This is a genomic window from Nocardia sp. NPDC057663, assembly GCF_042799895.1.
In the GTDB taxonomy this organism is placed as follows: Bacteria; Actinomycetota; Actinomycetes; order Mycobacteriales; family Mycobacteriaceae; genus Nocardia.
The window spans coordinates 170,492-224,574 of the sequence record NZ_JBHVHX010000001.1 but is presented as its reverse complement, the minus strand read 5'-3'; the positions used below and the strand labels follow the sequence as shown (position 1 = coordinate 224,574).

General features: G+C 68.8%; 57 protein-coding genes and 1 pseudogene (1 of these 58 cut by a window edge). 25 read left to right on the top strand and 33 right to left on the bottom strand.

Features of this window, described 5'->3' with window-relative positions; translation table 11 throughout:
• From ACFVAV_RS01100 to ACFVAV_RS01090, 3 genes are all read left to right on the top strand, one after another.
• Window positions 1-1,247 carry the 3' portion of a PhoH family protein gene (locus ACFVAV_RS01100; RefSeq protein ID WP_189026206.1) on the top strand. It extends 127 nt beyond the left edge of the window, so 1,247 of the gene's 1,374 nt are visible here — the last part of the coding sequence; the start codon falls outside the window, past its left edge; its stop codon occupies window positions 1,245-1,247.
• A 184-nt stretch (window positions 1,248-1,431) separates the two neighbouring features.
• Window positions 1,432-2,046 (top strand): LGFP repeat-containing protein, encoded by a 615-nt coding sequence (locus ACFVAV_RS01095; protein WP_379028249.1) that lies wholly within the window; start codon window positions 1,432-1,434, stop codon window positions 2,044-2,046.
• Window positions 2,047-2,128: 82 nt separating this feature from the next.
• Entirely contained in the window at window positions 2,129-2,971 is an 843-nt protein-coding gene (locus ACFVAV_RS01090; RefSeq protein WP_379028247.1) for an acyl-ACP desaturase, read from the top strand.
• 50 nt (window positions 2,972-3,021) lie between these two features.
• Here the strand turns inward: ACFVAV_RS01090 and ACFVAV_RS01085 are convergent, their stop codons facing one another.
• From ACFVAV_RS01085 to glpX, 5 genes are all read right to left on the bottom strand, one after another.
• Window positions 3,022-4,428, bottom strand: a complete 1,407-nt coding sequence (locus ACFVAV_RS01085) for a class II fumarate hydratase (RefSeq protein WP_379028245.1) — start codon at window positions 4,426-4,428, stop codon at window positions 3,022-3,024.
• 265 nt (window positions 4,429-4,693) lie between these two features.
• Window positions 4,694-5,041, bottom strand: coding sequence for a hypothetical protein (locus ACFVAV_RS01080; protein WP_379028243.1), 348 nt, complete (start codon window positions 5,039-5,041; stop codon window positions 4,694-4,696).
• 31 nt (window positions 5,042-5,072) lie between these two features.
• On the bottom strand, window positions 5,073-5,435 hold the full coding sequence (locus ACFVAV_RS01075) for a hypothetical protein (RefSeq protein WP_379028241.1): 363 nt from the start codon (window positions 5,433-5,435) through the stop codon (window positions 5,073-5,075).
• 89 nt (window positions 5,436-5,524) lie between these two features.
• Window positions 5,525-5,905, bottom strand: coding sequence for a hypothetical protein (locus tag ACFVAV_RS01070; protein WP_379028239.1), 381 nt, complete (start codon window positions 5,903-5,905; stop codon window positions 5,525-5,527).
• Between the two features lie 510 nt (window positions 5,906-6,415).
• Entirely contained in the window at window positions 6,416-7,459 is a 1,044-nt protein-coding gene (glpX, locus tag ACFVAV_RS01065) for a class II fructose-bisphosphatase (RefSeq protein ID WP_378855347.1), read from the bottom strand.
• 126 nt (window positions 7,460-7,585) lie between these two features.
• On the opposite strand from glpX, the gene ACFVAV_RS01060 reads away from it, so the two are divergent.
• Both ACFVAV_RS01060 and ACFVAV_RS01055 read left to right on the top strand, forming a co-directional pair.
• Window positions 7,586-8,152 carry a DUF4245 domain-containing protein gene (locus ACFVAV_RS01060; RefSeq protein ID WP_379028237.1) on the top strand — a complete coding sequence of 189 codons (567 nt, stop codon included), beginning with the start codon at window positions 7,586-7,588 and terminating at the stop codon, window positions 8,150-8,152.
• 111 nt (window positions 8,153-8,263) lie between these two features.
• Window positions 8,264-8,488 carry a hypothetical protein gene (locus ACFVAV_RS01055; protein ID WP_379028235.1) on the top strand — a complete coding sequence of 75 codons (225 nt, stop codon included), beginning with the start codon at window positions 8,264-8,266 and terminating at the stop codon, window positions 8,486-8,488.
• 24 nt (window positions 8,489-8,512) lie between these two features.
• Here the strand turns inward: ACFVAV_RS01055 and ACFVAV_RS01050 are convergent, their stop codons facing one another.
• The 3 genes from ACFVAV_RS01050 to ACFVAV_RS01040 all read right to left on the bottom strand — a co-directional run bounded on the left by ACFVAV_RS01050 (window position 8,513) and on the right by ACFVAV_RS01040 (window position 10,780).
• Window positions 8,513-8,767, bottom strand: coding sequence for an exodeoxyribonuclease VII small subunit (locus tag ACFVAV_RS01050; protein WP_379028233.1), 255 nt, complete (start codon window positions 8,765-8,767; stop codon window positions 8,513-8,515).
• Window positions 8,764-10,080: an exodeoxyribonuclease VII large subunit gene (gene xseA / locus ACFVAV_RS01045; RefSeq protein WP_379028231.1), complete on the bottom strand. Its 1,317-nt coding sequence runs from the start codon at window positions 10,078-10,080 to the stop codon at window positions 8,764-8,766. Before xseA ends, ACFVAV_RS01050 begins: the two co-directional genes overlap by 4 nt.
• Window positions 10,081-10,177: 97 nt before the next feature.
• The gene (locus ACFVAV_RS01040; RefSeq protein WP_379028229.1) at window positions 10,178-10,780 is read right to left on the bottom strand and encodes a lipid droplet-associated protein; all 603 of its coding nucleotides are present in this window, start codon (window positions 10,778-10,780) and stop codon (window positions 10,178-10,180) included.
• A 114-nt stretch (window positions 10,781-10,894) separates the two neighbouring features.
• Here ACFVAV_RS01040 and ACFVAV_RS01035 point away from each other — a divergent pair, with 114 nt between their 5' ends.
• Complete coding sequence (locus ACFVAV_RS01035) at window positions 10,895-11,914, top strand: 4-hydroxy-3-methylbut-2-enyl diphosphate reductase (protein WP_379028227.1); 1,020 nt, start codon at window positions 10,895-10,897, stop codon at window positions 11,912-11,914.
• A gap of 58 nt (window positions 11,915-11,972) precedes the next feature.
• On the opposite strand, the gene ACFVAV_RS01030 is transcribed toward ACFVAV_RS01035, so the two are convergent.
• A complete protein-coding gene (locus ACFVAV_RS01030) occupies window positions 11,973-12,794 on the bottom strand; it encodes a DUF6542 domain-containing protein (protein ID WP_379028225.1) in 822 nt (273 codons plus the stop codon).
• 52 nt (window positions 12,795-12,846) lie between these two features.
• On the bottom strand, window positions 12,847-13,995 hold the full coding sequence (locus ACFVAV_RS01025) for a DNA recombination protein RmuC (RefSeq protein ID WP_379028223.1): 1,149 nt from the start codon (window positions 13,993-13,995) through the stop codon (window positions 12,847-12,849).
• 145 nt (window positions 13,996-14,140) lie between these two features.
• Here ACFVAV_RS01025 and ACFVAV_RS01020 point away from each other — a divergent pair, with 145 nt between their 5' ends.
• Together ACFVAV_RS01020 and ACFVAV_RS01015 are read left to right on the top strand one after the other, a co-directional pair.
• Window positions 14,141-15,337 carry an exonuclease SbcCD subunit D gene (locus ACFVAV_RS01020; RefSeq protein WP_379028221.1) on the top strand — a complete coding sequence of 399 codons (1,197 nt, stop codon included), beginning with the start codon at window positions 14,141-14,143 and terminating at the stop codon, window positions 15,335-15,337.
• 70 nt (window positions 15,338-15,407) lie between these two features.
• Window positions 15,408-18,827 carry an AAA family ATPase gene (locus tag ACFVAV_RS01015; RefSeq protein WP_379028219.1) on the top strand — a complete coding sequence of 1,140 codons (3,420 nt, stop codon included), beginning with the start codon at window positions 15,408-15,410 and terminating at the stop codon, window positions 18,825-18,827.
• Window positions 18,828-18,998: 171 nt separating this feature from the next.
• Here ACFVAV_RS01015 and ACFVAV_RS01010 read toward each other — a convergent pair.
• A pseudogene (locus tag ACFVAV_RS01010) lies at window positions 18,999-20,222 on the bottom strand (MFS transporter); the annotation flags it as partial.
• A 76-nt stretch (window positions 20,223-20,298) separates the two neighbouring features.
• Between ACFVAV_RS01010 and ACFVAV_RS01005 the strand changes: the two are divergent.
• Window positions 20,299-20,925, top strand: a complete 627-nt coding sequence (locus ACFVAV_RS01005; protein ID WP_379028217.1) for a helix-turn-helix domain-containing protein — start codon at window positions 20,299-20,301, stop codon at window positions 20,923-20,925.
• 9 nt (window positions 20,926-20,934) lie between these two features.
• Here the strand turns inward: ACFVAV_RS01005 and ACFVAV_RS01000 are convergent, their stop codons facing one another.
• From ACFVAV_RS01000 to ACFVAV_RS00970, 7 genes are all read right to left on the bottom strand, one after another.
• Entirely contained in the window at window positions 20,935-21,555 is a 621-nt protein-coding gene (locus tag ACFVAV_RS01000) for a YitT family protein (protein ID WP_379028215.1), read from the bottom strand.
• A gap of 125 nt (window positions 21,556-21,680) precedes the next feature.
• Window positions 21,681-22,226, bottom strand: a complete 546-nt coding sequence (locus tag ACFVAV_RS00995; protein WP_379028214.1) for a methylated-DNA--[protein]-cysteine S-methyltransferase — start codon at window positions 22,224-22,226, stop codon at window positions 21,681-21,683.
• 24 nt (window positions 22,227-22,250) lie between these two features.
• A complete protein-coding gene (locus ACFVAV_RS00990; RefSeq protein ID WP_379029877.1) occupies window positions 22,251-23,702 on the bottom strand; it encodes a DNA-3-methyladenine glycosylase 2 family protein in 1,452 nt (483 codons plus the stop codon).
• Between the two features lie 124 nt (window positions 23,703-23,826).
• Window positions 23,827-23,997 carry a YbdD/YjiX family protein gene (locus tag ACFVAV_RS00985; RefSeq protein WP_189027450.1) on the bottom strand — a complete coding sequence of 57 codons (171 nt, stop codon included), beginning with the start codon at window positions 23,995-23,997 and terminating at the stop codon, window positions 23,827-23,829.
• Between the two features lie 101 nt (window positions 23,998-24,098).
• On the bottom strand, window positions 24,099-26,351 hold the full coding sequence (locus ACFVAV_RS00980) for a carbon starvation CstA family protein (protein ID WP_379028212.1): 2,253 nt from the start codon (window positions 26,349-26,351) through the stop codon (window positions 24,099-24,101).
• A 124-nt stretch (window positions 26,352-26,475) separates the two neighbouring features.
• Entirely contained in the window at window positions 26,476-26,886 is a 411-nt protein-coding gene (locus ACFVAV_RS00975; RefSeq protein ID WP_379028210.1) for a VOC family protein, read from the bottom strand.
• A 4-nt stretch (window positions 26,887-26,890) separates the two neighbouring features.
• On the bottom strand, window positions 26,891-27,733 hold the full coding sequence (locus ACFVAV_RS00970) for a helix-turn-helix domain-containing protein (RefSeq protein WP_379028208.1): 843 nt from the start codon (window positions 27,731-27,733) through the stop codon (window positions 26,891-26,893).
• Between the two features lie 363 nt (window positions 27,734-28,096).
• Here ACFVAV_RS00970 and ACFVAV_RS00965 point away from each other — a divergent pair, with 363 nt between their 5' ends.
• Window positions 28,097-29,008: a zinc-binding alcohol dehydrogenase family protein gene (locus ACFVAV_RS00965; RefSeq protein ID WP_379028206.1), complete on the top strand. Its 912-nt coding sequence runs from the start codon at window positions 28,097-28,099 to the stop codon at window positions 29,006-29,008.
• A 43-nt stretch (window positions 29,009-29,051) separates the two neighbouring features.
• On the opposite strand, the gene ACFVAV_RS00960 is transcribed toward ACFVAV_RS00965, so the two are convergent.
• Complete coding sequence (locus tag ACFVAV_RS00960; RefSeq protein WP_379028204.1) at window positions 29,052-29,666, bottom strand: YbhB/YbcL family Raf kinase inhibitor-like protein; 615 nt, start codon at window positions 29,664-29,666, stop codon at window positions 29,052-29,054.
• Window positions 29,667-29,805: 139 nt separating this feature from the next.
• On the opposite strand from ACFVAV_RS00960, the gene ACFVAV_RS00955 reads away from it, so the two are divergent.
• From ACFVAV_RS00955 to ACFVAV_RS00940, 4 genes are all read left to right on the top strand, one after another.
• Window positions 29,806-30,669 (top strand): helix-turn-helix transcriptional regulator, encoded by an 864-nt coding sequence (locus ACFVAV_RS00955; protein ID WP_379028202.1) that lies wholly within the window; start codon window positions 29,806-29,808, stop codon window positions 30,667-30,669.
• Between the two features lie 130 nt (window positions 30,670-30,799).
• Entirely contained in the window at window positions 30,800-31,879 is a 1,080-nt protein-coding gene (gene ychF / locus ACFVAV_RS00950; protein ID WP_379028200.1) for a redox-regulated ATPase YchF, read from the top strand.
• Between the two features lie 94 nt (window positions 31,880-31,973).
• A complete protein-coding gene (locus tag ACFVAV_RS00945; protein ID WP_379028198.1) occupies window positions 31,974-33,062 on the top strand; it encodes a hypothetical protein in 1,089 nt (362 codons plus the stop codon).
• 57 nt (window positions 33,063-33,119) lie between these two features.
• Window positions 33,120-33,542: a hypothetical protein gene (locus ACFVAV_RS00940; protein WP_379028196.1), complete on the top strand. Its 423-nt coding sequence runs from the start codon at window positions 33,120-33,122 to the stop codon at window positions 33,540-33,542.
• Here the strand turns inward: ACFVAV_RS00940 and ACFVAV_RS00935 are convergent.
• Window positions 33,522-34,100 (bottom strand): TetR/AcrR family transcriptional regulator, encoded by a 579-nt coding sequence (locus tag ACFVAV_RS00935; RefSeq protein ID WP_379028194.1) that lies wholly within the window; start codon window positions 34,098-34,100, stop codon window positions 33,522-33,524. The two genes, ACFVAV_RS00940 and ACFVAV_RS00935, sit on opposite strands and share 21 nt — an antisense overlap.
• Before the next feature lie 42 nt (window positions 34,101-34,142).
• On the opposite strand from ACFVAV_RS00935, the gene ACFVAV_RS00930 reads away from it, so the two are divergent.
• Window positions 34,143-34,997 (top strand): phytanoyl-CoA dioxygenase family protein, encoded by an 855-nt coding sequence (locus ACFVAV_RS00930; RefSeq protein ID WP_379028192.1) that lies wholly within the window; start codon window positions 34,143-34,145, stop codon window positions 34,995-34,997.
• A gap of 25 nt (window positions 34,998-35,022) precedes the next feature.
• Here ACFVAV_RS00930 and ACFVAV_RS00925 read toward each other — a convergent pair whose 3' ends face one another.
• On the bottom strand, window positions 35,023-35,583 hold the full coding sequence (locus ACFVAV_RS00925; RefSeq protein WP_379028190.1) for a TetR/AcrR family transcriptional regulator: 561 nt from the start codon (window positions 35,581-35,583) through the stop codon (window positions 35,023-35,025).
• Between the two features lie 51 nt (window positions 35,584-35,634).
• Window positions 35,635-36,738, bottom strand: a complete 1,104-nt coding sequence (locus tag ACFVAV_RS00920; protein ID WP_379028188.1) for an agmatine/peptidylarginine deiminase — start codon at window positions 36,736-36,738, stop codon at window positions 35,635-35,637.
• Between the two features lie 181 nt (window positions 36,739-36,919).
• On the opposite strand from ACFVAV_RS00920, the gene ACFVAV_RS00915 reads away from it, so the two are divergent.
• Window positions 36,920-37,873: an alpha/beta fold hydrolase gene (locus ACFVAV_RS00915; protein WP_379028186.1), complete on the top strand. Its 954-nt coding sequence runs from the start codon at window positions 36,920-36,922 to the stop codon at window positions 37,871-37,873.
• On the opposite strand, the gene ACFVAV_RS00910 is transcribed toward ACFVAV_RS00915, so the two are convergent.
• Both ACFVAV_RS00910 and ACFVAV_RS00905 read right to left on the bottom strand, forming a co-directional pair.
• Window positions 37,874-39,007 carry a zinc-binding dehydrogenase gene (locus tag ACFVAV_RS00910; RefSeq protein ID WP_379028184.1) on the bottom strand — a complete coding sequence of 378 codons (1,134 nt, stop codon included), beginning with the start codon at window positions 39,005-39,007 and terminating at the stop codon, window positions 37,874-37,876. It lies immediately after the preceding gene.
• Window positions 39,007-39,432, bottom strand: a complete 426-nt coding sequence (locus ACFVAV_RS00905; protein ID WP_379028182.1) for a 4-oxalocrotonate tautomerase family protein — start codon at window positions 39,430-39,432, stop codon at window positions 39,007-39,009. The genes ACFVAV_RS00910 and ACFVAV_RS00905 overlap by 1 nt, the downstream gene beginning before the upstream one ends.
• Before the next feature lie 81 nt (window positions 39,433-39,513).
• Between ACFVAV_RS00905 and ACFVAV_RS00900 the strand changes: the two genes are divergently transcribed.
• Window positions 39,514-40,101 carry a TetR/AcrR family transcriptional regulator gene (locus ACFVAV_RS00900; RefSeq protein WP_379028180.1) on the top strand — a complete coding sequence of 196 codons (588 nt, stop codon included), beginning with the start codon at window positions 39,514-39,516 and terminating at the stop codon, window positions 40,099-40,101.
• A gap of 97 nt (window positions 40,102-40,198) precedes the next feature.
• Here the strand turns inward: ACFVAV_RS00900 and ACFVAV_RS00895 are convergent, their stop codons facing one another.
• Complete coding sequence (locus ACFVAV_RS00895) at window positions 40,199-40,693, bottom strand: MarR family winged helix-turn-helix transcriptional regulator (protein ID WP_379028178.1); 495 nt, start codon at window positions 40,691-40,693, stop codon at window positions 40,199-40,201.
• Window positions 40,694-40,941: 248 nt separating this feature from the next.
• On the opposite strand from ACFVAV_RS00895, the gene ACFVAV_RS00890 reads away from it, so the two are divergent.
• On the top strand, window positions 40,942-41,868 hold the full coding sequence (locus tag ACFVAV_RS00890; RefSeq protein WP_379028176.1) for an AraC family transcriptional regulator: 927 nt from the start codon (window positions 40,942-40,944) through the stop codon (window positions 41,866-41,868).
• Here the strand turns inward: ACFVAV_RS00890 and ACFVAV_RS00885 are convergent.
• On the bottom strand, window positions 41,851-42,462 hold the full coding sequence (locus tag ACFVAV_RS00885; protein WP_379028174.1) for a class I SAM-dependent DNA methyltransferase: 612 nt from the start codon (window positions 42,460-42,462) through the stop codon (window positions 41,851-41,853). The genes ACFVAV_RS00890 and ACFVAV_RS00885 overlap by 18 nt on opposite strands.
• Before the next feature lie 145 nt (window positions 42,463-42,607).
• Between ACFVAV_RS00885 and ACFVAV_RS00880 the strand changes: the two genes are divergently transcribed.
• Together ACFVAV_RS00880 and ACFVAV_RS00875 are read left to right on the top strand one after the other, a co-directional pair.
• Entirely contained in the window at window positions 42,608-43,603 is a 996-nt protein-coding gene (locus tag ACFVAV_RS00880) for a DoxX family protein (RefSeq protein ID WP_379028171.1), read from the top strand.
• A 257-nt stretch (window positions 43,604-43,860) separates the two neighbouring features.
• Window positions 43,861-44,151, top strand: a complete 291-nt coding sequence (locus ACFVAV_RS00875) for a hypothetical protein (protein ID WP_379028169.1) — start codon at window positions 43,861-43,863, stop codon at window positions 44,149-44,151.
• Between the two features lie 5 nt (window positions 44,152-44,156).
• On the opposite strand, the gene ACFVAV_RS00870 is transcribed toward ACFVAV_RS00875, so the two are convergent.
• Both ACFVAV_RS00870 and ACFVAV_RS00865 read right to left on the bottom strand, forming a co-directional pair.
• On the bottom strand, window positions 44,157-44,480 hold the full coding sequence (locus ACFVAV_RS00870) for a hypothetical protein (RefSeq protein ID WP_379028167.1): 324 nt from the start codon (window positions 44,478-44,480) through the stop codon (window positions 44,157-44,159).
• A gap of 19 nt (window positions 44,481-44,499) precedes the next feature.
• Window positions 44,500-44,985 (bottom strand): MarR family winged helix-turn-helix transcriptional regulator, encoded by a 486-nt coding sequence (locus ACFVAV_RS00865; RefSeq protein WP_379028165.1) that lies wholly within the window; start codon window positions 44,983-44,985, stop codon window positions 44,500-44,502.
• Between the two features lie 68 nt (window positions 44,986-45,053).
• Between ACFVAV_RS00865 and ACFVAV_RS00860 the strand changes: the two genes are divergently transcribed.
• Entirely contained in the window at window positions 45,054-46,484 is a 1,431-nt protein-coding gene (locus tag ACFVAV_RS00860; protein ID WP_379029874.1) for an MFS transporter, read from the top strand.
• Window positions 46,485-46,487: 3 nt separating this feature from the next.
• Here ACFVAV_RS00860 and ACFVAV_RS00855 read toward each other — a convergent pair whose 3' ends face one another.
• Entirely contained in the window at window positions 46,488-47,222 is a 735-nt protein-coding gene (locus ACFVAV_RS00855; RefSeq protein WP_379028163.1) for a helix-turn-helix domain-containing protein, read from the bottom strand.
• 64 nt (window positions 47,223-47,286) lie between these two features.
• Entirely contained in the window at window positions 47,287-48,021 is a 735-nt protein-coding gene (locus tag ACFVAV_RS00850; RefSeq protein WP_379028162.1) for a helix-turn-helix domain-containing protein, read from the bottom strand.
• Window positions 48,022-48,439: 418 nt separating this feature from the next.
• Here ACFVAV_RS00850 and ACFVAV_RS00845 point away from each other — a divergent pair, with 418 nt between their 5' ends.
• The 3 genes from ACFVAV_RS00845 to ACFVAV_RS00835 all read left to right on the top strand — a co-directional run bounded on the left by ACFVAV_RS00845 (window position 48,440) and on the right by ACFVAV_RS00835 (window position 51,234).
• Window positions 48,440-49,024, top strand: coding sequence for a CHAP domain-containing protein (locus tag ACFVAV_RS00845; RefSeq protein WP_379028160.1), 585 nt, complete (start codon window positions 48,440-48,442; stop codon window positions 49,022-49,024).
• A gap of 189 nt (window positions 49,025-49,213) precedes the next feature.
• Window positions 49,214-50,362, top strand: a complete 1,149-nt coding sequence (locus ACFVAV_RS00840; protein ID WP_379028158.1) for a hypothetical protein — start codon at window positions 49,214-49,216, stop codon at window positions 50,360-50,362.
• Between the two features lie 161 nt (window positions 50,363-50,523).
• Complete coding sequence (locus tag ACFVAV_RS00835) at window positions 50,524-51,234, top strand: DUF1906 domain-containing protein (protein ID WP_379028156.1); 711 nt, start codon at window positions 50,524-50,526, stop codon at window positions 51,232-51,234.
• Between the two features lie 43 nt (window positions 51,235-51,277).
• Here the strand turns inward: ACFVAV_RS00835 and ACFVAV_RS00830 are convergent, their stop codons facing one another.
• A complete protein-coding gene (locus ACFVAV_RS00830; RefSeq protein ID WP_379029871.1) occupies window positions 51,278-51,673 on the bottom strand; it encodes a RidA family protein in 396 nt (131 codons plus the stop codon).
• Window positions 51,674-51,771: 98 nt separating this feature from the next.
• Here ACFVAV_RS00830 and ACFVAV_RS00825 point away from each other — a divergent pair, with 98 nt between their 5' ends.
• Window positions 51,772-52,755, top strand: a complete 984-nt coding sequence (locus ACFVAV_RS00825; RefSeq protein ID WP_379028154.1) for a helix-turn-helix transcriptional regulator — start codon at window positions 51,772-51,774, stop codon at window positions 52,753-52,755.
• On the opposite strand, the gene ACFVAV_RS00820 is transcribed toward ACFVAV_RS00825, so the two are convergent.
• Window positions 52,752-53,099 carry a hypothetical protein gene (locus ACFVAV_RS00820; protein ID WP_379028153.1) on the bottom strand — a complete coding sequence of 116 codons (348 nt, stop codon included), beginning with the start codon at window positions 53,097-53,099 and terminating at the stop codon, window positions 52,752-52,754. The genes ACFVAV_RS00825 and ACFVAV_RS00820 overlap by 4 nt on opposite strands.
• A 168-nt stretch (window positions 53,100-53,267) precedes the next feature.
• Complete coding sequence (locus tag ACFVAV_RS00815; protein WP_379028151.1) at window positions 53,268-54,047, bottom strand: hypothetical protein; 780 nt, start codon at window positions 54,045-54,047, stop codon at window positions 53,268-53,270.
• Window positions 54,048-54,083: the final 36 nt, after the last annotated feature.

The window sequence follows — 54,083 nt, the reverse complement described above, 5'->3', positions numbered from 1 at the left end:
CCTGGGCCGTCACCAGGTTCGGCGAACACAAGGTGGTTCTACCGCTGGTCGTGATCAGTGAATTGGAGGCCAAGCGACACCACCACGAACTCGGCTGGTTCGCCAGGGAAGCCCTGCGCATGCTCGATGACCTGCGGGTCAACCACGGCAGGCTCGATCAGGCTTTGCCGATCGGCACCGACGGCGGCACGCTGCAGGTGGAGCTCAACCACACCGACCCCTCGGTGTTGCCCGCCGGATTCCGTTCGGAGACCAACGATTCCCGCATCCTGGCCTGCGCGCTGAACTTCTCGGCCGAGGGCGAGGAGGTGGTGCTGGTGTCCAAGGACATCCCGCTGCGGGTCAAGGCGAGCGCGGTCGGCCTGTCCGCCGACGAGTACCACGCCCAGGACGTGGTGACCTCCGGCTGGAGCGGGATGGTCGAACTCGACGTCGCGGGCTCCCAGATCGACCAGCTCTACACCGATTCGGTGATCGACCTGGACGAGGCGCGGGAACTGCCCTGCCACACCGGGATCCGCCTGCTGGGCAGCAGCTCCAGCGCACTGGGCCGGGTCACCGCCGACAAGCGGGTCCAGCTGGTCAGGGAGCGGGAGGCCTTCGGCCTGCACGGCCGCTCGGCCGAACAGCGGATAGCGCTCGATCTGCTGCTCGACGAGAGCATCGGCATCGTGTCGATGGGTGGCCGCGCGGGCACCGGTAAGTCGGCGCTCGCGCTGACCGCCGGGCTCGAGGCCGTGCTGGAACGGCGGACCCAGCGCAAGGTGGTCGTGTTCCGGCCGTTGTACGCGGTGGGCGGCCAGGAACTGGGCTACCTGCCCGGTTCGGAGAGCGAGAAGATGGGCCCGTGGGCTCAGGCCGTCTTCGACACGCTCGACGGGCTGGCCAGCCGCGAGGTGATGGAGGAGGTACTCAGCCGCGACATGCTCGAGGTGCTGCCGCTGACTCACATTCGCGGGCGCTCGCTGCACGATTCGTTCGTGATCGTCGACGAGGCGCAGTCGCTCGAACGCAATGTGCTGCTGACGGTGCTGAGCCGCCTCGGCACCGGCTCGCGCGTGGTGCTCACCCATGATGTCGCCCAGCGCGACAATCTGCGGGTCGGCAGGCACGACGGGGTGGCCGCGGTGATCGAAAAGCTCAAGGGCCACCCGCTCTTCGCGCACATCACGCTCACCCGCAGCGAGCGGTCCCCGATCGCGGCACTGGTGACCGAGATGCTGGAGGAGTACGGACCGAACGCCTGATCTCCGGCAATCGGGCCGCGTTACCGCCTGAATCCGGTTGATTACGGCGAACTGTGGGTATTATCCGCGGCGACACCAATCCAGCAACGGCTCGGCGAACAATGTTCCGCCGGGCCGTTGCGGATGTCGGCCAGGCTCCATTCCGGTGGCGTGCCCCCGGGGGGCCACTCGCGAGAGGATGGATATGAACCACTTCGCTCGACGTACTGCCGCTGGAGGCGCCGCGGTCATCGCGGCCGCCGGACTGTTGCTCGCCGCGGGCTGTGGCGACGACGACAAGGACACGGCCAAGGACACCGTCGGCACCGTCACCTCGGTCATCGGCGGCCCGGGCGCGACCACCACCGCCGAAGGCGGCTACGGCGGGATGACCACGACGCCCGATGCCACCGAGACCGGCACCGGTGCGCCCACCACCACCGCGGCGGCGGCCGGCGAGTCGACCACCATCTCCACTCCGAACGGCGACATCACGGTCTCCGGTGAGGTGTACAAGAAGTACGTCGCCGTCGGCGGGGCGAGCAGCCCGCTCGGCGCGCCGGAGGAAGCCCAGGAGGCAGGCCCGGACGGCGGCGAGTACCAGGACTTCGTCGGCGGCACCATCTACTGGAGCAAGGACGCCGGCGCGCACATCGTCTGGGGCGACATCCGTGAGGCCTGGGAGGACGAGGGTGGCGCCAACGGTCCGCTCGGCTACCCGACCAGCGACGAGAAGGACATCACCGGTGGCAAGCAGAGCGACTTCACCGGTGGCACCATCATCTGGGTCAACGGCGAGACCACGGTGACCAAGAATTAGCTCGTGCGCGTGGGGACCTGAACACCGGCTCAGGTCCCCGCGCCAACGGCCGAACCGCTAGGTTGTCGGGGTGCAGAAAACTATGACCGACCGTGAGCTGCTGGATTCGCTCGCTGACGTGGTGGAAACCAACCTGGCTCGGCACCTCGAGGTGGCCGAGGGCTGGCAGCCGCACGAGTTGGTGCCGTGGGCGGACGGCCGCAACTTCGCCTTCCTCGGCGGCACCGACTGGACCCCGGAACAGTCCGAGCTGAGCGAGACCGCCAAGCTCGCGCTGACGGTGAGCGTCCTGGTCGCCGACAATCTGCCGTCCTACCACCGTGAGCTCGGCAAGCATCTGCGCACCGGCCCGTGGTGGCGCTGGGTCGGCCGGTGGACGGCCGAGGAGAACCGCCACGAGATCATGATCCGCAACTACCTGATGGTGACGCGCGCGGTCGATCCGGTCGCGCTCGAGCGGGCCCGCATGGCGCACATGACCGACGGCTTCAACCGTCCGCCGCTGCACCTCATCGACGTGCTGGCCACCTGCGCCTTCGAAGAGCTCGCCGCCGCGATCCGGCACCGCAACACCGCCGCCCTCGGTGAGAACCTGGTCGTCACCGCGATGGCCGAGAAGCTGGCCACCGACGACGAACTGCAGGCCGAGTTCTTCGCCGCCCTCGTCGCCGCCGCCCTCGACCTGGTCCCCGACCAGGCCGTGCGCGCCATCGCCGACCAGGTCGCCGCCTTCCGTGTCCCGCACGTGGACCTGCCCGGCGGCGGTTCCAGCGACGAAGCACTGGCCGAGGCGGGCATCTACGACCGCGCGAACGAAGCCGAGCTGGTCTTCAAGCCGCTGCTGGAGCGCTGGAACATCTTCACCCGCACCGACTTCACCGAAGCGGGCGAGAAGGCTCGCGCCGAACTGGCCCACCTGGCCTGATCTTTCGTGCGAACGGCCGTCACCGCACGAGGTGACGGCCGTTCGTCGTGTCAGGAGTCGCGGTCCACGTTGGCCATCGCCAGCACGTCGAGCTTGCTGTCGAGCTCCTCGACGGAGAGCTTGTCCGGCGTGAGGCCGCGGTCGATCACCGTCTGGCGGATCGTCTTCTTCTCGCGCAGAGCTTGTTTCGCGACAGCGGCGGCTTCTTCGTAGCCGATGGCCGAGTTCAGCGGGGTGACGATCGACGGGGAGGACTCGGCGAGGGTACGCAGGTGTTCCTCGTTGGCCACCAGGCCGACGACGCACTTGTCGGCGAAGAGCCGGGAGACGTTGGCCAGCAGGCGGATCGACTCGAGCAGGTTGCGGGCCATGACGGGGATGTAGACGTTGAGCTCGAAGGCCCCGCTCGCCCCGCCGAAGGCGATCGCCGCGTCGTTGCCGACCACCTGCACCGCCACCTGCGTAACTGCTTCGGGCAGTACGGGATTCACCTTGCCCGGCATGATCGAGCTACCCGGCTGCAAGTCCGGCAGCTGCAACTCGCCGAGCCCGGTCAGCGGGCCCGAACCCATCCAGCGGATGTCGTTGGCGATCTTGGTCAGGCTGACCGCGATGGTGCGCAGCGCACCGGAGGCCTCGACCAGCCCGTCGCGCGCGGCCTGGGCTTCGAAGTGGTCGTGTGCCTCGCGCAGCGCGTCGATTCCGGTGGTGCGCACCAGCTCCGCGACGACCTTGGTGCCGAACCCGGCGGGCGCGTTGAGTCCGGTGCCGACCGCGGTGCCACCGATCGGCAGCTCACCCAGGCGCGGCAGGGTGGCCAGTGCGCGCTCGATGCCCGCCGCGATCTGGCGCGTGTAGCCGCCGAACTCCTGGCCCAGCGTCACCGGCACCGCATCCATCAGATGCGTACGGCCCGACTTCACCACGGTGCGCCACTGCTCGGACTTGTCCAGCAGCGCGATCCGCAGATGTTCCAGCGCGGGAACGAGATCGGTGATGAAAGCCTCGGTGGCGGCCAGATGCGTCGCGGTGGGGAAGGTGTCGTTGGACGACTGCGACATGTTCACGTCGTCGTTGGGGTGCACGCTCACGCCGTTACGTGCCGCGATCGAGGCGATCACCTCGTTGGCGTTCATATTGGAACTGGTGCCCGAGCCGGTCTGGAACACATCGATCGGGAACTGATCGTCGTGCCGCCCCTCGGCGATCTCGTTGGCAGCGGCGACAATCGCGTCGGCCTTCCCCGGATCCAGCAGCCCCAGATCCTTGTTGACCTGCGCACAAGCAGCTTTCAGCAGCCCCAGCGCCCGAATCTGCGCCCGCTCCAGGCCGCGCCCACTGATCGGAAAGTTCTCCACAGCCCGCTGCGTCTGCGCCCGCCACAGGGCGTCCACCGGGACCCGAACCTCACCCATCGTGTCGTGCTCGATGCGGTACTGCACGTCGTCATCAGCCATACGTCGACCCTAGGACGAGATCGATGCGAATGGTGCTCCCACACCAGCGCAAAATCCCACAGCGAGGTGAGGAATAGATCGGATTGTGAGGCGGGTCCGACTATCCATCCGCTGCGCGTCACTGCAAGAACGGGTCTGTGCCAGGCGGCGACGTGGGTGCGATCGGCTCAGGACAGCGTGCTTTGGCGGGGGCATGGCTGTACCAGCAGCAATGCCGACCTGAGCAGCGGGTAACACGCGCTCTAGCTGACCACTCGTCGTGTGATCACTTCTCTGGCATTGATCCGGCGCGTGTCAGGAACAGTCTGCTCGCGTTGACAAACTGGTTCGGAACGACGCCCGAGAGGCGCAGCAGCGCGCTGTGTGGTGGATCGAGCAGATCACAGCGCATGCCGTATCGGAGCATCACCGAGACCTCGAGGCTCAGGGAGATTCTGTTGCCATCGTGCATCACGCCAGATGTCGCGATATCGCCAACCTCGACGGTTCCGCTCAGGCATCGGACAACGCATACTGCCTGCGCAGAAGGTGCGGACTGAATCTCGACTACTTCGAGGATCGAGCTGTTCTCGATGATCGCCCCTGCGTCCGGGTGATTGTGCGCGGAATGCATATTACTGACAGTGATTGCGATCGGGTCGATTCTATTTCCTGTCCCGAAAGGGTGCGTACCAATCCTTTGGATGGCCCTCGATCGTGGCAAGTTCTGCAATTGTATCGTCGACCAGTCCGAAGCTCTTGAATGTCGGCGGATAGTACGCGGCCGACATGGCGCTGTCTCGGGTGGTGACAAGAAGCTCTGCGGCAAATTGGTCCGTGATATTGAGCGCAGCTTGAAACCCGATCCTGTCGTCGCGATACACTTCGGATTCTTTGGGATCTTGCGGTGTATGAAACGTCAAATGCCACGCAGTTTCGAATGACCCATCTTCGAGGGCGCGGATGGACCCCCACGTAGTTTTTCTGATCTTGGACGCTGCGTAGTCGCGATGTTCCGGGGTTGTCATGTCAAGGAGTCACCTTCGCAATCCATTGCACGAGCGGGCTGGCGCGGCAGTTGCTGCATCAACTAGCTGGACCTCACATTGAAATGCTGTCAAATGTCGGTCGGGAACAATAGGACCTGTTCGGGATGTATGCATGCGACCCGGCCTGAATACGATGGCGAAATCGTGTCAGTTGTTTCGATGAGAATCGAGCCAGGTTCAAGGTCGAGGGCGGCCATTCCGTCTTCGAGGACTGACAGAGTGCCACAAATTGTCAGCCGACCATCCTGCACATATATGCCCTTGGCGGGGACATTTTTCTGGAAGGTTTGGAGATCGACTGGCTCATCGCCGATTGCAACCTCGACATCGCATTGGATCCCCTGTTGTCCTGAAGTTATCCCGCGCCAGGTGGCAGGCCATTCGCCGGTGCGCGATCTGACTATTCCGGAGGCGCCAGGTGTCATATCGGCTACGAGGGTAATCAGCATTACCATGTTCCTTTGGGGAAGGGGACTCGCACGACGGTATTATCGAGATACCACGCATTCGCTGATGGACTGTATGACCATCTTTCTTCGTCATAGTGAAACTTCGAGCGGCATCGGAGGCTTTGTCGACAACAGTGGCACCTGCCTTGGCCGCGCCACCTGTGCCACCGGTCGCTACTTACACCTACGGCGGATACGATAAGGTCGCGACCAGCGACGCCGGTGAACGCGCATAGCCAGGCGATACCGCCGGACTCCAACGTGAAGACCCGGTCTTCCGGGCCGGTCAACGGCACCAGCAGTGCTGAGGACTCGAACGCCGCCGTCAGCTCGCTCGGCGCTCCGAACCCGGCGTAGAACGCCGCGATCTCCGACCGCAATCGCCCCGAGTCCACATCAATGACACCCACGCCTTTCCCCCGTCCCCTCGAACCCTGCTAGCCACCGTAGTGAACCGTGCTGGGGTCGATCAAGGATCGGGCCGCGCACCGGGGTGCGCGGCCCGTCACATCACGGCAGTGGCGGGTTGGCGCTGTCGTCGCCGTCGAAATCCACCGAGGAGTACTCGCGGAGCTTGGTGAGGCGGTGGTAGGCGTCGATCATGCGGACGGTGCCGGACTTGGAGCGCATGACGATCGACTGGGTGGAGGCGCCGCCGCCGAAGTAGCGGACGCCGCGCAGCAGGTCGCCGTCGGTGACGCCGGTGGCGCAGAAGAAGACGTTCTCGCCCGCGACCAGGTCGGTGGTGGAGAGGACGCGGTCCAGGTCGTGGCCCGCGTCGATCGCCTTCTGGCGCTCCTCGTCGTCCTTGGGGGCGAGCATGCCCTGCAGCTCGCCGCCGAGGCAGCGCAGCGCGGCGGCGGCGATGATGCCCTCGGGGGTGCCGCCGATGCCGACCAGGATGTCGACGCCGGACTCGGGGCGCGCGGCGGCGATGGCGCCGGCGACGTCACCGTCGGAGATCAGCCGGATGCGGGCGCCGGCGTCGCGGGTCTGCTGGATGATCTCGGCGTGCCGGGGGCGGTCCAGGATGCAGACGGTGAGGTCGGAGACCGAGGACTTCTTGGCCTTGGCGACGCGGCGGATGTTCTCGCCGATTGGGGCGGTGATGTCGATCGAGCCCGCGGCGTCGGGGCCGACGGCGATCTTGTGCATGTAGAACACGGCGGACGGGTCGAACATGGCGCCGCGCTCGGCGACCGCGAGCACCGCGATGGCGCCGGGGGAGCCCTTCGACATCAGCGTGGTGCCGTCGATCGGGTCGACGGCGAAGTCGACCTCGGGGCCGGTACCGTCACCGACCAATTCGCCGTTGTACAGCATCGGCGCTTCGTCCTTCTCGCCTTCGCCGATGACGACGACGCCGCGCATGGAGACGGAGCTGACGAGCTGGCGCATGGCGTCGACGGCCGCGCCGTCGCCGCCTTCCTTGTCTCCGCGGCCGACCCAGCGGCCCGCTGCCATCGCGCCTGCCTCGGTGACACGTACCAGCTCGAGTGCGAGGTTGCGGTCGGGTGCCTCGCGGCGGCTGGGGGCGGGCGAAGATGCCGTCATAGCGGAGTGCCTCCTTGGCGTTGGTGTACGGGGGCAATTGTCGCATTCAGATCTGGCACGGTCGTGCACCACCTCCTCGGATGCCCGCTGACAGGCCTGGTCGGCGTCGAGTGGATACTGGTAGCCGTGGCCCAGCAGAAGCACCGGATCTTCAACGACTATCGCGACCTGTTCTGGTCGCTGATCCCGTTGGTGCTGATCGCGATCGTGCTGGCGGGCGCCGCGAGCCAGTGCACGGTGGCCACGAACGGCCCGACGCAAGGTCAGGTGCCGCATTTCGACGCCGACTCGGCGCTGCGCTCCGACGCCAAGTCGCTGCCGTTCCCGATCCGCAAGCCGGAGCTCCCGCAGGACTGGGTGTCGAACTCGGGCAGTCGCGAAACCATCGTCGCCGCGGGCGGCGGTCCGGTGAGCACCATCGGCTATCTGACCCCGCAGGGCACCTACCTGCGGCTCTCGCAGAGCTCCGCCTCCGAGGAAGCGCTGGCCAGGCACGTGCTCGGCTCGCGCTACGCCACCGGAACGCAGGATGTGGGCGGGCAGAAGTGGGTCGTCTACGCCGAGCCGACCGAGGAGTCCGCCTGGATCGCCGACCTGGGCGGTGTCCGGGTGCTGATCACCGGCGCGGGCGACGAGGCCGCGTTCACCACGCTGGCGCGGGCGGTCACCACCGCGCAGCCGCTGTCGAAGTGAGCTCCGCACGCTGAATACCGGTTGTCGAGCCCGCAGAACTGCCGGGTTCCACCGGTCGGTGACGGCGCTTACCGTCTCCGGCAGCGTTGGTCGTAGCCGGAGGAGTCCCGCATGAAGAAGTCTGTCGCTGCCCTGGTCCTGACGGCGGCCGCGCTGCTTGCGCCCGCTGGAGTCGCGTCCGCGGCGCCGGTCACCGGTGCACCCGCGGCGCAGGTCGCGGGTACGGGTTCGGCGGCGGCCGAAGCCCTGTGCCGGTTGATGAAGATGCTGCAGGCCGGATATGTGGACAGCTCGGGCAGTGTCCCGAGCTGCCTGGCGTCCTCGGGCTCGGCCTAGCCGCAGGTCACCGGCGGGGTCGATCTACTCGCCTGCGTCGTCGGCGTGCGACGCGATGGCGTCCTCCACTCGCTTGCGCGCACCGGCCAGATGCTGCTCGCAGCGGGTGGCCAGTGCCTCGCCGCGCTCCCAGAGGGCGAGCGAGTCGTCGAGGTCGAGGCCGCCCTGCTCGAGCATCTTGACCACATTGACCAGTTCGTCGCGGGCGCGTTCGTAGCCGAAGGCGGCGATCTCGGCGAGGGTGTCGGCAGGCTCGGTTCCGGCGTCGGGCACGATCATTTCCCCTTGTCGTCGGTGGCGGGTGTCAGGCGCTGGGTGCCGAGCGCGGCGGCGGTGATCGCGCCGTCGGCGACGCGGATGCGGAGCTGGCTGCCCGCGGGGGCGTCCTCGATCGCGCGGACCACGTGACGTTCCGGTCCGGCGACGCGCTGCACGACAGCGTAGCCACGGGCCAGCGTCGCGGCGGGACCGACGGCGGTGAGCTTCTCGCGCAGGTGCACGGCCGCGGTGGACTCGGTGCGCAGCGTCTGCTCGACCGTGCGGCGGGCCGCCAGGCGCAGCCGCTCCACCTCGTCGTGGCGGTGGCGCAGCTCGCGCAGCGGATCGGCGAGGACGGGGCGCGAGCGCAACTGGGCGATGATGTGGGTCTCGCGCTGCACCCAGCCGCGCAGCGCGGCGGCCGAGCGGGCCCGCATCTCGCGCACACCCGCGAGCTCGGCGGCGGCGTCGGGGACGATCCGTTTGGCGGCGTCGGTGGGTGTCGCGGCGCGTACGTCGGCGACGAGATCGCTCAGTGGCGCATCAGGTTCGTGGCCGATCGCGCTGACGATCGGGGTGGTCGCGGCGGCGATAGCCCGGCACAGTGCCTCGTCGGAGAACGGCAGCAGGTCTTCGGTACTGCCGCCCCCGCGGGCGAGCACGATCACGTCGACGGCCGGGTCGCGATCCAGCGCGGTCAGCGCTTCCAGCATCTGCGGCACCGCCGTCGGTCCCTGCACCGCGGTGTTCTTCACCACGAAACGGACTGCGGGCCAACGGTTCTGGGCGACGGTCAGCACATCGCGTTCGGCGGCGCTGGCCCGTCCGGTGATCAGCCCTACAGTGCCGGGCAGGAACGGCAGCGGCCGCTTGCGTCGCGGATCGAACAGGCCCTCCGCCGCCAGCAGCGACTTCAGCCGCTCGATCCGGGCCAGTAGCTCGCCGATGCCGACGGGCCGGATCTCGGTGACCCGCAGCGACAGCGTGCCGCGCCCGGTGAAGAACTGCAGCTTGCCGTAGACGACGACCCGGCTGCCCTCGGTCAGCGGAACAGGACTGCGCCGCAACAACTCCGGATCACACGTCACCGACAGCGACATATCCGCCGAGGTATCGCGCAGTACCAGGAATGCGGTGCGCGTGCCGGGCCGCAGATTGATCTGGGTGACCTGCCCCTCCACCCACACACTGCCGAGCCGGTCGATCCACTGCGCCACCTTCACCGCGACCGAACGCACCGGCCACGGCTGCTCCGCCGAACTGCCCGGTGCGCCTGCCTGCGTGGCAGCGCCGGAGGCCGCCGGGGCGGGAGTGCCGGAGCCGTCCTCAGTCATATGTCAGGTATACGCGGCGCTACCGACACAAACAAAAGCGGCCGCAACCGGCGCCGGTGGCGCGGATTGCGGCCGCATCGAAGTCGGAGGGAGAGCCCTACTGCGCCTGCACCGTCGCGATGCGGTTGGTCAGCATGGTGACGAACGGCGCGCGGGCGCGGGTCTGCTGTTCGAAGGCCAGCAGCTGCGCCAGTTCCTCGACGGTCAGCATGCGCAGCCGGGCGCGCAGCTGGGCCAGCGTCATCGCCGGGTAGTCGTAGCGGACGGCGACCTCGGGGGCCTGCACCTCCTCGGGCTCCGGCTCGGCGGCGGGCTCCTCGGCCTCGGCCACGGTCTCGAGTAGCAGCAGCGACGCGGGCGCGGCCTTGCCGTTGGTCTGCTCGACCGGGCGCTCCTCGGTGAACAGATCGAAGCGGCTGGTATGGCCGTTGGTGGCGACCGCGGGCGCCGGCGCGATGTCCTCGTCGAAGGTGGCCCACTCCGGCTGCTCCTGCGGAGTCGAACCCAGACGTTCGAACACGAGGTCACCCTTGAGCGCGAGGCTGGTGACGAACTGCTGCACGTGCATGGTCGTCTGCAGCACCCGGCTCAGCGCGGTGATCGGGAAATTGACCGCGGCGACGGGTAACCGCCGGGTCTCTTCTAAGGCGTAGACAGCGGCACCGGCGGCGACCCTGGCCACGAACGGAGGACGGAACATGGTCCCAGCCTGCCGCAAACCGCCTGTGATGCAAAGGTCCAAGCTGCCCCGATGTGACTTTCGCCCCTTGATCCGCCCTGATCCCGCCCGCGCGACGCACGTAAGCTGTGGATCATGACCTCGGCAATTCCCTTGAACGTCGGTATCACGCGCTCCGCGGGCGCGTCCGCTGCCGGTGGCAAGCGCGTGCTGCTGGCTGAGCCGCGCGGCTACTGCGCAGGCGTCGACCGCGCAGTCGAGACCGTGGAGAAGGCGCTGGAGAAGCACGGCGCCCCGATCTACGTCCGCAAGGAGATCGTGCACAACCGGCACGTGGTGGAGACGCTACGTGAGCGCGGCGTGATCTTCGTCGACGAGACCGACGAGGTGCCCGAGGGCGCGCTCGTCGTGTTCTCCGCCCACGGCGTCGCGCCGATCGTGCACGAGACCGCCGCCGAACGAAACCTGCGCACCATCGACGCGACCTGCCCGCTGGTCACCAAGGTGCACCAGGAAGCCAAGCGTTTCGCCCGCGACGACTACGACATCCTGCTGATCGGCCACGAAGGCCACGAGGAAGTCGAGGGCACCGCAGGCGAGGCGCCCGAGCACGTGCAGCTGGTCGACGGCCCCGACGCGGTGGACAAGGTCTCCGTGCGCGATCCGGCGAAGGTGATCTGGCTGTCGCAGACCACGCTGTCGGTCGACGAGACCATGGAGACGGTCCAGCGGCTGCGCGAACGGTTCCCGACGCTGCAGGATCCGCCCAGCGACGACATCTGCTACGCCACCTCCAACCGCCAGACCGCGGTGAAGGCGATGGCGCCCGAATGCGATCTGGTGATCGTGGTCGGCTCCCGCAACTCCTCCAACTCGGTGCGCCTGGTCGAGGTCGCCCTCGGCGCGGGCGCACGTGCCGCGTACCTGGTCGACTACGCCCGCGAAGTCGACCTCGCGTGGCTCGACGGCGTGCAGACCATCGGCATCACCTCGGGTGCGTCGGTGCCGGAGATCCTGGTGACCGGTGTCCTCGACCTGCTGGCCGAGCACGGCTTCGGCGAGGTGCAGCCGGTGACGACGGCCAACGAGACGCTGGTGTTCTCGCTGCCGCGTGAGCTGCGCGCCGCGCGTCGCGATGCCGCGTCGCAGGGCTGACAGAGACAGAAAAGAAGGAATCCCCGTCGCGAGATCGCGGCGGGGATTCTTCGTTTTCTCACACGTTGTCGGGCCTGCGCCGTTCGGTGCGGCCGGTGTCGGCGCGGTCGCGGTAGCGCACAGTCGGCTGCGGGTGCGGCTGTGGGTCGGCCCGTCGGCGCGGCGTGCGCGCCGGCTCGGCCTCGCGCGGTGCTGCGCCGCCACGGCCCGATCGCGGTGTCCTGGCCGCGGCGGGAGCGCGCTTGGGGTCGGTCGCGCGCGGGGCGCGGCGGGCCGGGCCGGCCATGTCGACTTCGGTGGCCGGGTCGTCCAGGACGGCGGTGGCGCGGCGGGTACGCCTGCGGGTCGCGTCGTCGAGGGTTTCCGGCCTGCGTCGCTTGGCCGGGTTGGGTTCGGTCTTACGCTCGGTCCGGCGTTCGGTGGTGGGCCGTGCGGTGGCGGGGGCGCGCTTGCCGACCGCGATCCGGGCGCCGCCGATCGCCAGCACCAGCACGGTGGCCAGCATCATCGTCGGGAAGCGCTCCACCAGCGGGATGATGAGGTTCATCAGCACGTCTTTGATGGAGGTGGTGGCGCGCCCACCCAGCATCTGGCAGGCCAGCGGCACCGCGACGAACAGCAGCAGCGGTGGCATGACCATGGTGGAGAACAGGCCGCGGAACCGCACAGCGCAGACGGCGAGCACACAGCCGAGCACATACAGCGCCGAGAACGTGCCGGTCGGGTAGGTCTCGCCCCCGAGCCCGTCGATCAGGAACCCGAACATCGTCATGCCTGCGGCAAGCAGAATCGCGGCCCAGGCGGGGATGCCGGGCACCGAGGGCATGATCGAACGTTGCGGCGCGGGCACCCGGGGTCGCGCACGTTGGGAAGCAGCCACGCCTATGACACTAACCGCACAACGCGCCGTCAGGCGCTGCGGCACGGGGATCTCAGCGGCGATCCTCGGCGTCGGCGAAGGCCACGACCCGCGGTCTGGCCTCGGTCGACCGGATTGCGGGGAGCTCCTGATCGGCGATCCCGAGATCGTGCATCCGGCGTGCCGTGACCATCACCCGTGACTCCACGGAGCCGACGGTCGCGTTGAAAGCCGCTACTGCCTTACCGAGATTCACCCCGAGATTGTCCAGATGCTCGGCCACCTTGCCGACCCGCGTGTAGAGCTCCTTGCCCAATTGCTGCACCGTTGCCATATCGCGGGACAGCGCTTCCTGCCGCCAGCTGAACGCGACCGTGCGCAACAGCGCGATCAGCGTAGTGGGGGTTGCCAGGATCACGTTCCGGCCGAACGCGTACTCCAGGAGCCCGGCATCGGTGGTGAGGGCGGCGTCGAGGAACGGGTCGCCGGGCACGAACAGGACGACGAACTCGGGTGCCGGATCGAAGGCCGCCCAGTACGCCTTGTCGGCCAGCTGGTCGACGTGGGCGCGCAGATGCTTGGCGTGGCGGGCCAGCAGCTGGTCGCGCGCGGTGGGGTCGTCGGTGGTCGCGGCGTCGAGATAGGCCGTGAACGGCACCTTCGCGTCGACGACGATGTGCCTGCCGCCCGCCAGCCGCACCACCAGATCGGGCCGTACCCCGCCGCGATCGTCGCCGCCCGCGCGGTGGACCTGGGTGTCGAAATCACAGTGCCTGGTCATGCCCGCCAACTCGACGACGCGCTCCAGCTGGATCTCGCCCCAGCGGCCGCGGACCTGCGGCGCGCGCAGCGCCGCGACCAGCTGACCGGTCTGATCGGAGAGCCGATGCGAGGTGCGCTGCATCCCCGCGACCTGCTCCCGCAATCCCGAGTACGCGTCGATCCGGTGATGCTCGACCTGGCGGATCTGCTGTTCCAGCGCGCCGACGGCGGTACGCAGCGGATCGACCATCGCCCCGATCGCGGCCGAATGCCTGCGCGCCGCATCCTCGTTCGCCGCGTGCAGCGATTGCTGCAGCAACCGTTGGTTGTCCCCGGCGGCGGCCAGCCTGGCCTCCGCCGCGGCGGCGCGTTGCCCGCCCCGGGCGGAATGCCCCAACCAGCCGAGACCGAACCCGGCAGCGAATACCAAGACGAGCGCGACGAGCATCGAGGCGGTCATAGCGGCGATAGTGCCCGAGGCCACCGACAAACTCGCAATCAGCGAGCAACCCGGCGTGGGGGCGCGCCGGACGCCACGCCGGTGAATTACACGCGTGTGGTGCGCCGATTGAATTCTGTCAGGGGTGTGGCCTAAGTTTCGCGGCATGCGGATCCTGCACACCTCCGACTGGCACATCGGGCGCACCTTCCACGGTGTCGACCTGCTAGCCGATCAGGCGCGGGTGCTGGCATCGATCGCGGACCTGGTCGCGGCCGAGTCCGTCGACGTGGTCGTGGTGCCGGGCGACGTCTACGACCGGTCCATTCCCAATGCCGACGCCATCGCGGTCTGCAACGGCGGCTTCGAGGCGATCCGGGCCGCGGGCGCGCGGATCGTGGCGACCTCGGGCAACCACGATTCCCCCGCCCGGCTCGGTGCGGGCGCCAGCTTCGCGGCGGCGGGCGGGCTGCATCTGTGCACCCGGGTGTCCGACGCCGACCGGCCGGTGCTGCTCGCCGACGCGTACGGCGAGGTGGCTTTCTACGGCATCCCGTATCTGGAGCCGGAGATCACGCGCGCCGAACTGGGTGTGCCGCAGGCGCGGTCGCACGCGGAGATCCTCGACGCCGCGATGGGCCGCATTCGCGCCGATCTTGCCGGCAGGCCGGGCACACGCACGGTGGTGCTCGCGCACGCGTTCGTCGTCGGTGGGGAGGCGACGGGTTCGGAGCGGTCGATCTCGGTGGGCGGTGTCGAGACGGTGTCGATGTCGGCGTTCGACGGCATCGACTATGTGGCGCTCGGTCACCTGCATTCGCCGCAGACCCTGTCGGAATCGGTGCGCTACAGCGGTTCTCCGCTGCCGTACTCGTTCGCCGAGAACTCCCACCGCAAGGCGGTCTGGATCATCGATCTCGACGCCGACGGACTGGCCGCGGTGCACCGCCACGATCTGCCGCTGGTGCGCGGGCTCAGCAGGCTCACCGGCACGCTCGACGAACTGCTCGCCGAAGCCGGATTCGCCGACGCCGAACAGCATTACGTCTCGGCTACCCTCACCGACAGCACCAGACCGGTCGACCCCATGCGCAAGCTGCGCGAGCGGTTCCCGCATGCGGTGCACGTGGAATGGGCTCGCCCCGAGGGCAATCCGGAGCTGCACTATCGCGAGCGGGTGCACGGCCGCCGCGATACCGAGGTGGCGTCGAGTTTCTTGACCGACGTGCGTGGGGAACCGAGCAAGGGGGAGATGGTGTGGGTGGAGCGAGCCTTGGCGGCCGCGGTGCGTGAAACCGATTCGGGGCGTGCCGAATCGGAACGGGACATCGACGGCACGGATGCCATGGAAGTGTCCGCGTGAGCCTTCCGCGCTGTGGAGCTGATCGTCGGTGCATCGATGCCGTGTCCCGCGCGGTAGCCGGTGGTGCGGCATGAGATTGCATCGACTCGAGCTGGTCGCCTTCGGTCCGTTCGCCGACAGCACCGTCGTCGACTTCGACGCGCTCGGTGCCGACGGGTTGTTCCTGCTGCACGGGCATACCGGCGCGGGCAAGACCACCGTGCTCGACGCGATCGCGTTCGCGCTGTACGGCCGCGTGCCCGGCGCACGGGGCGACAGCAAGCGACTGCACTCCGATCACGCCGACCCGCAGACACCGCCGCTCGTCACCCTGGAAGCCACCCTGGGTGGCAGGCGTCTTCGCCTCACCCGGAGCCCGGCTTTCGAACGGCCGAGCCGGGATGGCACCAAGACCAGGGAGATCCAGGCCAAGGGCACCCTAGAATGGCTCGACGGCTCGGGCGAGAATCTGTCCAGGCTCACCGATATCGGCGACGAGGTGCTGCGACTGCTCGGCATGAGCGCCGACCAGTTCTTCCAGGTGGTGCTCCTCCCGCAGGGCGACTTCGCCCGATTCCTGCGCGCCGAGAACGAAGACCGCGAGAAGCTGCTCGAAAAGCTCTTCGACACCCAGCGATTCGGCACCGCCGAACAGTGGCTCGCGGATCGTCGTCGTGCGGCCGCGGCCGACCTCGACTCGCGCAAGCAGGGCATCGACCGGCTCATCACGAAGGTCGGGATGGCCGCCGGATACAGCGGTTCGGAGTCGGTCGGCGTTCTCGACGCGGTCAGCTGGTCGCAAGATCTGCTGGCGGTCGCACGCACCGTGCTGGCCGAAGCCAACGCGAATGCCGAACTGCGACACAAGGAATCGGCCGAAGCTCGCGCCGAGGCCGAGGAGCAGCGCCGCATCGCCGGACTCCACGCCCGGATGGCAGCTGCCCGCACGGAACTGGCGGCCTACGCCGCGACCGCTCCCGGCCGCGCCGAGCTGGAACACGAACTGGAACAAGCGCGTCGGGCCGAGCCGGTGGTGCACGCCATCGACGAGGCGCGTTCGGCGGTCCGTGCGCTGCGCTGCGCCGAGTCGTCGGCCCGAACTGTCGCCGGTGAGCTGGCCGTCCAGCTGGGTGCCGAGGCGGCTGCCGACATCGCGGGTATCGACTTGCTGACGGTCGTTCTCGACGAGCCGGCCGATGCCGCTGTGCGCCTTGATGTCTCGGCCGACGCGTCGGATGGACGGCCCGCGCAATCAGGTCCAGGCGCCAGGCAGCCCAGCCGATCAGTCGCCCCAGGAGGCTCAACCGACGCGGACGATGCGCAGTCTGCACGTCGATCGGTGCCGGGTGCCGGGTGGGCTGTCGACCCCCTCCGTGTTCGGGATGTCGAGGGCGATCTCGATGGCGCGGTCAGCCAGTGGAATGCCCTTCTCGGTGTGCTCGGTGAGGTGCGGGCCGATGCCGAGACTGCCCATCAGCTCACCGCCGACCTCGCCGCGCACGAGTCCGAAGCGGCTCGCCTGACCGAGCGGGCGACCGCGCTGGCTCGGCGCCGCGTCGAGTTGCCCGCCGTGATCGCCGGGGCGGGGGAGCAGTTGCGGGAGGCGACCGATGCGGCCGCCGCCCTGCCCGGTTTGCGCACCGAACTCGGCAAGTGGCAGGAATCCGCAGCCGCCGCCGTCGAATTGGCCAAGCAGCGACCGGCTTTGGATCGGGCGCAGGCCGAGTTCGATACCGCGCGGCGGACCCATCTCGATGCCAGGGAGCGCGTGCTCGACCTGCGCTCGCGCCGACTGGCGGGCATGGCCGCCGAACTCGCGGGCGCGCTGGCCGTCGGCGCACCGTGCGCGGTGTGCGGGTCCGCCGAGCACCCCGACCCCGCGCGCCCGACCGACGACGCGGTGTCCAAGGACGCCGAGGATGCCGCCACCGCTGCCGAGCAGGCGGCCGAAGCGGCCCGCGACCGGATCGCCGAGCGCATCGGCGTCATCGAACGCGAGATCGAGGCGCTGACCGCCCGCGGCGGCGACGCCGACCCGGTCACCCTGGCCGATGCCGTCCGCACCGCCACCCACCGCTTCGACGACGCGGCCGACACCGCCGACCGCGTCCCCGCCCTCACGACCCGCCTCGACACCCTGCGCGCCGAGGAAACCGCCCTGCACGAGCAGTCCCGCGACCTCGATGCCCGCCTCGGCACGGTCACCGCCACCATCGCCGCCACCCGCATCCGACTCGACGAACTCACCCTCCGCCTGCGCACCGCCGCGGGCGCCGACGACTCCGTCGACACCCGCACCACCCGCCTCGAAGCCCTCATCACGGCCACCACCGCCTTGCGCGCTGCCCGCCTCGAGGAATCCACCGCCCGCGACGCCGTCCGGCAGATCGCCACCCGCGTCGAAAACCTCGCCCGTGCAGCCGGTTTCGTGCCCGAAGGATTCGAGGAAGCCGACCTCTCGGGGAATGCCCAAGCCGCGCCCGCCGAGGCGAAACCGGATGCTCCCGTGGCCGACGACGGCACCGGAGCACCCGCCGTATCGGCGGTCGACATGCCCACGCTGTTCGACCTTTTCGACGACCTGGTCGACGACGAACCCGAGCCGGAGACCGAACCGGCACCGCCACGCGACGACGTCGCCGTCCTCACCGCCTACGCCCAGGTCGTCACCGCCGTCGCCCGCACCGCGCAGCAACAGTCGGCCATCGAAGCCGAACTCGTCGCCGCCGACCGGGCCCGCGCCCATGCCGACGCGGTGCTCGCCGAACCGCAGATCCAGGCGGTCGCCGAACAGGTTCCCGGCGACCTGACCGCGCTGGAACAGCGCTTCGCCGAAGCCCAGAGCGCACTCACCGCAGCGGTCGCCACGCAGTCGGCGGCGGCGGAGCGGGTCGCGCAGCTGGAACAGCTCGGTACCCAGCTGTGGGGCGAGGTCGAGCGGATCGCGCCCAAGCAGCGCGACTTCGACGAACTGGCGACGCTGGCCGAGGTGGTCGCGGGGCGTGGCGAGAACAATCGACGGATGTCGTTGCGCTCCTATGTGCTTGCCGCTCGCCTCGAGGAAGTCGCGGTGGCGGGATCACTGCGACTCCGTCGGATGTCCGGTGGCCGCTATGAATTCGTCCACTCCGACAAGGCGGGACCGCGCGGCAAACGCGGTGGCCTCGGTCTCGACGTCCGCGACGACTACACCGGCGCCATCCGCTCCGCGAAGACCCTGTCCGGCGGCGAAACCTTCATGGCCTCACTGGCTCTCGCCCTGGGCCTGGCCGATGTGGTCGCCGCCGAATCGGGCGGTCTCGTCCTGGACACGCTGTTCATCGACGAGGGATTCGGCAGCCTGGACGCCGACACCCTCGACGCGGTGATGGGCGTCCTCGACGAACTACGCGCGGGTGGTCGCGTCGTCGGCGTCGTCAGCCACGTCGACGAGATGCGGCAGCGGATTCCCAGCAGGCTCCACGTCGTCCGTGGCCGCTCCGGTTCCCGGCTGGAGGCCACCGTCGCCTGAACCGGTGTCCCGCAGCATCGCGACGGCGAGCGCCGAGCCGGCCGCCGCCAGCGCGGCCGCGGCGAGGAACGCCATGGCCAGCCCCGTTCGATAGGCGATCTCGGGTCCGGCCGCCGACGATTCGGTCACCTTCTGGGCCAGCAGCAACAGCGCCGTGACACCGATCCCGGACCCGATCCGGCCCGCCGTGTTCACGATCCCGGCAGCGGTGCCCGCCTCCTTCGGCCCGACCGCGGTGACGGCGGGTTGGGTGACCCCGACGAACGCCGCGGGCAGTCCGATGCCGAGCAGAATCGCCCCCGGCAGCACATCGACGACGTAGCCCGCGTGCTCGGGCATCCGGGCGAACAGCAGCATGGCCAGCGCCTGCAGCCCGAGTCCCGCCGCGAGCACCCATCGCGCGCCGAACCGGTCGAGCATCGCGGGCAGGACCGTGCGCGACACGATGATGTTCACCACCGCGACCGGCAGCACCGCGAGCCCGGACAGGGTAGGGCTGTAGTGCTGCGTGTGCTGCAGATACAGGGCGAGCAGCGCGAACACCGGGACATGCGCGGCCCCGACCAGGAAGTTGACGACCGCGGACCCGCTCACCTGCCGCACGCCGAACATCGACAGCGGCATCAACGGATGCGGACTCCGCAACTGGACCAGCACGAACACCATCAGCAGCAGCAAGCCCGCGCCGAGCAGGGCGATCGGACGCGCACCCTGATCAGGAGCGCCCAGTGCGCCGATGCCGTAGCCGATGAGCAGCAACGACAGCGTGCCGGTGACCGCGCCGGGCAGGTCGAGCTGCCGTAGGGCCGCTCCGGCAGGCTGAGTGTCGGTGGGCAGCAGCCGGATTCCGGCGAGCGCGAGCACCCCGACGGGCACATTGATCAGGAAGATCGACGGCCACCCGAAGACATCGGTGAGTGGTCCGCCGAGCGCGGTACCGAGAGCGGCGCCCGCCGCGCCCATCGCACTCCACGTCCCGAACGCGCGGTTGCGCGCGGCCGGCGTGGTGAAAACGGCGGTGAGCAGCGCGAGCTGGGCCGGAATGAGCAGCGCGGCGCCGACCCCCTGCGCGGCGCGGGCGCCGATGAGTACCGCCGCCGACGGCGCCAGCCCGGCCAGGCCGGAGGCCAGCGTGAACAAGCCGAGCCCGAGCGCGAACATGCGGCGCGCGCCGATCAGATCGGTGGTGCGGCCGCCGAGCAGCAGGCAGCCGCCGAAGGCGAGCAGATAGGCGTTGGTCACCCAGCCCAGCCCGGACTCGGTCAGGCCGAGCTCGGCGCCGATGGTCGGCAGCGCCACATTGAGCACCGTCGTGTCGAGGAAGACGACGAGTTCGACAGCGGTGATGAGCAGCAGGATCAACCGCTCGCGCGGTGACGGAAGGGAACCGGACATGACCGAACCTTTCACTAGAGTAGTGCTCTAGCGAGAATGTCACTGGAGTTGAGCTCTAGTCAAGTAGGATCGGGGCATGACGGAACGCACCGCCGGGGTTCGTGCGGCCAAGACCATCGCCAACCGGGCCAGGATGCTCAGCGCGGCCAAGGAGTTGTTCATCGACCGCGGGTACGCGGCCACCACGATGAAAGCCATCGCCGAGCGGGCGGGCATGGCGGTGCAGACGCTGTATTTCACCTTCGCGAACAAGCGCGCGATCCTGCTCGAGTTGCTCGACACCGAGATCGCGGGCGACGCCGAACCGGTCGCGACGATGGACCGCCCGTGGTTCGCCGAGGCGGTCGCCGCGCCGCCGGCCGAGCAGATCCGGCTGCAGGTGGCCGCGGCGGCGCAGATCCACGCCAGGGTGGCGGCCATGCTCGAGGTGGTGCGCTCCGCCGCCGCCACCGATCCGGAACTGGCCGAGATCTGGCAGACCAATCTCGCGCAGCGGCTGACGGTACAGCGGCGACTCGTGGCCGAGCTGTCGGCGAAAACCAGTTTGCGCGACGGTGTTTCGGTGGATAGAGGCGCCGATATCGCGCTCGCCCTCACCGCGCCGGAGACCTACCGGCTACTGGTCGGCGAGCGGGGCTGGTCGGCGCAGGACTGGCAGGAATGGGTCACCGGCGCGCTGACCGACCAGCTGCTCGGCTCGTGAGGGCGGGGCTCACGCGGCGACGGGCTGCGGTTGCGGCTTCGCGGCGAATCCGGGCAACCACCCGTCGACGTACGGAATCATGACCTGGATCAGCGGCCCGATGCCGAAGGCGTAGACCAGGGTGCCGATCCCGACGCTGCCGCCGAGCAGCCAGCCGGTGATCAGTACCGAGGCCTCGATGCCGGTGCGGACGGACCAGACCGGCCAGCCGGTGCGGGCGACCAGTCCAGTCATCAGTCCATCGCGGGGCCCCGGACCCATGCCGGCGCCGATGTAGAGCACGGTCGCGGCGGCGTTCACGATCACCGCGACGACCATCGCCACCACCCGGACCCACAGGGCCTCGGCCGCCGGGATCAGCCACAGCCCCGCGTCGACCGCGATCGCGATCACGACCACATTGCTGACCGTCCCGAGCCCCGGCTTCTGCCGCAACGGAATCCAGGCGAGCAGCACGACGAGGCCGGTCACCGCGGTCACCGCGCCGAAACTCAGCGGCACGTGCGCGGCGACACCCTGATGGAAGACGTCCCACGGATCCAGCCCGAGCCCGGCCCGGATCATCACCGCCATCGACGTCCCGTACAACCACAGACCGGTGTAGAGCGCGATCAGGCGACGAGTGAGCATGCGTACCAGCATCCGGTCCTACTGGACCTCATGAAAGAGCCAATCACGAGATACTGGACTTATCCATTGCGACGATTCGGCAATCCAGCGGCCGGAGCACAAACCACCGCCGCGCATCGAGCCCGCTACCGATGCGCAGGCACGTCAGCCGCGGACCCGCGAGCCTCGTGCGCGAGCAACCACCGCTTCGCATCGAGCCCCCAGCGGAACCCGCCCAGCTGACCACCGATCCGCAACACCCGGTGGCACGGCACGAACAGCGCCGCCGCATTACGCGCACACGCGTTCGCGGCGGCCCGGGTCGCGGCAGGCCGACCGGACAGCCCTGCGAACTCGGTGTAGGTGACCGGCTCACCCGCAGGCACCTTGCGCAGGATTTCCCATGCGTGGGTGAGGAATTCACCCGAGTGCTGGCGCACGGCGATCGCATCGATCGCGGTCAGATCGCCGTCGTGATAGTCGGTCACCGCCTGGGTGACCTCGCCGAGGGAATCCCGCAGCCGCAGTTCGGTGGGACGCAGCGAGGAGTGGACGACGCGAGCCAGCTCGGTCGGATCGCCGGTCCAGCCCGAGGCGAGCACCGCGCCGTCGGTGTCGACGATGGCCGTGAACGGCCCGATCGGCGTGGGTACCGTCGCGACGTCGGCGAGGCGAGTGATGGTGGCAGTCATGATGTTTCGCTTCCAGTCGAAGGTTCACGCGTGGACGAGCACGGCGCCGCGATGCGCGAGCGCCCGCTTCCACAGGTGCATGGACAGGTAGGAACGCCACGGCGCCCACCTGGTGGTGTTGTCGAGTGCGATGCCGGCCAGGGTCGCGCCCTGGCGGACCACCAGGTCGGTGCCGAGCAGGATGTCCGGATCGGCGAGCAGTCGCATGGTCACGTAGTCGGCGGTCCACGGCCCGACTCCGTCGAGCGCGAGCAGATCGCGGCGCAGGTCGGCCGCGGTGCGGCCGGTGTGCAGGGCCAGTTCCCCGTCGGCAATGGCCCGCGCGGCCGCGACGACGGCGGCGATGCGTCGCGCCGGTCCGGTGAGCACCTCGGCGCCGCGCTCGGCGATCGCCGACGGCGTCGGGAACAGCTGGGGCACCGCCCCGTCGATCCGCTCGCCGAGCGCCGCCACCAACCGCGCGGTGTGCGTGGCCGCCGCCTGCACGGAGATCTGCTGACCGATCATGGTGCGCAGCAACAACTCCGGCCCGTCGAGGCAGCCGGGAACGCGGATGCCCGGCGTGAACCCGGCCGGGGCCGGATCGCTGATTCCCAGCGCATCGTCGATGCCCTGCGGATCGGCATCCAGGTCGAGCAGATGACGTACCCGCGCCACCGTCGGCGCGAGATCACGCATGTCCCGCAGCGCGAGCTCGGCCCGCACATGTCCCGGCTGGAACGACAGCCGGATCGTCGCGTGCCCGTGCGGTTTGCGCAGGCTGCGCGTGTAGACGCCGTCCTCCCACACCTCCATGCCCGGCACGGTGTGCGCCGACAGGAACCAGGCCAGCCAGCCGGTGTCGAGCGGCTCCCGATACGGCAGCCGCAAGGTCAGCAGGCCGGGGGTGGCAGGGGCGACGACGTCCGAGCGCGGGGAACGGCGCGATTCGGTCCGCATGGTCGTGGGGCTCACCGCGAAGACCTCGCGCACGGTGTCGTTGAACTGGCGGATACTCGCGAACCCGGCCGCGAAGGCGATGTCGGACATCGGCATCTCGGTGGTCTGGATGAGCAGCCGCGCGGTGTGCGCGCGATGTGCCCTGGCCAGCGCGAGCGGACCCGCGCCGAGCTCGGTGGTGAGCACCCGGGTGAGCTGACGCTGCGAATAGCCCAGGGTCGCGGCCAGCGCCGGAACACCACCCCGCTCGATCACCCCGTCCCCGATCAACCGCATGGCCCGTGCGGCCAGGTCGGCCCGCACATTCCACAGCGGCGACCCGGGCGCGGCATCCGGCAGGCACCGGCGGCAGGCGCGATACCCGGCCTGCTGAGCCGCCGCCGCGGTCGGTAAGAACGAGACGTTGGCGCGCTTGGGAGTGATCGCCGGGCAGGAGGGCCTGCAGTAGATACCGGTCGTGCGCACCGCAGTGAAGAACTGCCCGTCGAAGCGGGAGTCCCGGGTCGACACCGCTCGGTAGCAGCGCTCGAAGTCCATCGCCGTGATCGTCACGGGTTCCACAATGCCCGCATCCACAGCGGGGTGCTAGCGGGAATCGGCCACTTATCCCGGGGTCGTCCGGTTGGCATTGCCGCTCCCGAACAGACGCGGAGAATCAGTGTCAGCAGCAGCGAGTGGTCGGATTCCGCTCGGCTTCGTCGTATCGGTCGCGCCAGTACTGGCGCTCGCTCGGCACCGGGCACCCGGGGTGGGTGCGTCGCAGATGGTCGACGTAGCGCTGATAGTCCTGGCCGCCGTTGATCGCGCTGTACCACCGGGCGACCCCGCGCACGCCGCCCCACAGCCGGGTCAGCAGCGCGCGGGCATCGGGCCGGGACGCCGGGGAGCGGACGGCCGATCCGATGAACCGGCCGTCCGCATCCCGCGACGCACTCACGACACGTGCGCCGATCCGGGCGCTGTCACCTTGCCCTCGGCGATCAGCACGTCCCACTCCTTCTGCACGTCCTTCTCCGCGGCGGTCGTGACGAAACCGCTGGGCGCGAAGATCTTCGACGGCTGCTCCTCGGACTCGGTGCTCGACACCGTGCCCGTGCGGATCGCCCGCGCGCACACGATCGCGCCGACCACGGTGACGATCAGCACCAGCACCGCGAACACGATCGAGAGCGTGCCCTGGATGAAGGTGTTGCGGATCGCGATGTCGACCTGCTCGGGTGTCTTCGCCGTCAGACAGCCCTTGCCCGCTTCCTTGGCGGCCTGGCACAGGCTGTGCTGCTTCCAGTAGCCGAGCTTGGGATCTTCGGAGAAGATCTTCTGCCACGACGCGGTCATCGTGACGAGCAGATCCCAGGCCAGCGGGACACCGGGAATCCAGGCCCACTTCCACTGGCCGCGCTTGACGATGATGGTCAGCACGATGGTCAGCGCGATCGCGGCGAGCAGCTGGTTGGCGATGCCGAACAGCGGATACAGCGCGTTGATGCCGCCGAACGGATCGTTGACACCCATCAGCAGCACACCGCCCCAGCCCGCGACGACCAGCAGCGAGCACAGCCACGCGCCGACCCGCCACGACGGATCACGGAACTTCGTGAACCCGCCGCCGAAGTTGCTCAGCGCGTCCGAGACCAGGAACCGCGCGACCCGGGTACCCGCGTCGATCGTGGTGAGGATGAACAGCGCCTCGAACATGATCGCGAAGTGGTACCAGAACGCCTTCATCGACTCGCCGCCGAGGAACTTGTGGAAGACCTCGGAGATGCCGACCGCCAGGGTGGGGGCGCCACCGGTGCGCGAGATGATCGAGTTCTCACCCACGTCGGAGGCCGCGTCGGCGAACAGCTCGGGCGTCGCGGGCGGGCCGGACAGGCCGAGCGTATTCGTGTAGGCCGCAGCCTTTTCCGGGGTGCCGCCGGTGAGACCGAGCGGCGCGTTCATGCCGAAGTACAGGTGCTGATCGATGATCGAGGCCGTGATGATCGCCATCACCGCGACGAACGACTCCATCAGCATGCCGCCGTAGCCGATCATCCTGGCATTGGATTCCTTGGCCAGCAGTTTGGGCGTGGTGCCCGAGGAAACCAGCGCGTGGAAGCCCGACAGCGCACCACAGGCGATGGTGATGAACAGGAACGGGAACAGACTGCCAGCGAAGGCGGGACCCGTTCCGGAATGCGCGAATTCGGAGACCGCGGGCGCCTTCAGCACCGGCATGGTGATCAGGATGCCCGCTGCCAGCAGCACGATGGTGCCGACCTTCATGAACGTCGACAGGTAGTCGCGCGGGGCCAGCAGCAACCACACCGGCAGTACCGAGGCGAAGAAGCCGTAGGCGATCAGGCACCAGGCGATGGTGGTGCGCGAGAGGGTGAACCAGTCGGCGCCCCACTCGGTTTCCGACACCCAGCCGCCGCCGACGATCGCCGCCAGCAGCAGCACGATGCCGATCGCGGAGACTTCGCCGACCTTGCCTGGGCGCAGGAACCGCAGGTACACGCCCATGAACAGGGCGATCGGGATGGTCATCGCGATGGAGAACACGCCCCACGGGCTCTCGCCCAACGCGTTGACCACGACCAGCGCCAGCACCGCGAGCAGGATCGTCATGATGGCCAGGATCGCCACGATCGCGGCGACACCGCCGACCGCGCCCAGCTCGTCGCGGGCCATCTGCCCGAGGCTGCGGCCGCGCCTGCGCGTGGATGCCCACAGCACCAGGTAGTCCTGCACCGCGCCGGCGAACACGACGCCGACCACGATCCAGATCGTGCCGGGCAGATAACCCATCTGCGCGGCGAGCACCGGGCCGACCAGCGGTCCGGCGCCGGCGATGGCGGCGAAGTGGTGACCGTAGAGCACCCGCCGGTCCATCGGCATGAAATCTTTGCCGTTGTCGTAGATCTCGGCGGGCGTGGCGACGTCGTCGCGCGGCTTGGTGATCTTCCATTCGATGAACCGCGCGTAGAACCGGAACGCGATGATGTAGGTACAGACCGCCGCGATGACGATCCACACCGCGTTGACGGACTCGCCGCGAACGAACGCGAGGATCGTCCACGCGATGGCGCCGAGTACGGCGATCCCCGCGAACACGGCCTTCTTGGCGGGCGTGATCGGCGTGCGATCGACGACACCGACCGGAGGTAAGTCCGGATCGGTCCGCAGATATTCGATGGTCGCCATCAGTCAACTCTCCTGGTATAACGCGCAGAGCCTTGGGTGAAACATCGACAACGTAGCCGATCGGCCCAGCACGCCGGACAGGATCACTCACCGTCGCGGCCAAGATGAAATTTTGTTCAGCTGGTCATTCGCCGCGGTAGGTTCCGAAGCTCCAGAGGTTGCCTTCGGGGTCGGCGGCGCTGAAACCGCGGGAGCCGTAGTCCTCGTCGCGCAGGCCGCGGATGATGCGGGCGCCCGCCGCGGTCGCGCGGTCGTGCAGGGCATCGGGTTCGTCGGTGACCAGGTAGAGCGAGGCGACGCCGGCCGGGCGGGAGCCGAAAGGGCTGTCGTCGCGGCCGGTGGAGCCGAACATGATGCCCCCGCCCGCGGGCCAGCGCAGTTCGCCGTGTTCGACGACCGACGCGTCGTCTTCTCTGGCGTAGACCGCCGCGACTTCGAAACCGAAGGCGGTGGTGAGGAATTCGATCATGGCGCGAGCGTCGTCGAAGGCGAGGCAGGGCCACACGGTGGTCTGGGTGTTGGTTGAGGTGTCCATGTCTTCAGCCTTCCGCTGCGGGGGCGTTCGGGTCTTGGACGGATGGAATCTCCTCGGCCAGCCAGGTCGTCGGGGCGCAGCCGGCGAGCTCGGTGAAGTCGCGGTTCAGGTGCGCCTGGTCGTAGTAGCCGCAGGCGGCGGCGACCTGGGCGATGGAGACATACGACGGTGTGTTCGCCAGCATCCGCCGCGCCCGTTCGAAACGGATGATCCGCGCCGCCAGTTTCGGGCTCGCGCCGAACTCGGCGGTGAACTTGCGCGTCAGATGCTGGCGGCTCCAGCCGATCCGTGCGGCCAGCGGCGTGATCTCGCAGGTGCCGCCGGTGCCGACCAGCGTGCGCCAGGCCCAGGTGAGTTCGGGGCCTGCCAGGGCTTCGGAGCGCGCGGCCGCGGTCAGCGCGCGATCGCAGGCGGCGAAGCGGCCCGGCCAATCCGGTTGCGACTGCACGGCATCGGCGAGCTGATCGCCCAACGGTCCACTCGCGTCAGCGCATTCGATCGACACGTCCCACAGTTCGCTCGCCGGCATCCCGAACAGGACCCGGCTGCCCAGCGGAGTCAGCTCGATCGCGACGCCTTCCTGGAAACCGGTGTGCGCGATCATCGCCGGGGTCGCCTGCAAGCCGCTCAGCACGCAGCGGTAGTTGCCGGGAGCCTGGTGCGGGTCGGTCTGCTCGACGACGTCGATCGTGGGGCCGATGGCGACGATGAAGGTCATGTGCCGTGAGGGCAGGCCCCGGTGCAGGCCGGGTTCGAATCCCGCGAGCCGGTAACCGATGTAGCGATCGATGAACGCCGCGAGGATCGGCGCGGGGGCCGCGGTCACCACCTCCGTGGTCGCCTCCATACGGTCACGCTACGCCGGAGACGGCCGCGGCGACCAGGGCTTCGAGGGCGGGGCGAGGATCAGGAGCACATGTGTGCGGTGACTACAGCATCGACCGCCGGGCCGGCGGGCAGCAGGATCGGCGCCACGGCGCGGAGGGGCGCCGACTACCTGACCGGCAGCAGCTCGGATGCCGGGCGATCGGCGGGTGCCGGTGTGGCGTGACGCACGCGTCAGGGGTGCCTGCGCCGGGTAATCATCCTGTGAAGGTGCTCTCCGCGCCCGTTGCGCGGCGGTGAGATTTAGCACTCACAGGTCCGTGAGCTGTGGTTACGCGCACTCGTCCGGTTACCGTTGCGCCTTCGCCCAATCTCAGGAGGTGTCATGCGGCGAGTTCGGTACGAGCGCAGCGGTGGTCCGGAGGTGCTCGAGGTCGTCGCGGCCGAGGTGCCGGTGGCCGGTCCCGGTGAGCTGCTGGTCCGGGTCGAGGCGATCGGGGTCACCCTGTCGGCGATCCGGCGGATCAGCGGCCCGCAGCAGTTGCGGGCCGAGGTGGCCGGTGAGGTCGTCGCGGTCGGTGACGGTGTGGACGGATACGCCCCCGGGTACCGCGTCGTCGGCCTGTGCGCCGACGCCTACGCCGAATACGTCGTGCTGCCCGCCGATCAGGCGTCCGCGATTCCCGACGGCGCCTCCGCGGTCGACGCGGTCGCGTTGATGCGCAGCGGTCTGGTCGCGCTCGGCGCGCTCGACACCGCGGCGCCGCGCGAGGGCGAGACCGCCCTGATCACCGCCGCCGCCGGTGGTGTCGGCCACCTGGCCGTGCAGCTGGCCAGGGTCCGCGGTGCGGGCTGGGTCGTCGCCGCGGTGTCCGACGAGGCCAAGGGCGATTTCGTGCGTGGACTCGGTGCCGACGAGGTCGTCACCTACGACCAGTTGCAGGCCGCCAAGCAGGCCGATTTCGCCCTGGACGGCGTCGGCGGCGCCGGGCTGGGCGCCGCGCTCGGCGCACTCGCCGAGGGCGGACGGGTCGTCACCTACGGCACCGGCGGCGGACTCATCGACACCGAGGACCTGCTGGCGGGCGGCAAGACACTGTCCGGTTTCCGCATCGGCCGCCTCGCCCAGCGCGACCCCGCCCGCTACGAGGACCTGCGCCAGGAGGTGTGGCAGTTCTACGCCTCCGGCCTGCTGCACCCCGTCGTGCACGCCGAGTTCGCCCTCGACGACGCCGCCGCCGCGCACGCGGTCATCGAGCAGCGCGCCAACCTGGGCAAGGTCGTCCTGGTTCCCTGATCGTGTCGAACCGCTCCGGCCAGGGAGCGGGGTCGGGTGGCCGTCATCGCCGGGCGAGGGCCGTCAGATGACCTTCGCCGACGATGTGGTTTCGCATGGTGAAGGTGACCAGCGCGGGCGGAGTCGTCGGCGGCAGACCCAAACTGGGTGTATCGAGGGCCAGGACGCTGACCCGGTAGTGGTGGTCCGGATCGCCGATCGGCGGGCAGGGGCCCAGATAGCCGGTGACGCCCGCGGTGTTGGTGCCCGCGACGGCGCCGACCGGTGCCGGGTCCGTCACGCTGGACGTGGTGGCCGGGATATCCCAGGTCAACCAGTGCCAGAAGCCGGAGCCGGTGGGGGCGTCGGGGTCGAACATGGTCAGTGCGAAGCTTTTCGCCGTCGGCGGTGCGCCCGACCAGGCGATAGTGGGGGCCTGGTCGGCGCCGGTGCAGCCGAGCGTCGCGGCGAAGCCTGCGGCGGGGAAGACCGAGCCGTCGGGCAGATCGGGACTGGTGACGGTGAACGTGGGGGTCCCGGGCGGAATGTAGGACCGCACCTCGGTCGGCGCCGACGCGTCCGCCGTTTGTGCTGCCTGCGGGTTCGCGTTGCCGCAGGCGGTCGTGAACAGCGCGACGGCGGGCAGTGCGATGCTCGCCAGGGTGCGGGCGATGGTCATGATCGGCTCCTTCGATACGTGGTGTTGTCGCGGACCACGTTCGCGCGGTCAGGAGCCGGCGGGGAGATCGTGTCGAGCCTGGTATGCCCGATGCCACGCTGATTCGCGATCGACTCGGTGCCGGGTGATGATCGAACCCATGAGTACCGCGCAACGGAGCAGCGAGCTGGGTGCATTCCTGCGCGCCGCACGTGAACGGAGGAGTCCGCAAGCGGCCGGCCTGCCCGAGACCAGCCGTCGTCGCACTCCTGGCCTGCGACGCCAGGAGGTCGCGCAGCTGGCGGCGGTCAGCGTCGACTGGTACATCCGGTTGGAGCAGGGCCGGGCTGGGACTCCTGGATCGGGTGTCCTGGACGGGCTCGCGGACGCACTGGGGCTTGCGCAGGCCGAGCGAACACACCTGCACCTGCTCGCGCGTGGCGAGGCGCCGCCCGTCGCCCACACTCCGGGGCCGGTACGGGCGTCGCTGCGCCTGATTCTGGACAGCTTGCCGTGGCCCGGCTACCTCATGGACCACCGCTTCGAGGTGCTCGCGTGCAACGACGCCGCGGCGGCACTGTTCGGCGACGGCTTCGGTACCGGCGCCGCGGCCAACAGTGCCCGCATGATCTTTCTGGATCCAGAAGTCCGCGCCCTGCAATTGAACTGGGAACAGGTCGCGCGCGAGACCGTCGGGCACCTCCGGCGCAATCGCACGCGCTACCCCGACGACCATGAACTGGACCGCCTCGTCGATGAACTGCGATGCGGCAGTGTCGAATTCGCTGCCTGGTGGGACGACCACACGGTTCGGGAACGCAGCTTCGGCACCAAAGTGATCCGTCATCGGGAGGTCGGGGACATCCCCGTCGCCTACGACATGCTGGCCGCACCGGACGGTACCGGTCAGGTGCTCGTGGTGGTGACTCCCGTCGGTCCCGCCGCGGCTCGCGCTCTGCACACCCTCGTCATTGCCCGCGCGGATCGTCTGGGCGCCACCAGGCTGCGCGCCGTCACCGCGTGAGGGCGCCACTTCCAGGCGCCTGCGGTGAACGAACGGAGCGCCGACCTGGGCGAGGTCGTGCCCGCGCGGGGGAGCCGGGGCGGGTTCCGGTGGGCCGGTCGCGGTGCGCACCGCGTAGAATCTGCTCCTCGTGAGCCTCACCCTCGGAATCGTCGGCCTGCCCAACGTCGGAAAGTCGACGCTGTTCAACGCGCTGACCAAGAACGACGTGCTGGCCGCGAACTACCCGTTCGCGACCATCGAGCCCAACGTCGGCGTGGTCCCGCTGCCGGACCCGCGCCTGAACAAGCTGGCCGAGATCTTCGGTTCCGAGAAGATCGTGCCCGCCGTCGTGTCGTTCGTCGACATCGCCGGCATCGTGAAGGGCGCCTCCGAGGGCGCGGGCCTCGGCAACAAGTTCCTGGCCAACATCCGTGAGGCCGACGCCATCTGCCAGGTGGTGCGCGTGTTCGCCGACGACGACGTGGTGCACGTCGACGGTCGCGTGGACGCCGCCGCCGACATCGAGGTCATCGAGACCGAGCTGATCCTGGCCGACCTGCAGACCCTCGAGAAGGCCATCCCGCGCCTCGAGAAGGAAGCCAAGGTCAAGAAGGACCGCAAGCCCCTGCTCGACGCCGCCAAGACCGCGCAGGAATTCCTCGACGCGGGCACCACCCTGTTCGCCGCGGGCAAGAAGATCGACGGCGAACTGCTGCGCGAGCTCTCGCTGCTCACCATCAAGCCGTTCCTCTACGTCTTCAACGCCGACGAGTCGATCCTCACCGACGAGGCCAAAGTCGCCGAACTCAAGGCCGCCGTAGCCCCCGCCGACGCCGTCTTCCTCGACGCCAAGGTCGAAGCCGAACTCCTGGAACTCGACGACGAGTCCGCCCTCGAACTCCTCGAGTCCATCGGCCAGACCGAACCCGGCCTGCACGCCCTGGCCCGCGCCGGCTTCCACACCCTCGGCCTGCAGACCTACCTCACCGCAGGCCCCAAGGAAGCCCGAGCCTGGACCATCCACCAGGGCGACACCGCCCCCAAGGCCGCCGGTGTCATCCACACCGATTTCGAACGCGGCTTCATCAAGGCCGAACTCGTCGCCTACAACGACCTGGTCGACGCGGGCTCCATGGCGGCTGCCAAGGCGGCGGGCAAGGTGCGCATGGAGGGCAAGGACTACGTCATGGCCGACGGCGACGTCGTGGAGTTCAGGTTCAACGTGTAATTCGTTGCGCCTGAGGTGAATTGAAGGAGCCCCAGGCGCATGAATTGCTTCAGAGGCGACACTGGGGCGTTCCTGATCAGGATAGCATCTACGGGTGCCAGGGGACTATGTCGCGACCGATGTGTGGGATCTGCTGTCCGAGCACAGGCTCGACCCGTTCCTCAGGGTCGCCGAGGGTGATCGCGATGCCGCTTTGGCGCTCTACGCGTGGTCCAGTCGAACAGCTGCGGTCTCGTTCGAGGTGGTCGGGCATCTCGAGGTGCTGCTACGCAACGCCCTGGACCGGGAGCTCCGGAAGTTCTTCGATGAGGCATCGATCGGGATTCCATGGTTTCTGATGCCGATTCCAGACGGTGCTGACCTGTCAGTCGCTGTGGAGACGGTTCGGACGCGCCTGCGTCCGATGAATCGTGAGTCGCGACACCAGATCGTTGCCGGTCTCAGCTTCGGATTCTGGTCGGGTCTGCTCGGTCGCAAGTACGAGCAACTCTGGCGCGACTGCCTGCACCGCGCCTTCCCGAACTCATCTGGACAGCGCAAGCAACTTGCGGCTGCAGTCGAGGGCGTTCGCAAGTTTCGAAACCGGCTGGCTCATCACGACAGCCTGCTGAACGTCGACGTCCCGTTCGAGATCCGCCGAGTCCTCGAGGTCGCCGGGTATATCGATGTGTCGGCGGCCAAGTGGCTGCAGCAGGTGAGCACGGCAATGGACCAGTACGCACAGCGCCCGATCGCAGTTTCCGACACCGCTGTTGTGGCGGCGAAGGATGCGTGGCCGTTGTATCAGAGAAGCTATGCATACGTGTGTCAGCCGGGCCGTTTCTTCCGGCCAGTGGAACGTATTGCGTTCTACGTTGACTCTCACATCCAGGTCGACATCCCGCGCATCCAGCACCGGCGCGACAACGTCGATTGGTCCTCGGGATCCGCGGATCGGTTGCGCGCCTCGGCGGATCCGATGGATCGCAAGATCGCTCGTGTGATCGACGAATCTCGTTCGGCGGGTTGGATCGATGGCTCCTATCAGGTCTTTCTTTTGACACGTGCAGGCGACCCAGTCCATCGTCGGCTCGTCAATCCTCTGCCGCACAACGGCATCGGTCGAGGCTCGGCCTTCACTCAGAGACAACGCTACGTGTCGCTGCACGCGCTCGAGACTTCGATCAGCACCTCCGAGCTTTGAACCGCTCGCTTGAAGTTGAAGTAGGTCTGCAGGCCGAGGGTCGGAAGCAGTAGCGGTATGCCGTACGCCTTCAACGATTTGCTGTCTCGGCTCGTCGGATGCCGGCTGTATTCGGTGCAGTTCGTGATCGACTACGTCCAGCTCCGGTTCGATTCGGACGAGATCGACGACCAGCCGCTACTGAACTGCGACGTCTGGCCCGTCGTCCTCGCGTCGGGGCGGACGCTGAGCAACGGCATGGACGGGTACTCAGATGCGTTCAGGCGGCTGATCTGCCAGCGGGTGGTCCACACGTTCGAACAATCGGCGAGTGGCCTCAGGATCGAGTTCGAATCGCTGGCTTTGGTTTTCCGTCCCGAACCTGGCGAGATCCAGGGTCCGGAAATCGCGTCGTTGTTCGGGTTCTTAGATCGTCGCTGGATGACTTGGCGACCAGGCGAAGAAGCATTCGAGTACCTGTCAGGCGATTCCGAGGGCTGAGGCGGTCAAGCGCCAGAGGCGGTCGGCCGCTTGCTGTTGGTCGGCTGGGGGTGTCGCTCGCAGTTGCTGGGCGATGCCGTGGCGTAGGCCGCCGATGACGTAGGCGCCTGCGCTGGCGGGGTCGAGGGTGGTGGGGAGCTGGCCGAGGGATTGGCCGTGGCGGATGTTGTCGGCGGCCATGGCGCTCATGGTTTCGATGTGGACGGCTTCTAGTTCGGCGAGGTCGGGGTCGAGGGCGGCGCGGGTCAGCAGGATGGGGGCCAGGGGGTCGGCGAAGTGGTAGGCGACGAAGAGGTGGGTGCGTTCGCGTTCGCGGGTGGCCCAGTCGGCGTCGGCGGGGAGGTGGGCGTCGGCGATGGCGTGGCGTAGGCCGTCGTAGAAGCCGTCGTAGATCGCGGCGAGGAGGCCGCTCTTCGAGCCGAAGTGGTGGTAGAGCGCGCCGGTGCTCAGCTTGGCCCTGCGGGTGAGCGCGCTCAGTTCCAGTACGCCGTTGCCGCGGACCAGTTCCTCGCGTGCGGCGGTGAGTAGTTGTTGACGTCCGATCGGGGCCCGTGCCATATTCGAAACATAACAGAACTCAGTTATGTTCAAGGAGTCGCCGTGAGCAGCGAAGTGTCCTCGTTGACGGATTTGGGTGGCGATCTGGCCGGCACGTACCGGCGGACCGTGAGCAGTGGGACGGCGATCGATCCGGCTCTCGCCGAGGCGGACCTGGCCGCGGTGCTGCGCGACGGGTATGTCGTCCTGCCGGACCTGCTCACGCCGGACCAGCTGGACGGCATCCGCGAATCCGTGGGCCCGCTGCTGGATCGGCACGGGCGCAATCACTTCGAGGGTCATACCACCCAGCGGGTGTACAGCGTGCTGAACAAGACGGCTAGCTGTGACCGCATCGCCGACCATCCCCGAGTGCTGGCGCTGCTCGATAGGCTGTTCCTGCCGAACTATCTGCTGTCGATGCTGCAGGTGATCAACATCCTGCCCGGTGAGCAGGCGCAGATGCTGCACACCGACGACGGCTTCTACCCGATTCCGCGCCCGCGAGCCGCGCTCGGGGCGGCCACGATCTGGGCGATCGACGACTTCACCGCCGACAACGGCGCCACCGACATCATCGCGGGCAGTCATCGGTGGGGCGATCGGCTGCCCGCGGAATCCGATCGCGCGCCCGTGGTGATGTCGGCGGGTTCGTGTGTGTTCTTCCTCGGCACCTTGTGGCACGGCGGTGGCGCCAACCGAAGCGATCGGCCGCGCTTGGCCGTGACCGCGCAATACTGTGAGCCGTGGCTGCGCCCACAGGAGGCGTTCACGCTCTCGACCACCCGGGACACCGCGCGCCGGGTGTCCGAAGACCTTCGGCGCATGCTCGGCTACAGCATCCACCCGCCCTTCATCGGTCAAGTCGACGGCATGCATCCGAAGCGGCTGCTGGAACCCGGCGCCCAGGCGCTGTAATCCGGTGCGCCGGAGGTGGATCGGCCTAACCCAATTCGAGTTCGATCGCGCCGGTGAGAAGTTGGCGGGCTCGGGTAAGGTCGAGGGAGCCGCTGTGCCAGCGTTCACTGAGGCCTTCGACCAGGGCTGTGAGGCGTTCGGCGGTGGCCGTGGCGTCGACTGTCGCGGCGACGGTGCCGAGGTCTTGGGCTTCGCGAATCAAGGATTCCACGTCGGTGTTCCAGGCTTCGGTGGTGGTGCGCAAGGGTTCGCGGAGGTCGGGGTTGAAGGCGGCACTGGCGCGCAACTCACCCCAGGCGATGCTGGTCTCGCGGACTTCGGGGGTGTCCTGGAGTTCGCGCAGGAGCATGTGTTCGAGCTGGGTGCGTGGGTCGGTGGTCGGGGTGTCGGTGTAGGACTGGGCGCGGTGGTTGATGTGTTCGAGGGCGGCGTGCAGGATGCCCGCGCGGTCCTTGAAGTGGTAGTAGATGAGGGCCGTCGACACTTCGGCCGCGGTGGCGAGTTTTTCGACACGCAGACCGCGCACGCCGTCCTGGGCGATGACGCGGACGGCGGCTTCCAGGATCTGGGTACGGCGTTCCGACACGGTTCCTCACAGTAGGGGCCGGGTGTCCGGCGGCGAATCCGCCGGGGTGGCTCAGTCGACGGGTTCCTGCTGGGTGGTGCAGTGGATACCGCCGCCACCTGCGGCGATGCCGTCGATATTGATCTGCACCACGTCGCGGCCGGGGAACAGCCGCGTGAGGGTGGCCGCAGTGGCGCTGTCGGCGGCGGGGTCGCCGAACTCGGGGGCGATGACGGCGCCGTTGCAGACGTAGAAGTTGATGTAGCCCGCGGCGAAGTCGTCGTTCTCGAACCGCTCGCGCACCGTCGACGGGCCGGTCAGCACCTCCACCTGGAGGGGGCGGCCGTGGACGTCGGTGGCCGAGCGCAGGATGTCGAGGTGGCGCCGGGTGACGTCGTAGTCGAAGGAGTCCGGGTCGTTGTCGAGTCCGGCGACGACCACGCCGGGGCCGGTGAAGCGGGCGTAGAAGTCGGTGTGGCCGTCGGTGATGTCCTGGCCTGCGATGCCGGGTAGCCAGATCACCTTCTTGATGCCGAGCAGGTAGTCGAGTTCCTCCTCGACGTCGCGCTTCTTCCACCCAGGGTTGCGATTGTTGTTGAGCACGCAGCTTTCGGTGATGATCGCGGTGCCCTCGCCGTCGACCTCGAGCGCGCCGCCTTCGAGCACCAGGTCGGTGTGCCGGGTTTCGACACCGGCGCGGGCGGTGACGAACTCCGCGACCTTCGCGTCGGCGCGATACTCCTGCTTGTCGCCCCAGCCGTTGAAGTTGAAATCGACACCGGCCTTGGTGTTTCCGCTGCGCACGAACACCGGGCCGGTGTCGCGCATCCACAGGTCGTCGAGGTCGGTGGGGATCAGTTCCACGTTCGCGGTGCCGATCAGGCGCTGGGCCTGCGCCATCTCCGTGGCGCGCACCAGCATGGTGACCGGTTCGAAGCGGGCGATCGTGGTGGCGATGGTGGCCAGATTGCGCTGCACCTCGGGCACCAGGTCCGCGCCCCAGATCCGCTCATCGGCCGCGAAGGCCATCCAGGTGCGCTTGTGCGGCTGCCCCTCCTCGGGCATGAGCCAGGTCCTTCCGTCGTCGTCGACCGGTGTGCTGGTGTCGTCACAACCGGCCCACAGCACACTGCTGAGCGCGGCCATCGTGGTCTGGACGAATGTGCGTCGTCGCATCTGTCTGCTCCTTCCGAGCTATCGACCACGGTAGACCCTGACTGAAAATTTAGTCAAGGTGGCACCTTGGTGGGGATTTCGCACACCTTCGGGGGAGCGGGCTCAGCACTCTGGGCCCTGACGGCGGCGTCCGATCCGGCGCAGAGTTGATCCTGTCACCGCACGCCAACCGGAGGTTCCGATGTCGAACATCAGCACCAACGCCCACCCGGCGCAGCGTCGTGTCTCGGTGTCGACCGGTGACGGGGTGCGACTCGCGGTTCGCGAATACGGGCGGAGCGACGCGGACCTGACGATCGTCCTCGTGCACGGGCACTGCCTGCGCACCGCGTCGTGGGCCGCCGTGCGCGCCGCCCTTGTGCGTGACTACCCCGGCGCGCGAGTCGTCTGCTACGACCATCGCGGCCACGGCGACTCGGCCACGGCGTCCAGGCAGACCTACAACCTCGAACAGCTCGGCCACGACCTGCACGACGTGATCGACGCCGTAGCGCCCACCGGGCCGGTCGTGCTGGTCGGTCATTCGATGGGCGGCATGACCGTGCTGACCTACGTCAGCCGATACCGGCACGAGGTCGGCACCCGCATCGTCGGTGTCGGACTCGTTGCGACCGCGGCGAGCGGCCTCGCCGACGCCGGTTTCGGACGGCTGCTGCGCAACCCGTCCATCTCCGTCTTCCAGGCGGCCGTCCGGCGCGCACCGCGCCTGATGCAGCACGCGAAGGTGCTGGCCTGCAAGGCTTTCGCCCCCGTCGTGCGCGCCGCCGAGTTCGGTGATCGCAAGGTCAGCCCCCAGGTGCTCGCGCTGGCCGAGGCGATGCACAACGCGACATCGATCGTGACGATGGCGAGCTTCCTGAGCGCTTTCAAGGACTTCGACCGCACCGATGCGCTGGCGCTGCTGTCGGCGATCCCCACCCTGGTTCTGTGCGGCTCCGCCGACCTGATGACACCCCCGTCGCATTCGGTCGCCATGGCCGCCGCGGTCGACTACGCGGACTTCGTGATGATCGGCGGCGCGGGCCACTCGGTGATCCTCGAACGGCCCCGGCTGGTCGCCGAGGCCATCGCCCGGCTGGTCGGCCGGGCGAGCGGCGAGCAGGTCGAGATCGGGAGCCTGGCGCTCGCCGCCTGACTAGGCGCTGACGCCCAGTGGCGGCCGATGCAGGACGAGCTTGGTCGTGTGGGCGCGGTAGGCGTCGGGGGCGTCGTCCCAGTCGGCCAGCATGGTCGTGACCGTCTCGGCGGGGAATCCGGTCCCGGCGATGAAGTCGAGCAGGTCCGGAAGATGCGGACGAACATGGGACACACCGATTTTCAGTGTCGCGTCGTTCGCGTACATGTGCATCAGCGGCACCTTGGTGCCCGGCGCGAGATAGTACCCGACCGGGGTGCAGATCCCGCCCGGCCGCAGGGCGCGCAGGGCCGCGTCGACACCCGCGGCGGTGGAGGTGCCTTCGACGGCGATGTCGTAATTCCGTGACGGCAGGTCGGCGCGGCGGAGTTTGCCCTTGGCGACCGGATGCGCTCGGGCGCCGAGCTTTTCGGCGATCGCGAGGCGTTCGGGCCGGTGGTCGACGTAGTCGACAACCTCGGCGCCGTGCGCGACCGCCAACCCGGCCGCGTAGAGCCCGATGCTCTGCGCCGCACCGGCGAGGACGAGCACCGACCCGCCGGGACGCTCGGCGAGCGGGCCGACGACACAGCGCCACGCGTCGGTGAGATTGTCACTGGCGGCGGCGACCCGCAGCGGGTCCACCCCGTCGGGCACCCGCACCAGCATGTGATCGGCGTAGGGAATGCGCAGCAGGTCGGCGACCATGCCACCCCACGGTCCGCAGGCCGGGCCGAATCCGAACGCGGCCAGGGTGCTGGTCCGGGTCGTCGCGCATTTGGCGGTGAGCCCGCGCGCGCATTCGGGGCACTCACCGCACGACACCGCCCACGGCACGACAACGACGTCACCAGGGGTGAGGCCGGTGACATCGGCGCCGACCGCGACGACTTCGGCGATGCATTCGTGGCCGATGCCGAACGGGCCCCGAAACGGGACGTCCCCGCAGATGCTCGCGACCACCGGATCGATGAATCCGGCCCGCATGCCGACCTGCATCGCGCGGGATACGTGCCGGTGGATGGGCAGGGTGTCGCCGTCGCACCGCCCGGCGACGAACGGGCGGACGATCGCGTCGCACGGCCCCTGCAAGACCGGGTCGGGTCGTTCGCGCCAGGCGAGACGGTGGGCGCGGACGAGTTGCAGCTCGCGCATTACCCGCGTTCTCCGGCCGCCAGCGCTTTCAGTTCGGCGAAGCGGATGATGTTGCCCCCGGCGCCCCAGGTGCCCTCGGGCTGTTCATGGATGAGGACCCACACCCGCAGCGCGTCGGCCTCGGTGAGTCCGGCGGCAGCGAGGACGTCGTCGGTCACCTGCTTGACCAGGCCCGCTTTACGGCGGTCGGACAGCGCTCCCTCGGGGACGGTGGCGTCGACCCGGAAGCGCGGCAGGTCGTCCTCGGCGGTGCCGAAGGCGCCCGTAGGGACCTCGTGGATCAGGCACCAGGCCTGAGCGCGGAAGAAGGCGGTATCGGGTGCGCCTTCCCAGGTGAGCAGGGTGGCGGCGAGCGCCTTCTGCAATTGCTGCCTGACCTCGCCGGACAGGACGTCCGCGGGCAGCGTGAGCTGGATCATCGGCATGGGGAACACCTCCGTTATAACGACTGTTATAAGTTGGGGACGGTACGCTATGACAGTCGTTATGGTCAAGGGAGGTGCTGGATGGCGCAGTCGGATGCGCGCGATCGATTGGTGGCCGGTGCCGCCGATATGCTGCGGCGTCGCGGCCTGAACGCGACAAGCGTGCGAGAGCTGGCCAAGCACTCCGGCGCGCCCCTCGGCTCGACCTATCACTACTTCCCCGGCGGCAAATCGCAGCTGGCCGCCGAGGCTGTTCGTCTGGCGGATGCGCTGACGGTGCGCAAACTGGCCACCGAGTTGCCCGCCGGTCCGGTCGACGGCCTGCGCGCCTTCGTCGGCATGTGGCGAAAGATCCTGGTGGACAGTGATTTCGAGGCCGGCTGCCCGGTGCTGGCGGTGTCGGTGGAGGACCAGCCTGCCGACGACGACGAACCCCGGCGCGCCGCCGCCGAGGCCTTCGATCATTGGACCGACCTGCTCGCCGGATCCCTGCGCGACCACGGCGCGACCGCCGACGCGGCCGATCGGACCGCGACCCTGATCGTCGCCGCGATCGAGGGCACCGTCGCCATGTGCCGGGCCCAGCGCAGCACCCTCCCGCTCGACCGCACCGCCGACGCCCTGGAAAGCGTCGTTCGTGCGGTCGTTGCGGACCTGCCGACCGAGTGACGGTGAATACGGCGCGGAACCCGGCCGAATTCGTTTCAACCATTCGAATTATCGGTTTCCCGCAGCCATTTGCGATATAGCTCGGTAATTCTGTAGATCAGCGCCCGGGGCCGGTCGCGGTATTTCTGGCGATGCGCTGGAAGGCGTCGGCGACGGTGTCGAGGGCTTTGTCGGTGACGGGCTCGACGAAGTGGACGCGGACTATTTTCTCGTGGCCGGGGAGAGCCGCTTCCACCGTGTGGGTGCCGGTGGGGGTGAGGTGGGCGATGACGCCGCGACGATCGTGCCGGTCCGGGCGACGCAGGACCAGATCGCGGGATTCCAGGGCTCGGACCAGGTGGGTGAGCTGGCTTCGGGAGACATGGACGCGGTCGGCGAGTGTGCTCATGCGCAGGGCGTGGTGCGTGGTGCGGTGCAGGGCGAGCAGAATCCGGAATTCGGGGAAGCTGAGGTTGTAGCCCTGTTCCAATTGGCGGTTCACGACCTCGTCGAGATTGGACTTTCCGGCAAGGTAGGTGCGCCACGCCAGGCGTTCCCGTGGTGTCAGCTCGTCGTCGCTCTCGTCCGTCGAGCGGGCACGCTCGTCCACCATGGAGCGGATGTTACCGCGTTGATGTCGATCACACCCATGACGCTGTGGCTATTTCCAGCCGTTACGAACTGCGATGTCGGCGGGTTCAAAGTTGAAGATTTCACTATTCGCTTCGCCGGGAATCCCGCTGCTCGGTTGGTGCGCATCCCTGCCATCTGAAAATCTTTGCGGCAGAGGTGATTTCACGATGGTTAGTTGCCGACATCGAGTTCCGGAAGCGAAATATGTTGTGTCAGGGGGTATCTGAGATGTGTGCTGGAGAGGACTGGGTCCGGCGGGTATCGCAGGCCGTTGTTCCGGTCCGGGTGGAGTTCGGGGCCACGGCGCGGTCGGTAGGGCGGATCGCATCCCAGCGCTTCACCGGCTTCGATCTGGCGGTGTTGCGGGCGGGGCCGCAAACGCTGCGGCGCGCCACCGGCGCGAGCCAGGCGCAGCGAGACGACGTGCTGGTGAGCATTCAGCTCGACGGATACGCCGAGATGGACCAGTCCGGGCAGACGGTCCAGGTGGGCCCGGGTGATCTGGTGGTCTACCGCGCGGGCGAGCCGTTCCGGTGGACCATGCGCGGCGACTGGGCGCAGGTCGTGCTGCGCCTGCCGCCGAACGCCTTCGCCGACACCCCGGAATTGCCGCTCCCACTGCACATCCCCGCCACGGGCGCGGGTGAGGTGATCGCCCGGTTCTTCGCCGGCGTCGCGGACCTGCGGCAACCCGAGCATGCCGCGACCCTGGCCACGGGCGGCCTGGACCTGGTCCGGTCGGTTGTCGGTATCTGCGCCCGGACGCAGGTGATCGCGAAGCCGGCGCGCGTGCTCTCCCGTGGCCAGGTGCTGGTGTTCCTCCGCAGGCACTTCACCGATCCGCGACTGACCGTCGACGGCATCGCCCGCGGCTGCCTGGTCTCGCGCCGGACCCTGCATCGAGCCTTCGAATCGCTGGGCACCAGCCCGGCGGCGATGCTGCGCAGGATGCGCGTGCGGCATGCCCGCCAGCTGCTGCTGCGCGACCGCGCGCGATCGGTCGCCCGGATCGCCGAGGCCAGTGGGTTCGCCTCGGTCCGGCAGTTCTACCGTGCCTTCCAGCTCGAAACGGGGATGACGCCGGGTGAATTCCGGGTGGTCAGGGCGACCGCGGTGCGGCTACCCGCCCGGCCCGAACTATCGATGACCGCGTGAGCTCGCGAGCATGGCGTGCGGACGGACCTCGCCGACGCGCGGGCGTTGCTGCCGTTCGAGTTCGGTGAAACCGGCCGCCCGCAGCAGTTCGGACATGTCGTCGACCGGCCAGCGATAGGCCGACGTCACTTTGTGCGGGAACATTTCCACGCTCTCGGCGCTGTCGAAGAATCCGATCACCAGTCGTCCGCCCGGTGCGAGAATCCGGCTGAATTCCGCCAGGATGTCGGGTAATTCGGCGGGTGCGAAGTGGATCAGCGAATACCACGCGAGCACGCCGCCGACCGTCGCGGTCGGGGCGTCGACGGCGCGGAGTGAATCGACACGGAACGGCACATCGGGGAAGTGGGATCGCGCGTGGGCGACGAACTCGGGGACGAGGTCGATTCCGGTGGCGGCGAGGCCTGCCTCGTGCAGGACGTGGGTGAAATGGCCGGGACCGCACCCGAGATCGAGGACCGGACCCTCGGCGCCCGCGAGGTGGCGCAGGACGAAGGCGGTGTCGTCGGGATCGAGGTCGGTGGGTCTGCTGAACAGGTCGATGTACAGCTCGTGGATCGCGCTGTAGGCCGTTCGGACGGTGGCGTCGGACACGATGTCGACCGTAGTGCGCCCTGCGTCGAGACAGTCACTGGACAGGGCATGCTCCAGCCGATGGATCGTTTGTGCCGGTGGGTCCCGGGTAGTCGAATGGGAGGAGCCGTACGTACTCCCCAGTCTTGGACGAAGGGATCCGACGATGCCGATCAAGCCTGTTCGCCGCGTTGCTCGCACGCTGCTGGCGACGACATTCGTAGCCGGAGGCGTCACCGCGTTGATGAACCCGAAACCGCGCGCCGCGGCGGCGACCGCACTGGCCGACAAGGGCAGGGCCGACCTGCCCGATTCGCTCGCCGCGCGAGTGCCCGACGATCCGAGCCGCTTCGTGCAGATCAATGCCGCCGTGCAGATCGCGGGTGGTCTGCTGCTGGCCAGCGGACGGGCGCCACGACCCGCCGCGCTGGTGCTGGCGGCGACGGTGGTGCCGGGGACGGTCACCGAGCAGGACTTCTGGGCCGAGTCGGATCCAGATCGGAGGGCGGCCAAGCGGGCGGGATTCCTCAAGGATCTCGGGCTGCTCGGCGGTCTGTTGATCACGGCGTCCGACACCGCGGGCAAGCCGTCGCTGGGCTGGCGGGCCAGGCAGGCGCTGGCGCACCGGGAACCGGGCGTCGCGGCCGAGAGCGCGGCCATCGTCGGCGCGGCCAAGGTCCGCGGCGCGCACCTGGCCGAAGTGACAGGCGAGCAGGGCGCCCATCTGGCCGACGTAGCCCGCGAACGCGGCCCGCAGCTTGCCGAAGCCGCCCGCGAACGGGGTGCGCAGTGGGCCGAGGTCGCGAAGGAGCGTGGGCCGGAGCTTGCCGAGACGGCGCGTGAGCGGGGCGCGCATCTGGCTGAGGTCGCCAAGGAGCGTGGTCCCGAGCTTGCCGAGGTCGCGAAGGAACGCGGTGTGCATCTGGCTGAGGTCGCCAAGGAGCGTGGGCCCGAGTTGGCCGTGGCGGCACGGCAACGGGGTGCGCATCTGGTCGAGGTGGCCAAGGAGCGTGGGCCCGTGCTGGCCGAGGCCGCCCGTGAGCGGAGTGCGCACCTGCTCGATGTCGCCTGGACGCGGGGCTCGCAGGCCGCCGAGGTGGTGCGGGACAGGGCGGAGCGGTTCGAGGAAGCCGCCAGGGAACACCGGATCTCCGCCCGCTGACGCCCTACGCCGCCGATCCGGCCGCCACAATCAGCGCCGCACCGATACCGGCGCCACGATCGAGGACTGCCCCGAGATCCGTGGTCTGTCGAATCCGTTCGCCGCGACGGAGAATGAACACGGGTCGGGCCGTGTCGCCGAAAAATGCACCGCGAGAACAGCGCAAAGAGGTCAATCCGCGCGAATCGGGCTCGGGGGGTAGTTTCGGCGTGAATACTGCATATTCGCAGTGCATTTCGGAGAGTGGGATTCATCTGATGTTGTCGGGTCGTGAAACGTCCAAGCCGTATGCCGTTCGAGCCGCCCTGGTCGGCGTCGCGGTGACGATCGGGCTGCTGGGCGCGGCGGCGCCCGCGTCGGCGCTGCCCGGCTCCGGCTCGGCGACCGGGTCGGCCACCGGATCCGCCGATCTGGCCTCGGGATCGGCCGGCGGTTCGGCGGCGGCGGGCGCGGCGGGTGCCGCCGGTGCCTACCTGACCTGGCAGTCGGCGCAGTTCATCCAGAAGACGATCCAGATGCTGCTCGCCGTTCCGCGAAACCAGCTGTAGGACAGTTACTTCCAGGCCCGTTCCCAGCGCTCGGCCGCCCAGTCCCGCACATCGGGACTGAGCGCGATCGCGGGGAGCAGCAGTGCGAAGCCGATGATCAGCACGGCCAGCCGGACCCACACGCTGAGTTCGCCGACGGCGCGCAGCAGCGCGGGCAGCACACAGAGCGCGGCGAGGACGACGAGGACGATCGCCGCGAGATTGCGGCCGGGGCCCGCGATCAGCGCGGCGCAGGTGCCGAAGCACAGGCCGAGGACCAATCCGCCGACGCCGACGAAGTAGTTGTCCCAGGCGAGCCAGCTCGGGCGGGTAGACCGTTGAGTGACCACGCGGCGGAGCTTAGCGCGCTCAGCTCTCCGTGCGCGGAGGTCTGGGCCACGGGTTCTCCTCGATCTGCTCCACCGAGCGATTGAACTTCCGCATGAGCCTGCTCAACTCGGTGACATCGTCGGCGTCCCAGTCGGCGACGACGGCGCCGATGCCCGCGGCGCGGTGCTTCTGATCCGAGGCCAGCGCGGCCCGGCCGTCGGCGGTGGCGCGCACCTTGCGGGCGACGCCGCCGTCGGGGTCGGGCACCCGCTCCACCAATTCCTGCTTCAGCATCGCGCCGACCTGGCGGTTGATCGTGGAGATGTCGAGCTGGAAGGCCTCCGACAGCTCGCGCAGGCTCAGCGGTTCGCTCAGCTCCAAGCGGGTGAGGATGAGGAACGCGGAGCGGTCGAGCAGGAAACCGGGTCGGCGGCGCGCCGTGGTGAGGGAGTGGCGCGAAATCAGGTTCAGCTCGAACACCAGGCGGGTGAACGGGGTGTCGTCGACAGGGCCGGAATCGGACATACGCCAACTATGTCGCGTGGATCACCGCGAAACCAAATTGTGTACGATACACATGCTGTGTACGGTGCATATTTGTGTCTGTTACCGCAGCCGACGTCACGCCGGCCTCTCCTGAAACCCGCGGCGTCTCGCCTGCCGTGCTCATCGCGGTGCTCAGTACCGTCGGCGTCGTCGTCTCGCTCATGCAGACGCTCGTCATCCCGATCATCCCGTCGCTGCCCGGCCTGCTGAACACCTCGGCGTCCAACGCCTCCTGGGTGGTCACCGCGACGCTGCTGGCCGGCGCGGTCTCCACGCCCATCGCGGGCAAGCTCGGCGACATGTTCGGCAAGCGGCTGGTGCTCGTCGTCAATCTCGGCTTCATGATCGTCGGCTCGGTGATCTGCGCGAGCTTCTCCTCGCTGCTGCCCGAGATCGTCGGCCGCTCGCTGCAGGGCGCCGCGGTGGGCGCGATCCCGCTCGGCATCAGCATCATGCGCGACGAGCTGCCCGCCGGGAAGGTCGGCGGCGCGATGGCCGTGATGAGCGCGACCCTCGGCGTCGGCGGCGCCGTCGGCCTGCCGTTCGCGGCGGTGATCGCGCAGAACGCGAACTGGCACATGCTGTTCTGGACCGCCGCCGGGCTCGGCGCGCTGTGCGCGGTGCTGGTGTTCTTCTTCGTGCCGGAATCGCCGGTGCGCACGCCGTCGAAGTTCGACTTCGGTGGCGCGGCGGGGCTGTCCATCGCGCTGCTCACGCTGCTGATCGGCATCACCAAGGGCGCCGACTGGGGCTGGGCCAGCGCCTCGATCCTCGGCCTGTTCGCCGCCTCGCTGGTGAGCTTCCTGCTCTGGGGTTTCTACGAACTGCGGCAGACCTCGCCGCTGGTCGACCTGCGGGTCTCGGCGCGGCCGCGGGTGCTGTTCACCAACCTGGCCTCGATCGCGGTCGGCTTCGCGCTCTACGGCATGTCGCTGACCTTCCCGCAGCTGCTGATGGCCCCCGAGGCCACCGGCTACGGCTTCGGTCTGTCGATGGTGGTCGCGGGCCTGGCGATGGCGCCGACCGGCCTGGTGATGATGCTGCTCTCGCCGGTGTCGGCGCGGCTGTCGGCGAAGAAGGGACCCAAGCTCACGCTGGCGCTGGGCTCCGCGGTGATCGGCATCGGTTACCTGTGCGCGGTGGTCATGATGGACAGCGTCTGGCAGATCATGCTGTCCTCGGTGATCGTCGCCGGTGGCGTCGGCCTGGCCTACGCCGCGATGCCCGCGTTGATCATGGGCGCGGTGCCGATCACCGAGACCGCGGCGGCCAACGGCCTGAACTCGCTGATGCGCTCGATCGGCACCTCGACCTCCGCCGCCGTGATGAGCGTGGTGCTCGCGCACATGACCGTGCAGCTCGGCCCGCATGTGCTGCCCTCGCGGGCGGGGTTCCACACCGCTTTCTTCATCGCGATGTCGGGCGCGGTGGTCGCGATCGTGCTGACCGCCTGCATCCCGGTTCGCAAGAGCGACTAGCGCTCAGTCCGGCACCGGCGAGAACACGACCAGCGACCATTCCCGCCGTGGGATCGTGTAGTCGAGGGCGTGCATGATCATCGTGATCGGCGCGCCGGTGTCCGGATGCCGGAACCGCTGCACCGGGCGGTCCAGATGGGTCGGCGCGTGCGGCTCGGTGGTCCAGAATTCGGTCCACTCCGCGGCCTGGGAGCAAGCGGCGACCAGCTCGTCGATCCGCCGCTGCGGCGCGACACCGGGGCTCATCACCCGGAAGCCGTAGACGCACAGGTGGACCTGGGTTTTCCAATCGAGCATCGCGGTGCGCGAGCGCGGGTCGAGCAGCATCCACTCGAGCAGCGTCGTGCCCGCGACCAGGCCGGGGAAGAACCGTTCCCACGCCGCGTTCGCCGCGACGATGTCGAAAGTCGAGTAGATCTGCAGGCTGGCGGGGTAGGGCATCGCGTTCAGCAGGACGAGATCGGCGGCGGGCACATCGCCCGCGATGTCGGGTGGTGGGCTGTCGTAGCGGTCGGCCAGTGACAGCGACACCAGGTGGTCGCGGAACAGGTCCGGCACCTCCAGCGCGTCGAACAGCGAGGTGAGGGCTTCCAGGGTCGGTGTGCGCGTGCCCTGCTCGATCTTCTGGATGAGCGCGGGTGAGATGCCGGCCGCGGCGCTGAGCGCGGCACGGGTCAGCCCTGCCGATTCCCGGCGTTCGCGCAGGTAGCGCGCAATCGGCGGATACGGGTTGTCCACGTTCGCAATCCTCTTTCGGGCCGGTGGGCACAGGGGCAATCGGCAGGAAGGGCCGGGAAAGAGACTAGGTGGTTGTCTTCGGCACCAGGACAACCAAGGACCAGTTGCGGCGTGGCAGTGCGAATTCCAGGTTGTGCATCGCCAGCGGCGTCGGTTCGCCGGTGTCGACGTCGCGCACCAGTAGTTCGGGGTCCTCGATGCCATAGGGCGGGCGCGGCTCGGTCGTCCACAGCCGGTTCCACTCCGGGGCCTGGGAGCAGGACGCGACGATTTCGTCGATCCGCGCCTGCGGCACCAGGCCCGGGCTGGTCACCCGGAAACTGAAGACGCTCGCGTGGATCTGTCGCTCCCATTCCAGGACGATCGAGCGGGCCGCCGGGTCGAGCAGCATCCATTCGAGCAGCGTCGTTCCCGGCGCCAGCCCGGGAAACTGCCGCGCCCAGGCGGCGTTGATCGCCAGGACGTCGAAGGTGGGGAAAACCTGCAGGCTGGCCGGATGGGTGATGCTGTCGAGGAGCTTGCGCTCGGTCGCGGGGACAGCAGCATCGACCGGTGCCGGTTTGTCGTATCGATGCGACAGCGACAGCGACACGAGGTGATCGCGGAACGGGTCGGGGATCGCCAACCCGTCGCACAGCGCGGTCAGCGCCTCCAGCGTGGGGGTGCGGGTGCCCTGCTCGATCTTCTGGATGAGCGCGGGCGAGATGCCCGCGATGGCGCCGAGAGCCGTTCTGGTCAGCCCGGCGGATTCGCGGCGCTCGCGAAGGAAGCGCGCGATCGGTGCATGCGGGTCTTCCACGCCACTTCCTCTTCAGGTCGCTGGGACAAATTGGGACAGTCGTCTAGCTTGACCGACAGTAAAGCGTTCGCAAAAATTCTCACAGCCGGGCGGGAAAACCGCACGGCTACCAGTCCAGCGCGGCGCGGTGCTCCATGCCGCAGTATGCGCTGGTCAGGTCGGTGGGTTCCGGAGCGGTACGTGTTCGAGACCACGTCCGCGCCGCGCGCGTGGACGTCGCCGGAGGGGACGGCACGCACGCTGGATGCGCGCCGAGAGCGTGGTAGCGAGCCGATACCCGGGTGGCGCAGGGGTCCACCCGGTGATCGTGCTCCCACCCGGCCCGCTCCGGAGCCCACTATCCCGTGACCCGATCTGGGAACCACGGGCGCCCCCGGTTCGTCTTAGAGAGCAGAAGACAGAACGAAAGCGGGGGACGATGACGCAAGTACAGGCCAGACCTGCCGGCCGCACAGCGCGCTGGCTGCTCGGGATCTCCGGGCTGCTCGCGGCGACGGCCGTGGTGGTCGTCGGACTCGTGTGGTGGCAGCACGATTGGGGCGAGCCGTTCCCGGCACTGGACAGCGAACGCCTCGACGAACAGCAACTCGCCCTGGTCGAGGTGCTGCGCCGCGAATACGAGCACCCCGGCGACGGGCCGAAATACGCCGAGGGCGTCGAGGAGGCCTGGTGCGCCGACTTCGTCAGCTGGACGATGCGCGCGGCAGGCAGGCCGCTGGCCAACCCGAACTCCGGTTCGTGGCGCATTCCCGGCGTCTACACGCTGCAGGAGTACTACCAGAGCGTCGGCCGATTCACGCCCGGCGACGTCGGCTACCGGCCCCGCCTGGGTGATGTGGTGCTCTACGGGCCGTCGAGCCCGCTGGGTCAGCACACCAACATCGTGCTGAAGGCCGACGGCGATTCGATCACCACCATCGGTGGCAACGAAATGGGCTCGATCCGGGTCCGGACGATCGAACCCGCCGAGACCGCCGATCTGGTGGGCTACGGGCGTTTCTGAAATCGATTGTCGCTCAAGACAACTGCCATGATCCTCCGACGGCGGTCCCTCGCGGGTACCCGTACGATGGAGTCGGTGGCGCCCGGCAGCGCCCCGGCCGACCCCTCCGTCCTGCTTCCCCCTCATCGGCAGGACGGGGGAGTTGTGCCACCGACCGGGGGTTTCCCTTCGTCACGTACCGTGTCCGATGTGCGCGAGAAGGTGGCCGGGGAGGCACGGCGAGACCCGAAGTGGATCGAGTATGCCGATTTCGGCGAGCGTTTCGTCACCTACGCGGTGACCGAGGAGCGCATCGCGGCGGCCGTAGCGGGCATGAGCGGCCGTGGTGTGACGATCGGACCGTTCTCGCTCGGCCCAGCCGGACTGGCCGGTTTCGTCGCCGAGGGAACGCTCGGGACACCCGTCGTCACCCGCAACCCCGGTGACGCGCTGACCTTCGGCGTGCGGGTGCCGCTGACGCTGGCCGTCAACCTCGTGCTCGGCGGCCGCAAGCTGGGCCTGGCCGCCGTGGTGGAGATCGGGCTGACGCTGCACGCGCGCACCGCGCAACCGCTGCTGGTGGTGATCGACGTGGCCCCGGTGACCGCCAGGGACGTGAGTTTCACGCTGCGCGCCGAGGCCATCGACACCGCGTGGGAAATGCTGCTCGACCCGATCGCGGGCCTGGTGCAGCGCGAGGTCGCCAGCCGGGTCAACGCCATCGTCGGCGATCCGAAGGTCCGCTCCGAGCGGGTCTTCGACATCGAGGCGATCCTCGACGGCTACCGCTCACCGCATCGCCACGACACCGTCTTCGAGTGGATCGACTTCCGCGAGTTCGGCCTGCGGTTCTTCGCCGACATCGTCACCAGGGACCGGGTGCACGACGTGGTCGCGCAGATGGCGGGCAGCGAGATCGTGGTCGGCCCGCTCGCCGAGGGCCCGCGTGGTGCGGCCACGGTGACCGTGCGCGGCGCGATCGAGCAGCCGCGCGTCATCGATCGCGGGGTGGGGGAGCCGGGCGCCGCGCGCGTGTTCGACATGACGCTGCCGGTGGGGCTCGACATCACCGTCGACGTGCTCAAGGCCAACCACTATCGTGCCGATCTGGAGATTCCGCTGGTTCTCACGGCCAGGGCCGCCGAGCCGCTGCAGATCGTCATCGATGTGCCGCCGCCCGCGATCGAGGACATCTCGATGGAGTTCACGGCGAAAGGGCTGCGCGCGGCCACGCTGGCCCGGCTGGCCGGGATCAAGCGGCAGGTGGTGGCGCAGGTCGTCGCCGTGGTCAGTACCGAGCTGGCCGACTCGACGCGCCGCACCATCGACGTGGGCGCGGCCATCGACAGCGCCACCTGACTCGTGTGACCACTGGGACGAAAGTGACTTTTGGTTCTAGCGGTTCCCCTGGGGTTGTGGTGAAATGAGTGAACGTTCGAGGCTCCCGGCGCGCAGGATTCGGGGAAGGCGCGCCGGGCACGCTGCCGGTTGAAGGTCGGGTTGCGCGAAGGAGTCCTGCGATGCGTTCTGTTCCGGTGACCCGGCGGGAATTCTTCGGATTCACCGCCGCCGCGGCCGCTGTCGGTCTCGGTGTGGCCGCCGCGCCCGCCGCGGCCCGATCCTTCGGCACCCTCGTCGACTACGCCGCGGGCGTGCCGTCCGCCGAGGCGATCAAGGCGGCCGGGCACATCGGGGTGATCCGCTACGTCTCCGACCGCAGGCCGGGCGCGGAATGGATGGAAGGCAAGCCGCTGCTGGCCGCCGAGGTCGAGGACCTGTGGTCAGCGGGGTTGGCGATCGTGTCGAACTATCAGTTCGGCAAGGGCCCGACGGCCGACTGGCGCGGTGGACTGGAAGCGGGCAAACAGCACGCCGAACGCGGCTGGGCGCTGCACACCGCGGCGGGCGGCCCCGACACCGCACCGATCTACGCCTCCATCGACGACAACCCGTCCGAAACGGAATTCGACGAGATGATCGCGCCCTACATCGAAGGGTGGCAGTCGGTGCTCGGCCCCGAACTCGTCGGCATCTACGCCAACACCCCGACGATCGACCGCGCCCTCGACGCCGGCCTGGGTTCCTGGTTCTGGCAACACAATTGGGGCACCCCGAAGGGGTACGTGCACCCCGGTGCGCAGCTGCACCAGTTCGAGATCGACAAGCGCGCCATCGACGGCGTCGGCGTCGACCTGAACCGGGTGCTGGCCGTGGACTACGGCCAGTGGTGAACTCGCCGCCCCCGGCAGTTCTCCCGGAGGCGGCGAGGTGACATCAGCCGACGGCGGTTCCCTCGAGCTCGACCAGCTGGCCGGGAATCGCCAGCCGGGTGACCCCGAGCATCGTGGTCGCCGGTGCCACCCCGGCAGCGCCCAACCGTGCCGCCAGTACGCCGTAGTGCTGGAACAGCAGATCGACATCGGTGGTGTAGACGTTGAGCCGGACCAGGTTCGCCAACGACATACCGGCTTCGTCGAGAACACCCTCCACGTTGTCCAGACTCAGCGCCAGCTGGGCCGCCATGTCACCGTCGTGCTCGGGCTTGCCCTCGCTGCTCATCGCGGTCTGCCCGGAGCAGTACAGGGTCCGGGTGTGTCCGGAGACGAGCTCACCCTGGTTGAATCCCATCTCCACCGACCACGTCACCGGGTTGACTGCCGTTCGTTCCACTGCCACATCAGCTCCATTCGATTCGTCGAAGTACGTGGTGGTAAGCCTCCCAACGAATCACGACATCCTGTGTCGTGTATTCCCGGTAGATTTTTCGTATGCGCGCGGACCGGTTGGTGTCGCTGGTGCTGCTGCTGCGCCAGCGCGGCCGGCTGACCGCGACCGAGCTCGCCGACGAGCTGGAGGTGTCCACCCGCACCGTGCTGCGCGATATCGAGGCGCTGTCCGTGGCCGGTGTCCCGGTCTTCGCCGAACGCGGCAGGCACGGCGGTTTCGCGTTGCTACCCGGGTTTCGGACCGAGCTCACCGGACTGAACCACGACGAGGCGCTGGCCCTGCTGGTCGCCGGATCGCGGCGCGGCGCACAGGCATTCGGCCTCGGCTCGGCGCTGGCGTCGGCGATGCTCAAGGTCGTCGACGCGCTACCCGAAAGCTATCGGGACACCGCGGCCGATGTCGCCGAGCGATTGCTCATCGACCCGGAGACCGATCTGCTGTCGCGTCGTCTGGTCGCCGAGGAGGTGCCCGGCACCATCTTGGCCGAGGTCCGGCGCGCGGTGTTCGCCGGAAACAAGCTGCGCATCCACTACGCGGCCATCGGCCAGGCCCCGACGTGGCGCACGGTGGACCCGATCGGCCTGGTCGTCGTGCGCGACCAGGGCTACCTGCTGGCCACGAGATCCGGCGCGGATCGCACCTACCGGCTGTCGCGGCTGTTGGCCGCCGAGGAACTCACCGAACCTGCCCAGCGACCGGACCGGGTCGATCTGGACCTGGCCTGGCAGGAACGCAGCACCCGGTTCCGGACCGGCGGCGACCAGATCGCCGTGCTGGTACGGGTGAACCCGGCGCGGCGGGAGGACCTGGTGGGTACCGCGCTGGCCGTCCGCATCGAGGAACCCGATGCAGACGGCTGGCTGCGGATGGAGGTGACCTTCCAAGATTCGCGACATGCCGAATGGGCGCTGTGGCAGCTCGGCACGGACGCGGAAGCCATGGCCCCGCGGTCGTTGCGCGGTGCCCTGCGCGACCGCGCCGCCGCGATCGCGACCCGCTACGAAGAGTCGTACCGGGACAGCTAGGTCTGACAGTGACAGGTCGGCGCGAGCCGCAGTTCCGGCTCGTCGTCGGGGACAACGCGCAGCGTCGGCCTGCCCTCGGGCGCGGCATGCACGCCGAGCCAGGACAGCAGCGACCAGCGCGACAAGCCCGACAGCGCCGAGCCGAGGCTCACGAACGAGCCGGAGGAGATCGCCGACCCGAACGAGCCGACCGAGCCGATGGACAGCACCGATCCGACCGAGCCGATCGACAAGATCGAGTAGGCCGAACCGATCGACAGGATCGAGCTTTCGGACCGAAACGACAAGATCGAGCGGCTCGAGTGCCTGCTTCGAATCGACCGACGCCTAATTCGCAAGGACATGGGTAACTCGCCGGGTAACTCCGACTGCGGCAGACATGCTGTCCGGCGGACCGGTCGCGAACGAACAACCTCCCCACGACCGGCAAGAGTCGCGGGGAGGCGGGGGAGCTTGGCTCGGGCCACGAGATACCTCATTCCTGACGGCGACTGGTATCTCTCGGTTTACACCTAGACGGTGAAGAAGCCCAGGGTCGGCAGGAAATTGCAGGTGCGCGGAGCGGCGCCCTCGGCCTGCGTGGTCAGCGAACCGGAGACGACGGCGACGACACGGCCGTGGCCGGTGCTCGCGATGGCCGACAGGGTGGCCGGGCCGCCCGGGTTGATCTTGGCCTCGTCGGTCAGCGTCTGCACCGCGGACTGGCGGGTGTCGAGGTTGAGCCACTGCACCGTCATCGGCGGGTTCTGCTCGGCGGTCGGCGCCTTTGTGCCGAGCGCGGTGAACACGAATCCGGCCTGACCGGCGGCGACGCCGGGCGGAGGCAGCTGGGCGGGACCGGCGACGGCCAGCGCGGTGCCGACCGAGTCGGCGCCGTCACTGATGCAGCCCTTGCCGATCGTCGGGTACAGGAACTGCGCGATGACCGGGCCGTCCTGCGGGATGTCGGGACCGCCGCCGCCGCTGCCGTCGAGGAAGGTGATGATCCGCTCGAGCGTGGCCTTGATGGCGGGCGGCAGGTTCAGGGTGGCCAGCAGGGCGCGCGCCTGGTCGAGCAGGGCGGTCTGCGGGCTCGCGACGTCGGCGGGGCCCGCGATCAGGCCCGCGACGGCGGGGGCGAAGGCGGCGAGCGCGTCGACCGGGACGCCCTCGGGCACCATCGGAACGCTGATCGGCGCGGCCTGCTGGGCAGGCGCGGGAGCGGCGATGGTCGACGCCGGCGCGGCGAGCATGGCGCTGGCCGCAATGGCGAGTGCGGTCGTTGCGATCCGCGATCCTCGGCTACGAAGCACTTGTCTAGCCGTCCTTACCTCGGTGTTGCGATGGGG

What these genes read in the sequence shown, in the direction of transcription:
- ACFVAV_RS01095 (WP_379028249.1), top strand. Translation starts at nt 1,432, where the DNA reads ATGAACCACTTCGCTCGACGTACTGCCGCTGGAGGCGCCGCGGTCATC.
- ACFVAV_RS01090 (WP_379028247.1), top strand. Translation starts at nt 2,129, where the DNA reads ATGACCGACCGTGAGCTGCTGGATTCGCTCGCTGACGTGGTGGAAACC.
- ACFVAV_RS01085 (WP_379028245.1), bottom strand. Translation starts at nt 4,428, where the DNA reads ATGGCTGATGACGACGTGCAGTACCGCATCGAGCACGACACGATGGGT.
- ACFVAV_RS01080 (WP_379028243.1), bottom strand. Translation starts at nt 5,041, where the DNA reads ATGCATTCCGCGCACAATCACCCGGACGCAGGGGCGATCATCGAGAAC.
- ACFVAV_RS01075 (WP_379028241.1), bottom strand. Translation starts at nt 5,435, where the DNA reads ATGACAACCCCGGAACATCGCGACTACGCAGCGTCCAAGATCAGAAAA.
- ACFVAV_RS01070 (WP_379028239.1), bottom strand. Translation starts at nt 5,905, where the DNA reads ATGCTGATTACCCTCGTAGCCGATATGACACCTGGCGCCTCCGGAATA.
- glpX (WP_378855347.1), bottom strand. Translation starts at nt 7,459, where the DNA reads ATGACGGCATCTTCGCCCGCCCCCAGCCGCCGCGAGGCACCCGACCGC.
- ACFVAV_RS01055 (WP_379028235.1), top strand. Translation starts at nt 8,264, where the DNA reads ATGAAGAAGTCTGTCGCTGCCCTGGTCCTGACGGCGGCCGCGCTGCTT.
- ACFVAV_RS01050 (WP_379028233.1), bottom strand. Translation starts at nt 8,767, where the DNA reads ATGATCGTGCCCGACGCCGGAACCGAGCCTGCCGACACCCTCGCCGAG.
- xseA (WP_379028231.1), bottom strand. Translation starts at nt 10,080, where the DNA reads ATGACTGAGGACGGCTCCGGCACTCCCGCCCCGGCGGCCTCCGGCGCT.
- ACFVAV_RS01040 (WP_379028229.1), bottom strand. Translation starts at nt 10,780, where the DNA reads ATGTTCCGTCCTCCGTTCGTGGCCAGGGTCGCCGCCGGTGCCGCTGTC.
- ACFVAV_RS01035 (WP_379028227.1), top strand. Translation starts at nt 10,895, where the DNA reads ATGACCTCGGCAATTCCCTTGAACGTCGGTATCACGCGCTCCGCGGGC.
- ACFVAV_RS01025 (WP_379028223.1), bottom strand. Translation starts at nt 13,995, where the DNA reads ATGACCGCCTCGATGCTCGTCGCGCTCGTCTTGGTATTCGCTGCCGGG.
- ACFVAV_RS01020 (WP_379028221.1), top strand. Translation starts at nt 14,141, where the DNA reads ATGCGGATCCTGCACACCTCCGACTGGCACATCGGGCGCACCTTCCAC.
- ACFVAV_RS01015 (WP_379028219.1), top strand. Translation starts at nt 15,408, where the DNA reads ATGAGATTGCATCGACTCGAGCTGGTCGCCTTCGGTCCGTTCGCCGAC.
- ACFVAV_RS01005 (WP_379028217.1), top strand. Translation starts at nt 20,299, where the DNA reads ATGACGGAACGCACCGCCGGGGTTCGTGCGGCCAAGACCATCGCCAAC.
- ACFVAV_RS01000 (WP_379028215.1), bottom strand. Translation starts at nt 21,555, where the DNA reads ATGCTCACTCGTCGCCTGATCGCGCTCTACACCGGTCTGTGGTTGTAC.
- ACFVAV_RS00995 (WP_379028214.1), bottom strand. Translation starts at nt 22,226, where the DNA reads ATGACTGCCACCATCACTCGCCTCGCCGACGTCGCGACGGTACCCACG.
- ACFVAV_RS00990 (WP_379029877.1), bottom strand. Translation starts at nt 23,702, where the DNA reads ATGGACTTCGAGCGCTGCTACCGAGCGGTGTCGACCCGGGACTCCCGC.
- ACFVAV_RS00980 (WP_379028212.1), bottom strand. Translation starts at nt 26,351, where the DNA reads ATGGCGACCATCGAATATCTGCGGACCGATCCGGACTTACCTCCGGTC.
- ACFVAV_RS00975 (WP_379028210.1), bottom strand. Translation starts at nt 26,886, where the DNA reads ATGGACACCTCAACCAACACCCAGACCACCGTGTGGCCCTGCCTCGCC.
- ACFVAV_RS00970 (WP_379028208.1), bottom strand. Translation starts at nt 27,733, where the DNA reads ATGGAGGCGACCACGGAGGTGGTGACCGCGGCCCCCGCGCCGATCCTC.
- ACFVAV_RS00965 (WP_379028206.1), top strand. Translation starts at nt 28,097, where the DNA reads ATGCGGCGAGTTCGGTACGAGCGCAGCGGTGGTCCGGAGGTGCTCGAG.
- ACFVAV_RS00960 (WP_379028204.1), bottom strand. Translation starts at nt 29,666, where the DNA reads ATGACCATCGCCCGCACCCTGGCGAGCATCGCACTGCCCGCCGTCGCG.
- ACFVAV_RS00955 (WP_379028202.1), top strand. Translation starts at nt 29,806, where the DNA reads ATGAGTACCGCGCAACGGAGCAGCGAGCTGGGTGCATTCCTGCGCGCC.
- ACFVAV_RS00940 (WP_379028196.1), top strand. Translation starts at nt 33,120, where the DNA reads ATGCCGTACGCCTTCAACGATTTGCTGTCTCGGCTCGTCGGATGCCGG.
- ACFVAV_RS00935 (WP_379028194.1), bottom strand. Translation starts at nt 34,100, where the DNA reads ATGGCACGGGCCCCGATCGGACGTCAACAACTACTCACCGCCGCACGC.
- ACFVAV_RS00920 (WP_379028188.1), bottom strand. Translation starts at nt 36,738, where the DNA reads ATGCGACGACGCACATTCGTCCAGACCACGATGGCCGCGCTCAGCAGT.
- ACFVAV_RS00915 (WP_379028186.1), top strand. Translation starts at nt 36,920, where the DNA reads ATGTCGAACATCAGCACCAACGCCCACCCGGCGCAGCGTCGTGTCTCG.
- ACFVAV_RS00910 (WP_379028184.1), bottom strand. Translation starts at nt 39,007, where the DNA reads ATGCGCGAGCTGCAACTCGTCCGCGCCCACCGTCTCGCCTGGCGCGAA.
- ACFVAV_RS00905 (WP_379028182.1), bottom strand. Translation starts at nt 39,432, where the DNA reads ATGCCGATGATCCAGCTCACGCTGCCCGCGGACGTCCTGTCCGGCGAG.
- ACFVAV_RS00900 (WP_379028180.1), top strand. Translation starts at nt 39,514, where the DNA reads ATGGCGCAGTCGGATGCGCGCGATCGATTGGTGGCCGGTGCCGCCGAT.
- ACFVAV_RS00895 (WP_379028178.1), bottom strand. Translation starts at nt 40,693, where the DNA reads ATGGTGGACGAGCGTGCCCGCTCGACGGACGAGAGCGACGACGAGCTG.
- ACFVAV_RS00890 (WP_379028176.1), top strand. Translation starts at nt 40,942, where the DNA reads ATGTGTGCTGGAGAGGACTGGGTCCGGCGGGTATCGCAGGCCGTTGTT.
- ACFVAV_RS00880 (WP_379028171.1), top strand. Translation starts at nt 42,608, where the DNA reads ATGCCGATCAAGCCTGTTCGCCGCGTTGCTCGCACGCTGCTGGCGACG.
- ACFVAV_RS00875 (WP_379028169.1), top strand. Translation starts at nt 43,861, where the DNA reads ATGTTGTCGGGTCGTGAAACGTCCAAGCCGTATGCCGTTCGAGCCGCC.
- ACFVAV_RS00865 (WP_379028165.1), bottom strand. Translation starts at nt 44,985, where the DNA reads ATGTCCGATTCCGGCCCTGTCGACGACACCCCGTTCACCCGCCTGGTG.
- ACFVAV_RS00845 (WP_379028160.1), top strand. Translation starts at nt 48,440, where the DNA reads ATGACGCAAGTACAGGCCAGACCTGCCGGCCGCACAGCGCGCTGGCTG.
- ACFVAV_RS00835 (WP_379028156.1), top strand. Translation starts at nt 50,524, where the DNA reads ATGCGTTCTGTTCCGGTGACCCGGCGGGAATTCTTCGGATTCACCGCC.
- ACFVAV_RS00825 (WP_379028154.1), top strand. Translation starts at nt 51,772, where the DNA reads ATGCGCGCGGACCGGTTGGTGTCGCTGGTGCTGCTGCTGCGCCAGCGC.
- ACFVAV_RS00820 (WP_379028153.1), bottom strand. Translation starts at nt 53,099, where the DNA reads ATGTCCTTGCGAATTAGGCGTCGGTCGATTCGAAGCAGGCACTCGAGC.